Origin of the sequence: Bartonella sp. AA97HXZ, from assembly GCF_042196985.1 — a bacterium.
Lineage (GTDB): Bacteria > Pseudomonadota > Alphaproteobacteria > Rhizobiales > Rhizobiaceae > Bartonella.
Genome location: NZ_JBHIRC010000006.1, coordinates 57,672 through 115,342, shown reverse-complemented (window position 1 = coordinate 115,342; position 57,671 = coordinate 57,672). Strand labels below are relative to the sequence as shown.

Below are 57,671 nucleotides of genomic sequence, written 5' to 3'. Positions count from 1 at the left end.
TTTCTTTGGAAAAAAATATATGAGACCGATTCATTGCTGATGAAGCTTAATAATTCATCTCTGATGAAAGAAATCGTAATTTATAATGTGCAAATAATTGCAGTGTCCTCTTATAAAGGCGCGGTAGTTTGAAAAAAGTATTTAAAATGAATCAATAGCTTTTTGCGTTCATTGCAAAAAATACATCCGGTAGGATATTGCGTTTCTACTTTATTGCAAAAATCCTATTCCATTACTTTTATTAACGAATCCCTCATGTCTAAAAACTTTAGAAAAAACAATAAATTATTTTGGATAAAAAAGAGCATGGTGCCCCCAGAGAGACTCGAACTCCCGACCCCCTGATTACAAATCAGGTGCTCTACCAACTGAGCTATAAGGGCGTAACCATGTAGGAGTTAGCACAAACTAACAAAAAGGAAAACAGAAAATTATTAAATTTTATGCATATTAAAAGAAAACTATATAAAAAATAACCAATTTATTTCCTTTTTCCACTTTTTACAGCAAGGTTGGAACTATCCTTATGTTGATATCTTATAGAGTCTTTTATAAGAATGCACCGTTTTGCTATCGAATTACGAATCTGAAGACTTTGATTGATGAGCAAGGTAATTTTCTAGCCAGTGAATATTATAATTACCATCAGCAACATCTTGATTATTAATAAGATCGCGAAAAAGAGGTAGTGTAGTTTTTATCCCATCGACGACAAATTCATCTAAAGCACGCCGTAAACGCATCATACATTCTAAACGGGTACGTCCATGAACAATTAGCTTTCCAATCATGCTATCATAGTAAGGAGGGATACGATAACCTGAATAAGCGCCTGAATCAACACGAATCCCTAAACCTCCAGGTGTATGAAAATGTGTAATGGTTCCAGGTGATGGCGTAAAGTTAATGGGATCTTCTGCATTAATACGGCATTCAATGGCATGACCAGAAAAACAGACTTCATCTTGTGTTACTGAAAGTTTACAGCCTGATGCAATATGGATTTGTTCGTGGACTAAATCTATACCTGTAATTGCTTCAGTTACAGGATGCTCGACTTGTAAACGTGTATTCATTTCAATAAAATAAAATTCGCCATTTTCATAAAGAAATTCAATAGTACCAGCTCCACGATATCCAAGTTGGGCACAGGCATTTGCAACAATATTTCCAATTTTTTTCCGTTCAGTTTCATTAAGTGCAGGTGACGTAGCTTCTTCCCATACTTTTTGATGCCGTCGTTGAAGTGAACAATCGCGTTCTCCTAAATGAATAGCATTTCCCGCACCATCACCTATGACTTGAATTTCAATATGACGGGGTTTTTCTAAATATTTTTCTATGTAAACAGCGTCATCACCAAAAGCAGCTTTCGCTTCTGAACGCGTTGTTTTGAGAGCTATAGAAAATTCTTGTTCAGAATGAACGACTTTCATACCACGTCCGCCACCACCGGCAGAAGCTTTTATAATAACTGGATAACCAATTTCACGAGCAGTGCGTAAAGCATCTGATTCTTCAGTGACTGCTCCATCTGAACCTGGAACTACAGGAATACCAAGTTTTTTGGCGGTTTTCTTTGCTTCGATTTTATCGCCCATGATGCGGATATGAGTAGCTGTTGGACCGATGAATGTAATATCATGGGCTTCTAGAACATCTGCAAATTTTGCATTTTCAGAAAGAAAGCCATAACCTGGATGAACAGCATCCGCTCCTGTAATTTCACAAGCAGCAATAATTTGCTGAATACTCAAATAAGAATCACGAGCGGGAGGAGGGCCAATACAAACACTTTCGTCAGCAAGACGAACATGCATTGCATCTGCATCAGCGGTAGAGTGAACAGCCACGGTTTTAATGCCAAGTTCTTTACATGCACGTAAAACGCGAAGAGCAATTTCTCCTCGATTAGCAATGAGGATTTTTCGAATCATGGTTGCCCCTCGCTTTATTCAACAATAATAAGTGGTTCACCAAATTCAACAGGTTGACCATCTTTGACAAGAACAGTGGTTACCGTACCGGAGCGCGGTGATGAAATTTGATTCATTGTTTTCATGGCTTCAATAATAAGTAATGTCTCCCCTTCAGAAACATTTTGTCCTACTTCTACAAAAGGTTGTGCGCCTGGTGAGGGTGCAAGATAAGCTGTTCCAACCATTGGAGAGGTTATTGTGTTTTTTGATTTATCTTCTTGGATAGATTGTATAGGAGATTCAGCTGTTGGAACTGGAGAAGATGTTACAGAAAAAGTAGGAGTAGAAACAGGGGCATAGATTGCTTGCTCAGAAGAAGTTAAGGTATTTTGGCGTGAGACACAAATACGAAGCTCTCCTTGTTCAACTTCAATGTTCGTTAAATTTGTATCATTCAAAATTACAGCAAGATCACGAATAATTTTCGTATCAATTGCGGTTTTTGCCGAATCCATTTTTTTTGTTGCCATTTTATTTCTAACTCCTTGATCAATGAAGATCGTCATTATCTCATTTTATGACCGAATATCTCTAGATTAGGGATGACATCTTTTGAGGCTTTAAAGATTTTTATTTCCTTTAAATCATTATACTTTGCAATTTAAAACTTGTATTTGCTTTACGTAAAATTGCACTTATAAGCCTGTTATCAAAAAAGAGAAAGCATAAAATTACCTCATTTACAGTATTCTTCCTAAAACGGATCAGGTATTCACTGTGTATTATCTATCGCTTGTTTTAGAATATCTTGTCTGGCTGCGCCGATGAATATTTTATCACCAATGATGTAAGAAGGTGTTCCCGTAATATGAAGTGCAGAGGCAATTTGAATGTTTTCTTTAAAAGCGTTTTGCAGAGTGGGATCTTTTATTGCATTATGTAGTTTTTTTTCATCTGCTCCTAATGAAACAGCTACTTTAATAGCTTTAGCTTCATTTGCACGACCCTGATACATTAAAAGCGTTTTGTGAAACTGAGGATATTTCTCTGGAAATTGTTTTCGAAATGCGTAGGCAACAGTATGGGCTGCCATAGAATCAGAGCTTAAAATTGGTAAGTCCTTGATAATAACCTTTAAATCTGGATATTCTTTTATTAAGTCTTCTATATTTGAATAGGAAATTTTACAATAACCACAGTTGTAATCAAAAAAATTGACAAGCACTCTTTTACCATTTGGGTTTCCCAAAACAGCGTCATGAGGAGAATGAAAAATCTCTTTTTCTAATGAATGAATGACAGAAGTTTGTTTTTGGTTTTCGTATTCATTCTGTTTTTCCAGCTTATCTTGAAGAATAAGCTGCATTTCAATCATAATTTCTGGATGAGTAAGAAGATACTCTCTGACGATTTGTTGAATATGATGAGAATCAGTATGTGGTATCATTTTTTCTTTAAGCTTAGATAAAAAGCTAGAATCTTCCAAAAGTTGTGATTTAAGCTTTTCTAAGCTTAAATCATTTGCTGTTTTTGAGTGTGATGTTGCGTTTGATAAAGAAGGTAAAAAGATTAAAATACTCGACATAACTATGACTAAAATTTTTGAAAAAAGTGTTATTTTCGAGTTTTGAGAGTGATAATTCATTTGTATACCTTCACATTTTTTAGGGTGTCATTGAGTGAACTATATGAAAAGCGCTATCTATGTGCAATGAAGCATTTAGTTATAGTGTATCTTTAAGAATGAGAAAAAACATCAATTTTTCTCTAAAAAGATTTCATATGATAAACCTTGGCTTGGTAAGGATTATGTTTTGTAAAAGATAAAAAAATTCTCTTTAATTTGTCAAATGTTGTTTTGATGTATAAGGGTATCAAAAGCTTTTTGTGCGTGTTTATTTTAGGAAAAAGTACGTTGATAATACAATGAAGAACATTTGTATTATTTTTTCCTGTTGCTTTATTGAGTACTGAGAAACAAAATTAAATAATGAAAAGTGAAATTATGAAAACCACAACACATTATGATCTGTTTATCATTGGAGGAGGGATAAACGGCTGTGGATTGGCAAGAGATGCAGCAGGACGCGGATTTAAAGTGGGATTGGCTGAAATGAACGATCTTGCATCTGGGACCTCAAGTGCGTCAACAAAGCTTATTCATGGTGGGCTTCGTTATCTTGAACACTATGAGTTCAAACTTGTTCGTGAAGCATTGAAAGAACGCGAGATTATTTTACGTATGGCTCCACATATTGTGCGTCCTTTGCGTTTTCTCCTTCCTTATCATAAAGAATTGCGCCCTGCTTGGATGTTGCGTTTTGGACTTTTTATTTATGATTATTTAGGGAATTGGAATCAGAAATTGTGGCGCAGTAAAACGATTAATTTTTCACAAAAATTTTGCTCTACACTGAAGAAAGAATATCAGAGAGGTTTTGAATATTCTGATGCAAGAGTAGATGATGCGCGTTTAGTTATTGGCAATGCTCGTGATGCAGAAAAGTGGGGAGCTGATATAAAAGTACGAACAGAAGTTCTCTCTTTAAAAAAAGAAGACAATAAATGGCGTATCTTTCTTCAAGACAAGTTAAGTAGCAAAGAATATAGTGTCACAGCTTCTTATGTCGCGAATATGACAGGTCCTTGGATTGATCATGTTTTAGCAAGCATATTAGATTGTAAAGAACATCCACCAGTACGGCTTGTTAGAGGTTCTCATATTTTGGTTCCCAAGCTTTATACTCATGATCGTGCTTATATTTTTCAAAATGGTGATGGGCGTATTATATTTGCTATTCCGTATCAAGAAGAGTTTACCTTACTTGGAACAACAGATTGTAATTATCAAGGAGATCCGGCTGACGTTCATATTACTGATACAGAAATTGATTATATTTGTGCAGCAGCCAGTGAATATTTCATACAACCAGTGTTGCCTGAAACGATTGTCTGGTCTTACTCTGGAGTTCGTCCACTCTATGATGATGGAGCTTCAAAAGCACAAGAAATTACGCGCGATTATGTTTTAAAAGAAATGGGAACAGGAACGACACCAAAGATACTTAATCTTTATGGTGGAAAGATTACAACTTATCGTAAGTTGGCTGAAGATGCGATGAAATTTGTTGAAAAAGAGCTTGGTAAAAAGGGAGCATCATGGACGGCTAAGGCAGTACTTCCAGGGGGTGATTTTCCCTATAACAAATTAGATACAATCGAAAATAGGATTGCTCTTTTAATGCCAGATTTAGATGCTTTTACACATCGCAGGCTTGCACGCTCCTACGGTACGGAAGCATTGGTGATCTTTGCACATGGTAAGGCAAATAAAGGAAAAAATTTTGGACATGGGCTTTATGAAGTAGAAGTAAAATGGTTGATGGAAAAAGAATGGGCTAAAGTATGTGAAGATGTGTTATGGCGTCGTTCAAAACTGGGGCTCCTATTTAATGAACAAGAGGTTGATACTCTTTCTTCCTATATGCAAAGCCAACAAGAGATTGAACAACGTTTATGATCATTTCATTTTACAGATTGTATCTGCAATATTGTAAAATATTTTCCTTCGAGAGATACTGATATTAGTTATAGATATTAAAAAGGCAATGGTTGTCTATACCCTGATTTTAGTTTTTTTTTGCAAGAATCACAAAATGGCAAAATTAGATAGAATATTTAAGATGAAATTTGTCTATCTTATAAAGTGAAATCTAAGAATATTACCAAAAAGAACTCATTGATAAAAAATAATTTATAATTAGATTCGTGTGAAATAAGGTTTTTTTCTTCTTTAAGAGAAGATAAAAGCTACTTTCTGTATCGTTTATTTGCACAATGAGTTAAAAAAATCTAAAGAAAATTAAATCGATCATGACAAATTCTATAATGTGTTAGTTTAGCATTTATTATCTTAAACGCTGTACTAAATCATGTAAGGGAAGAGGCTTGAAGAGCGTAATAAGAAGAACTTATAAATGAGTTTTTTATATTATAGTAAAAATCTTCTTTTTTCATGTTTATATACCTGAACACTAATCTATGAGAAATGCGATATTGTGTTGTGGCATGATTGATTGTAGTAAACCTTGATATCAATTGAAAATAATGAGCTGTTATTATACTCATGATAGTATAAGAGAATAAAATTTTCCGTAAACTAAAAGTAAGTATTTTTTTTATGTATAAAGAGAGAGCTATAGGGACATGAGAGTAATACCCTCATGATATTTTACAACCTTCCATCGCCTATAAAATTTGCAGTAGCACCAATGTTGGACTGGACAGACCGACATTGCAGATTTTTTTATCGTCTTTTAACGAAAAAAGCTCTCCTTTATACGGAAATGATGGTAGCAGATGCTGTCATTCATGGTGTTCGCGAACAATTGTTGGCTTTTAGCGACAAAGAATGTCCAGTTGCATTACAATTAGGGGGCGCAGATCCGAAAAAGTTAGCAGAAGCTGCACGAATTGCTGAGGATTTTGGCTACAACGAAATAAATCTCAATGTTGGTTGCCCATCAAATCGTGTTCAAGCAGGTGTCTTTGGAGCTTGTTTGATGCTACATCCAGACATTGTGGCAAATGCCGTAGAAGCAATAAAACGAGAGGTTACTATACCTGTAACTGTCAAATGTCGGATTGGAGTGGACGAACAAGATGAAGAGTTAGCGTTAGATCTTTTGGCTAATCAGGTTTGGAATGCTGGATGTGATGCGCTTTGGATACATGCACGCAAGGCATGGCTACAAGGATTGAGTCCGAAAGAAAATCGCAATATTCCGCCCCTTAATTATGAAAGGGTTTACAAATTAAAACGTCAATATCCTCATAAATTCATTGGGATAAATGGTGGAATTAAATCGATTGATGAGATCAAAGAACACTTAACTTTCTGTGATGCTGTCATGGTTGGTCGCCAAGTTTATCATGATCCAACTTTGTTAAAACATATTGATTTTGAACTCTATGGTGAGTCGCAGAATAGTCTAAGTGAGAGTGATCTTATTGAGGTTATGTGTGATTATGCGGCTCGACATATTGCATCGGGGGGGCGGCTTTCTCATGTGACGCGTCACATGATTGGTTTATTTCATGGGCGGGGTGGGGCACGTCGATGGCGGCAAATACTATCAAATGATGCGACAAAACCAAACGCAGATATATGTACTTTAAAAGAAGCTTTTTATGCTCTCATTTAATAACAGTCAGACAATTAACATATATTAAAGTTGAGATCCTTTGCGTTTTGATTTCTTTGCGATAATTTTGATCCTTTTAATTTTATAAGTTTTTGAAAGTTTATAACTTTTATTATGAATAAGAATGTTAGAATTTATATATTAAACGGCATGCTGATTATACCTATTAAATAAAAAATAACTTAAGGGTATCACTGTAAAGGTAGTCATAAGATATTAATAACATTTTGAATCTTGCACGTTTGTTATTGGGGTAGAAAATAGAATATAGAAATTATTGCCTTCATAGTATTTAACTTTTTTAAAGCACTGTTAAAAAAACAATAAATTATTTATATCCTGTATATATGACGTGATTTTCATAAATATTGTAGATTTTAAAAGGTATCCTTATGATCGCTAGTCCATTTGATGATTTTCGTGCTTTGCTTACAAATTTACCTGTTGCTGATGAGTTTTCTATAATTTTGGCAAAAAAACGGCAAAAAAACTTAACAAAAGAGCAAGGAACATTGGGAAAACTAGGAGATATTGCTGTTTGGTATGCGGGGTGGAGGGGTACAGAAAAACCTATCGTAACGCGACCTTTGGTTGCTATTTTTTCTGGAAACCATGGTATTGTAGAGGAGAATATTACACCATTTCCACAATCTATGACACAAAAAATGGTAGAAAATTTTGCATCTGGTGGAGCTGCTATCAATCAAATTTGTATTGCGTATGATCTTGGATTAAAAATTTTTGATTTAGCATTGGAATATCCAACAATGAATATTACGAAGGATGCCGCAATGGATGAGCGGAGTGCGGCTGCTACAATGGCATTTGGAATGGAATCCATTGCGGGTGGGACAGATCTTTTATGTATTGGAGAAATGGGAATTGGAAACACAACAATAGCTTCAGCTTTATGCTTAGCATTGTTTGGAGGGGAAGTGGAAGAATGGACAGGAAATGGTATGGAATCAGAAGGTGATTTTTATCAGCGTAAAATTGCAGCGGTTAAGACAGCCATTTCTTTGCATAAGGATTATTTTAATGATCCTTTTGAGATAATGCGTCGCTTAGGAGGACGTGAGATTGCTGCTATGGTTGGTGCTATTTTAGCAGCAAGAATAGAAAAAATACCCGTTATTTTAGATGGTTTTGTGGCAACAGTAGCTGCAGCGGTTCTTTATAAAATGCATCCAAAAGCTCTTGATCATACCCTTGTTGGACATGTTTCTTCTGAGACAGCTCATCGTAAACTTTTAAAAAAAATTGGCAAAGAACCACTTCTAGATTTGGGGATGCGTCTTGGTGAAGGGACAGGAGCAGCTATGGCAGCTGGTATCGTCAAAGCCGCTGTTTTAACACATGCACAAATGGCAGTTTTGGAACAAGAAAGTTTGAATGCCTAAAAGATCATAAGACGGGTATAAAAAATCTTAAGAGCTTTGTTCATGCGTCTTGTCGTGTAATTTAATATAATTCAGCGGAAGTTCCGTTGTATATTTAATCTGTTCCATTGCGAAAGAAGATGAGACATCACGGATATCAATTTTAGAAATTAATTTTTTATAAAAAAGATCATAAGCTTCAATGTTGGGCACAACAACACGCAATAAATAGTCAATATCTCCACTCATTCGATAAAATTCAATGACTTCACGGAATTCTTGCACAATTTTTGAAAAACGCTTAAACCATTCATGACTATGTGTATTTGTGCGAATAGACACAAAAACAGTGACGTGTGCGTTTACTTTTTCTGGAGAAAGAACAGCAACACGACGCTGAATGACGCCATCTTCTTCAAGTTTTTGAATTCTACGCCAGCAAGGAGTGGTCGAAAGTCCCACTTTTTTAGCAATATCAGCAACAGAAAGTGTCGCATTTTCTTGCAAAAGATGTAAAATTTTTCGGTCAAGACGATCCATATTTTTTCTCAATATTTTAATTTATAAAAATTTACGCACTAAACGACGCAGATATACAATAAGCTCATCGTTAAACCATGGGTTTTTCTGTAACCAAAAAGTATTTCGCCATGACGGATGAGGCAAAGGCATAACATTATAGCCTCGAGGTTGAGGAATGGAAAGAATATTTCTCCAATCACCAACAGTTGCAGAAACGGTTTTATGTTTTAATTCTGTAATGTGCCACTTTTGCGCATAACTGCCAATAGCAAGAACAAGCTTTATTTGAGGCATTGCCTGAAATATCTTTTCATGCCATATTTCTCGACATTCACGTCTTGGTGGTAAATCAGCTTTATTTTTGTCATAACCTGGAAAACAAAATCCCATAGGAACAATAGCAAAGAGAGATTTATTATAAAATTCTTCTTTCGTGACACCCAGCCAATTACGCAATTTTTCACCAGAGCGATCATTAAAAGGGATAGACGTTTCATGGACACGCAACCCTGGTGCTTGGCCTGCAATTGCAATCGAAGCAGTATCGGATAAATAAACGACAGGGTTTGGTTCATGAGGAAGAGAAGGAAAATAATGGGGTTGTTGGACGCAAACACGACAGGAATAGATCTCTTTTTCAAGTTTGATAATTGGGCTACATTGTTTCATTAGTAAATAAAATTAAAAAATATTTTTTTTATTCTGTGCGAGGATTTGCTTTGCGCCATTCTTTTGGTCGTTGAAAACTTGATGCCCATATTCCTTTCTTTTTCTTTCTAGCTTCTTGCTCTTCTTTGGGGTATTCATAATAATTTACAGCCCAACCATTATGTACAAGTGTTGCGTTGATATTGCTAACTTGTTTTGTTTTACATGTTGCAAGAATACGGCGATATTTATCTGTTTTTTGCCAGTGACATGTAACAGTTTGATTTTTTAATAATTGTTCTAAATATTTCTTTGCCTCAAGCCCACAAGGGTAGCGAGCTTCTTTTTTTCCACAAAATTGGTGGAGTTCAGGAGCATCAATTCCAGCTAGTCGAATCTTAATTGAAGAAATCATAATGGTATCGCCATCAATGATTAATGCATTTCCTTCAACAGTGTTTTGAGAAGAAAATTTTTCTTTTTGAGGCAACAGCTGAGTTTTCTTAAAATAAGTTGACATAATGATAAGAATGCTAGCAGCGACAAAAATACTGAAACCGATAACTTTTAGATTAAAGCTTCTTAGATTAAAATGAGAAAAAGATTTTTTCATGAAATGAAAGAAACTGCTAACATTACTATAACTCTATTTTAGTATTGTTTATAATTCACCCGAGAAACTTTATTCATATGACGAAACAATGTTTCGTTTTAATGACAAAATTTTCATTAGATATCACAATAATCAAATACTCATACAGAATATATGTAAGCAACTTAAATAATAAATCAACTTATCCAAATCCGTACAAAACATACAAAGTTTAAAGTAAACTTTTTAAACTTAAGGAAATAAAAAAACATCCCTCAAAAAATAACTTTGAAGAGCAATACTCCCACATTTCTTTTGGAATATAAAATCTATCAATTCAATGATAATTTTATTTATTTAATTTTTGTTTCCTTAAATTCAACGTGCTTTTTTACAACTGGATCATATTTACGCTTGCTCATTTTATCTGTCATTGTACGGCTGTTTTTCTTTGTTACATAGAAAAAACCAGTATCTGCAGTTGATAAAAGCTTGATCTTAATGGTTGCTGCTTTAGCCATAATGTAAATACCCTATTTATACTGAAAAAATATTATTGCTGTCAAAACTTATTTCCGACATCATCAGATTTTCCGGCAACACTACGGATGTTCTCAAAAAAGTCAAGAGCTGATTAATTTTCTCATAAGTTGGACAAACACCAAAATGACATATAAACCGAAAAAAACAGCCATGGCTATTGAAAAACCAAAGGGTTTAAAGATATCCATGGATTTTCCGATAAAGGTCGGTCCGATGAGCATACCAATTCCATAACAAAAAATAAAAGCAGAATTAGCAGCAGCAAGTTCTTGCCCCTTGAGACGGGCTCCTAAATGTGCAAGACTAATTGTATAAAGGCTCGCTGATACACCACCCAGAAAAAACAAATCAAGCATCAGAATCCATGGATATTGAAGAATCCATGGTACTATAAAAGTTCCTATAAAACCTAGAATAGCGCAACTCATCAGCGGGTAGCGTCGATCTTTGGCGTAGTCGCTTATAATGCTGATAGGAATTAAGAGGAAAATATTCCCAAGTGCAAGGGTTGCCATAAAATGTGCTGCTTCATTCTCATTATAACCAATGGATAAACTAAAGGGTATTATAAGAGTTAATACGCCCATTTGAATGGCCCCGTAAACAAGGACCGCCATCATTGCACTTGGAACGTGAAAAAGATAACGAAAAAATGGCATATATTGATTTTTTTGAAATTCTGGACTTAATTTCCAAGCGGTAAGAATTGGTATAGTAGCAAGTATAATAAGGCTATATCCAACAGCAAAAGGAATAAATCCTTGTGTTCCCACTTTTGCTAGCAGCGTTAGACCTATTATAAACCCTAATCCTAAGACAATAGCATAAATAGAAAGGATCAAACCGCGTTTTTTTGGGGGAGCATAACTGTTGATCCAAAACTCTGATAGGATAAACATAACTGTCATGCTGAAATGTAATATAAACTTTAAAATAAACCAAATCCATATGGGATCAAAAAAATAGAATCCTAAAAAACTTAAAGATCCTATCGCCATCATAAGCAATATTGTTTGAGCGATTCCTAAGCATAAGGCAATTCGAGACGTAAAAATAGCTGCAATAATTGTGGCGATTCCACCAACTGTTCCACTATAGCCGATTGTACTGTTGGAAAGTCCTTTCTCTGCCATAAGAAGAGAGACAAGTTGTGTTCCCATTGCCAATGCTGTTCCAACAGTGCCAATGGTTGCAATAGCTGCAATAATTGCACGCAAAGAATTATTTTGAGAGTCAAAAGGTTTTTTTTTCATGAGAATGGCTTAAGGTACTCTTGTTTATTTAAACAATGAAAAGATGAGCTGAAATGAAAGGGAGCCAAAACTATCCTTTGCAGTTTCTCTCATTTCCTAAGTATAAAAAACTGCAAGATTTTTATATGGTTATTATAGACTTAACAATAAAATTTACCCTCTTGTATACTAAAGAAAGAAGATTGTACATATAAAATAATATAAATATTATATAATATAAGCCATTTCTTAAATTGAATTTATTATTCATATTATATTTAATGGAGGGCAAGAAGATTAATTTTTTCTTTTCCCATAAAAAGTATACTTTTGTTTTTTTAATTTGTTTTTATGGTAGGATGTCGGTGAAAATTTTATTGGACGAGGTTTTGTTAACAGTTCAAAGCATAAAGCGCCAGCAAAAGGTTGTACCGTTATAAGTTTTACTTCTACAACATCACTGAGCTGATAGCCTTTATGGCTACGCTGTCCTACAAGAACATGTTGTGCTTCATCAAAATGATAATAATCATTTTTAAGTGTAGAAATATGGACAAAACCATCTGTATTGAGTTTATCAAGTGAGATAAAAAGACCTGCTTTTGTAACTCCGGAAATGCGGCCTGTAAAAATACGACCGATTTTATTCGTTAAATAGTGAGCAACAAGCCGATCAATCGTTTCTCTTTCAGCCATCATTGCACGGCGTTCGTATAAAGAAACTTGCGTAGCAATTTCTGCAAGATTTTGTTCTTGTGTATCTGTTAATTGATCATTTCCTAATTTGAGAGCTTTAATGAGTGCTCGATGAATAATGAGATCAGCATAACGACGGATTGGTGATGTAAAATGTGTATAGTTCTGCAAATTCAAACCAAAATGGCCACTATTTTTAGGGTTGTACTCTGCTTGTGATTGTGAACGCAAAATAACTTGATTGACTAGTTCTTGTTGTTGAGTATGAGCGACCTTTTCTAAAATTCTATTAAGGCGCGCTGAGGTAAGTTCGCTTCCGCGGGAGAGTGGTATCCCCAAACTTTGAAGAAAGCTCCGAAGTATTTCTTGCTTAGCAAGAGAAGGTTTTTCATGAATACGATAAATGAGCGGCTGGTGATGTTGTTTTAATGTTTCAGAAGCTGCAATATTAGCTTGTATCATAAACTCTTCAATTAAACGATGCGCTTCTAATTGTGTTTCACTCACAACATCTTTTATGCATCCATTTTGATCAAGAATAATCTTTTTTTCTGCAATTTCTAATTCTAGTGGTTGGCGACGATTTCGCGCAGCTTTAAGGCATGCATAGGCTTCCCATAAGGGGTGCAAAATGCTCTCAAAAAGAGGGGTTATTTTTTCATTTATATTACCTTCAATTGCCAATTGTACTTCTTGATAAGAAAGTTTGGCTCTTACACGAATCATAGTACGATGAAAACTATGTTTTCGTTTATTACCGTTTGCATCAAAAATCATACGAACGGCTAAAGCTGGTCTTTCTTTTCCTTCACGCAGAGAACATAAATCATGAGAAAGGCGTTCAGGTAACATTGGCACAACGGTATCGGGAAAATAAACAGAATTTCCACGTTTCAATGCTTCTTTATCTAAAGCACTTCCTGTTTTGATATAATAAGAAACATCTGCAATGGCTACAATAATAATCCAACCATCATTATTTGCTGGATCCTTATCCTTGGTTGCATAAACTGCATCATCATGGTCTTTTGCATCTGGTGGATCAATTGTAATAAAGGGTAATTGTCGCCAATCTTCACGATTATCCATATTGGCAGCTTTGATATGTTTGGCTTGCTCAAGAACACTTTCAGGAAAAATATAAGGAATTCCTTTCGAAAGAAGCGCTATCATTGAGAGTGTTTTCTCACTCTTAATGTGCCCTAAAACATTCTTTATTTTTGCGCTCTTTAATCCGTAACCAGTATTTTTTTTTATTTCGACTTCAACGAGATCACCAATTTGAATCTTCATTTCTGGAGACATTTCAACAATGAGTTCATTGGTTTTGCGGTCTATAGGATCAAGGCGCCATTGATTATTTTCCAATTTTCGTACAATAGCAAATGCGCTTTTGGGAGATACATCAATTTTACGAATAATTCGTCCCGTATAAGGATGGCTTGAGCTTTCAGAATTTTTATTTCGAAAAACTTTTACAAGAATATGATCTCCAACACCAATATTACTTCCTGTTATGTGATGAAAAGAGTGTATTTCAATATTGGGCTTTGGAGAATCTTCCCATTCAAGAGGTTGTGCAATAAAACTTCCATCTTTATCACGTCCGCTAATTTTTACTAAAGAAACAGGAGGTAATTTTCCTTTGTTTATTGCTCTTTTGTGGTGTTTAGATATGAGATTTTGATCCTTTAACTCACGTAACATATCTCTAAGCCAGATACGAGAATCGCCTTTTAAGTTAAAAGCTTTAGCGATTTCTCGTTTACTTGAGTGGTTAGGATTCTCAATTATAAAGGAAAGGATTGCTTCCTTATTGGGAAAAGTTTTCCCCTTGAATGAAGAGAGATATTTTATGTTTTTTTCACCTTTAGCCAAAATTTATGTCTCTTTTATTTTTGCTTTTGTTTTAGAAGAAGCTCTTTTTGAAGTTGTTTTTTTACTCGATGCTTTAGCCGATATAAGTTCTAGTGCCTCTGGAAGTGTTACACTAATGGGATCTTTATCTTTTGGCAATGTTGCATTAATTTTACCCCAATTGACATAAGGACCATAACGCCCGTTGCGCACGGTAATGGTTCCTCCTTCGGGATGCTCTCCTAATGTTGCCAATGCTTCAGGTGTTGTTCTGCTTTGCCTGGTTTTGTTTTCTTGTTGTTCTGCTAATACTGTAACAGCGCGATTGATACCAATATCAAAAACTTCATCTGCATGAAGAAGGCGCGCAGATTTTCCATTATGGCTAAGATAGGGACCATATCGTCCAATCGTAGCCGTGATTGTTTTTCCGGTTTCAGGATGAATGCCAATTTCACGGGGAAGGGATAGTAAAGCCAAGGCTTTATCAAGGGTTACATTTTCTGCCTGCCATTCTTTTGGTAATCCTGCACGCTTAACTTCTTTGCTTTCACCAAGTTGAATATAGGGACCAAACCGGCCATTACGAAGAGAGATCTCTTTTCCTGTTTCAGGGTCAATACCAAGTATAACAGGTTCATCATTGCGTACAGCTTCATTCTCTTCTCCAGTATCTGTACCAAGTTGGTGTGTGTATTTACATTCGGGATAATTGGAACAGCCAACAAAAGCACCATAACGCCCAAGTTTTAATGATAATTGACCATTTTTACAAAGAGGACAGGAACGCACATCACTTCCATCTTCGCGTTCAGGAAAGGCGAGAGGTGCTAATGTTACATTTAAAGCATCAAGAACATTGGTTATACGGAGTTCTTGGATATTGCTAATAGATGCATTAAATCCATCCCAAAAATCTCGCAATACGTCTTTCCAAGAAAGTTTGCCATCAGAGATAAGATCCAGCTTTTCTTCAAGATCTGCTGTGAAACCATATTCTACATAGCGATTAAAAAAATTTTCAAGAAAGGCCGTAACAATACGTCCCTTGGCATCGGGAATAAGCTTTCGTTTATCAATGACAATATATCCACGGTCACACAATGTCGCCAATGTGGATGCATAAGTTGAAGGACGACCAATTCCTAACTCCTCAAGCTTTTTAATTAATGAAGCTTCAGAATAACGAGAAGGGGGCTCTGTGGTATGTTGTACAGATTCAACTTTTTCTTTTGTAAGTGCTTCACCAGTGTTTATTTGTGGTAAACGTGTTGTTTCATTTTCTTCATTATTTTCTTCGTCTCGTTGATCCGTGTAGACGGAAATAAAGCCATCAAAACGAACAACAGATCCTGTTGCCCGTAGATTTGCACGCTCTTCTCCTTGCTGTGCTTCAATTTCAACGGTTGTACGTTCAATGTCAGCAGAGCGCATTTGGCTGGCAATGGCACGCTTCCATATCAGATCATAGAGCTTTACTTGATCGCTATCGAGAAAATTACGGACTTGACTAGGATTGCGTTGAAAATCTGTTGGGCGGATCGCTTCATGTGCTTCCTGTGCATTTTTTGCCTTTGTTGAATAAAAACGTGGCTTTTCAGGAATATAGTCTTTTCCGAAAGTTTCATGAATAACTTTTCGTGCTGAATCAATAGCCTCTGGTGCTATCTGCACACCATCGGTACGCATATAAGTAATAAGCCCTGCCGTTTCACCATTAATTTCAATGCCTTCATAAAGCTTTTGGGCAATTTGCATAGTGCGAGAAGCTGAAAAACCTAGTTTTGAAGAAGCTGCTTGTTGTAGTGTAGAGGTCGTAAATGGAGGAAAAGGATTTCTCTTTGTAGGTTTTGCTTCAACACTGAGTGTATGATATTGCGCTTTCTCCAGCATAAAGCGAATTTGGTCTGCTTGTTCTTGAGATTGAATATCAAGCTTGCCTATTTTTCTTTGATTAAACATTGTCAATCTTGCTTGGAAACTATCATTTCGGATGGTTTTTAACTGTGTTGTAATGGACCAATAATCTTCTTTGATAAAATGTTCTATTTCTGATTCACGATCACAAATAATACGCAAAGCAACCGATTGAACGCGTCCTGCTGAACGCGCACCAGGGAGTTTACGCCATAAAACAGGTGAAAGTGTAAAACCAACGAGATAATCGAGAGCACGACGTGCAAGATAAGCATCGACAAGGGATGTATCAATATCACGTGGATTATTCATAGCATCAAGCACAGACTTTTTGGTGATGGCATTGAAGACAACTCTTTTAATAGGTTTATCTTTTAAAACTTTTTTTTGACGAAGAACATCCAGAATATGCCATGAAATAGCTTCCCCTTCACGATCAGGGTCTGTTGCTAATATAAGGCTATCAGCTTCTTTAACGGCTTTTGCTATTTCATTTAAACGTTTAGCGGCAGCAGAATCTATATCCCATTTCATAGAAAAATCTTGATCCGGTAAAACAGAACCATCTTTTGCAGGCAAATCACGAACATGTCCAAATGATGCGACAACTTTGTATTGAGACCCAAGATATTTATTAATTGTTTTTGCTTTTGCTGGAGATTCAACGATAACGATATTCATAATTTTACCCAAATATTGAAATAAAAATTTTTTTATAAACGCCTTTTACGCGAATAGCTAATGCCAATTGCTTAAGAGCACATAAAAAAATATTAGCCATATAAAAAACATGAATATTGTACAACTTATGATTGTCATTATTAGAGTACACCCTATATAGAATTACACGATTTATTTTCCACTGTTATTACAAAAACATACGGCGAAATACTAAGATAACGTCTATTGAGAGGTAGGAGGGGAAATGCTCAAGGATAGAGGATTATGTTTATAAATCATTTAAAAGTTATCCAATATATTACAGACATGTCAAAGCAAATGAATCAGATGGCGCGTCAGGCGCACAGTCCGCTTTTAGCATTGCTTTTGGATATGGTTGCCAAAGAAGGGCAAAGCATTATTAATAGTGCTGAGGCTCTTGGGGAAGATCAAGATTCGACAATGACACACAACCACCAGAGTGTCGAATAAGCTTTCCAGCAAGCTCGAGTTCTACCAACAAGAGGTAGAGAGTTGGGAGTGAAATACCTGAGTGGATACTGAGTGTGTCTAAGTCGATTGGCGTTGTTGAAAGAGCGGAGAGAACTGCTGCACGTGCTGCATCATCATCTGCTAAAGAGAGATCGCTGTTTTTTTCATCTGCTAAATTAAAATTCTCCTTTTCAAGTTGTAAGGAGGATGGTTCCTCAAAAAAATTGAGTTGCGAATTTGGAAGCGGTGAAATTAATGGCGTAAGTGTTTCTATAATGTCAGAAGGATGTGTGGTGAGTAGAGCACCGTCTTTGATAAGATTGTTTGTACCAACAGATCTTGGATCAAGTGGAGAACCGGGAATGGCAAAAATTAGCCGTCCCATTTCAGCTGCTTGACGTGCGGTAATTAAGGACCCTGAGCGCAGGGCTGCCTCTACAACCAAGAGACCAAGTGATAGAGCTGCAATAATACGGTTTCTTCTTGGAAAATCGATAGCACGCGGCTTCCAAGAAATGGGCATTTCGCTGATGATGGCTCCACCGTTGGCAATAATATCTTCATGCAACTTTTTATTTTCAGGAGGATAGATATGATCAATTCCTCCCGCCATGACTGCAACAGTTCCTGTTTTTAAACTTGCTTGATGCGCAACGCTATCAATTCCACGAGCGAGCCCAGAAATTGTTACAAAGTCTGCTTCTCCGAGAAAACGCGCAAATTGAGCTGTAAGCTTTTTTCCCGCAGCTGAAGCATTTCGAGAACCTATAATTCCAATAGAAGTTTTTTGAAAAATTGAAACATTACCTTTGATAGCAATAAGCGGCGGGGGGGCTTCTGTAACCTTAAGAAAAGCTGGATAATCTGGTTCGCCCATACCAATAAACCGGACACCTAATCTTTCAGCTTCTTGCATTTCTTTTTCTGCATCTTCTAAGCTTGCTATTTTTATAGATACAGAACCACCACCTTTTCTACTAAGCTCTGGCAGCGCTGCCAGAGCATTTTCTGCTGTTTTATAATGATCAATGAGATTGCGAAAACTAACAGCTCCAATATTTTCACTGCGCAATAACCGTAACCAGCTTAGACGTTGACGATCAGTAAGCAGGATTCCTTTATTTATCTCCGTGTTGCGTACCAATCTTACTTTCTTCCCCAATTAATAATCTACTGATATTTGCAGAATGTTTTATAAACACAAATACGCTCATCACAATCAGCATACAATAGAAATAAGAAGCGGAAAAATAAAAAACAAATATCGGTGTGATCGTAACAGCAATAAGCGCAGATAATGAAGAATAACGCATGAGAAGAAAAATCGCACTCCATACAATAATAAAAATAATTGCTGCGGGCCAATAGATTCCTAAACAGACCCCTAGATAGGTAGCAACACCTTTGCCACCTTTAAATTTAAGCCATACGGGGAAAAGATGTCCTAAGAAAGTAAAAAAACCCGCTAGAGAAACAAGTATACTATTGTCTAGCGGATTACTAAAAAACTTTATAATCAAAACAACGATAGTTCCTTTTAACATATCACAAAGAAGTGTTAGAGCAGCAAGCTTTTTATTTCCTGTTCGTAAAACATTTGTTGCTCCAATATTGCCGGAACCGATTGTTCTTATATCACCAATTTTGAACAATCTCGTAAAAAGAAGACCAAATGGAATCGAGCCAATGAGATAAGATATGAGGAAAATAAACCATGGAGTGGACTGAAAAAATATTTCTGCTTCATTCATTAAGAATCTCATTAAGTTTGTTGATCAAGTTTAAAAACGGATTTCCCTTTCACAAAGGTCTGGAGCACACGTCCTTGAAAACGTGCATTATCAAAAGGGGTATTTTTTGAACGTGAATAGAGCTTCTCTTTCGAAACAACCCATGGTTCTTCAAGATCAACCACAATAAGGTCTGCATGAGCACCTTTTTTGAGTGTTCCTGCATTGAGTCCAAAGAGCTTTGCAGGCGCCGTTGACAAAAGTTCCGTTATCCGTAGAAGAGATAGGCTCTCATCATGATAAAGGCGTAAGGCTGCGCTCAATAAGGTCTCCATACCAATAGCGCCAATTGCCGCGTCATTAAATGGTAAATGTTTTGTGTCGATACTCTGAGGATCATGAGAAGAGACAATAACATCTATAATCCCATCCTTTATTGCTTCAATCATTGCTACACGGTCTTCTTCTGTACGCAATGGGGGCATTAAGCGAAAAGAAGTGCGATATTGTCCAATGTCATTTTCATTGAAAGATAAATGATTAATAGATACACCCGCTGAAATTTTCTCACTGCGTTTTTTACCTAAACGAAGTGCATCAGCAGAGAGTGCTGTCGATATTTGAGCGGCATGATAGCGTGTTTGCGTTAATGCTGCTAAACGTAGATCTCTTTCAAGTGGGATAACTTCTGCTTCGCGAGGGATGCCAGAAAGACCAAGCCAACTGGCAAGCAGTCCTTCATTCATCACACCTTGCCCTGTAAGATCTTTATCTTGCGTTTCATGCATCAATGGAACATCAAAATCGCGTGCATAAGTCATTGCACGCCGCATAACAGATGAATTTTGAAGTGTTTTTTTCCCTTCACTAAAAGCAACGGCTCCTGCATCTTTGAGCAAACCAAATTCCGTTATTTCTTGTCCGTTGAAACCTTGTGTGATTGAAGCAACGGGATAAATATTGACCAATGAGATTTCCTGTGCTGTATGCGTAATAAATTTAACGAGTGCTACATTATCAATAACTGGATGCGTGTTTGGCATCATAAGAAAGGAAGTAATACCACCTGTTGCGGCCGCGTAACTTGCTGATGTAATTGTTTCACAATGTTCATTCCCTAATTCTTCAACAAAAACGCGCGCATCAACAAGTCCAGGGAGAATTGCTTTGTTTTGTGCGTTAATAACTTCTGCTTCTTCAGAGAATCCCTGATTCAGAGCTTCTTTTCCAGCGGCTATAATTCGTCCATTTTTAACAATAACTGTACCAATTTCATCGATTGCGCGCGAAGGATCAATAATACGAGCATTCTGAAAAACAATTGGTTTTATCATTTTTTTTCTCCACTGATCTTTGTGCGTGAATCTAATAAAGCCTCCATGACAGCCATACGCACTGCAATTCCCATTTCTACTTGTGTCTGAATCATACTTTGTGGTCCATCTGCTATATCGGATGCAATCTCTACACCACGGTTTATTGGTCCAGGGTGCAGAATAATAGAATCATTTTTGGCATAGGCTAAATTTTCTTTATGTAAGCCAAAATAATGGAAATATTCACGCGTAGAAGGAATAAAAGAGCCTGTCATCCGTTCATGCTGTAAGCGCAACATCATGATAACGTCAGCATTTTTAAGACCTTCTTTCATCGTGTTAAAAACCTCAACACTCATATGAGCAATTTCTGCGGGTAAGAGTGTTGAGGGAGCAACAGCACGAACACGAGCACCCAAAGCATTGAGACACAGGATATTGGAACGGGCAACACGCGAGTGTAAGATATCTCCGCAAATCGCAACAGTTAATCCTTCAATACGACCTTTTGCCCTTTTAATGGTTAGAGCATCTAATAAAGCTTGGGTTGGATGTTCGTGGGCACCATCACCCGCATTAATAACACAACAATCAACTTTTTGCGCTAATAAAGCTGCCGCTCCTGCACTGTTATGGCGAAAAACCAGTATATCGGGCTTCATCGCATTGAGAGTTGTAGCAGTATCAAGTAATGTTTCTCCCTTTTTTACAGATGAGTTGCCGATCGCAAGACTCATCACGTGTGCACCTAGCCTTTTACCCGCTAATTCAAAAGAAGATTGTGTTCGCGTAGAGGCTTCAAAAAAGAGATTAATTTGAGTCCGTCCATGCAAAGTAGATTTTATTTTATCAATTTTGTTAGAAAGGATAATATTTGCTTCTGCACGATCAAGCAATGTATTAAGATCTTGTACACTCAGATCTTTAATAGCTAAAAGATGTTGATGAGGGAAAAGTGGGAAAAAATTATCTTGCATCATAGCATTCTTCTTTATCTCTCTCTAAACAGGTTAAACAAGCATTTGTTTGAATATGATAAATGTTTCTTAACTCTAAAAAGACAAATAGTCTATGATATGAATGATTTGAATGTAGGAATATACCTATGAGTGCTGTATCTGCGCAAAATACTCGTCGAAAAAATACATTTCTTAGCGATACGCTTATGTTTCGTATTGCTTCTACTTTGCCTAAGTTTTTGTTAGCAAGTTTTGAAGAAATAGGGGATTTTGCCGCGAGTCGAGAAGCATGGAAACTTTCTTGCTTAGCGAATCATTATAAGCCTTTACTATGCTATAATGATGAATGGGGGCAACCAACAGAAAGATTAGAGATCCATTCTTCCTATCAAGCTCTTCAACAATATTCTAGACAAGCAGGTTTGGTTACCTCGCTTTGGGAAAATACGAGCTCAGAAAATGGAGTACGCTATCAAGCGCGTGCGATTCGTTTAGCTTTATCTGCTGGTTTAGAAACAGGACATTTGAATGAAGTTATCATAACGAGTGCAGCTATTGCTGTTTTAATTAGTGATATCGAGCTCTTCAAAAAATGGCAAAATGTACTGTTATCACGCCAATATGATTCCTCATCAAAACCTATTCATCATAAAAAGGCTGCTTCTCTAACTTGTGCATTTGACGATATTGAAAAATACGCTTTCAATTTTCCAAGTGTTAAGAAAATTTCTTTCGATGAAAGTATGGAACGTGATCTATATCGTTTAAATGTTGTAAAAACCAACGTTATTAATCCTACCGCTGACGGATATCTTGTTAGTGCAGATTTAGATGGTCATTTAAGTTGTTTTTTTATTCCACGCATACAAGAAAATGGCGCATTAAATGGATCTATATCGATTCGTCATTTAATTCAGCGTTCTGGAGAACTTTTAACACCAGAGGGGGTTGTCGACTTCCAAGGCAGTTATGGCTGGCTTTTGGGAAATGCTGGAGAAGGGCTTAAAGTTATTAAAGATATCGAGACGATGATGCGTTTCGATCAATCTGTCATATCGGCAGGTGTTTTACGAGCGGCTCTTCAATTTGGTATGGATTTTTTCCGGAAAAAAATGCCCAATCAGCCTTTACCTCCACTGACAGAACGTATTTTTGCAGATATTGCATTAGATATAGCTGCCTCACAAGCATTGGTTTTACGTTTAGCGAGAGCATTTGACAATGCAGCAAATGACCGTTCTGAAGCAGCTTTTGCCCGCATTATGACACCTATTATTGCTTATCATGTAAGTCAATTGGTTGTGCCTATTATTGGTGAAATTATCGCACAACTTGGTATTGAAAGTTTTATAGAGAATAATCCATTATCACAAATGTTGCATAATGGGCCTGCGCGAATTGTGAGAAATAGTTCTGCTAATCAATTGGTAAAGGATGCCATTCTTATTGCTGAAAAAGCACCGGGATTGTTTCAGAAATTGTTGGAAAAAATTGCTCTTGATATTGGACCAGCAGGACCCCGAGCAATTGAAATTATTAAGTCAGCAGGTGATATGGCATCAGCAAATGAAGGTGCAGGAAGATTTTTTGTTGAACAAGTAGCTTATGCAGCAGCAGCAGCAGCATTACGTTCTACAGACATAGAACATGTTGCGAATGCCTATATGGAAAGCCGCCTTGGGGGACAATGGAGATCTTCTTACGGGATGCTCATTGCACGATATAATGCAGGGCATTTGCTCAATGTTCTCTATCCTTCCATATGATGAAAGTTTTGAATTCTATTGAGAGCACCTTGCAATATAAAAGCGGCGGCGGCTGAATCAATACGGCTTGCTCTTTTAGCGCGCGATACATTCATTTCTAAAAGAGACCGTTCCGCAGCAATTGTTGATAAACGTTCGTCCCAAAAAACAAATGGAATTTTTGTATAAGCTTTCATATTACTCACAAAAGCTCTGGTTGCTTGAACACGAGAGCCACTGCTTCCATTCATGTTAAGAGGTAAGCCAATGATAATAACGCCTACATTTTCACGGTCAAAAATTTTAATAAGTGTGTAAGCATCTTCTGTAAATTTTTTTCGCTGTAGTACAGGACGCGGATTTGAGACAGTCAGCCCCCTATCAGAAATCGCAATTCCGATAGTTTTTGTCCCTAAATCTAAGCCTGCTATTGTTTGTCTAGGCAAAAGATGTTTTATAACTTCATCTATATTAATAACAGTCATAAAGGTATAATACGTTTTTTAATGTTTCAGATCTATAGTTATATTCTTTATTCATGTTATCTAATATTCTTGCACTTACAAGTGCAGCCTTGTATAGCCAGAATAAAGATCAAATAAATAAACAAAAAAGCAGAAAGGCGTAAAGAGTATGTCTGTTGATCAAGAGACAGTCAAGCGGATAGCACATTTAGCAAGGATTGCCCTCCACGATGATGAGATAGAACCTGTGACAAAAAAATTCAATGCTATTTTAGGTTTTGTAGAGCAATTGAATGAAGTTGATGTCAGTGGAGTTGAGCCATTAACATCTGTGATGCCGATGACTCTACGAATGCGTGAAGATACTGTTACAGATGGCGATAAAGCAGAAGATATTGTAGCCAATGCCCCTGTTACAGAAGAAAATTTTTTTCTTGTCTCAAAAATTGTTGAGTAACTTTTTATATTTTTGAAATTTGAGAACCAATATGACTGATTTAACAACTCTCACAATTGCGCAAGCTCGTGATGCTTTAATAAAGAAAAATCTCAAAGCAACAGAATTAACGGAAGCTTATTTACAAGCAATAGAATCAGCTAATCCAGTTTTGAATGCTTATGTAACAATAACAGCAGAACAGGCAATGAAAATGGCTGCTGAATCAGATAGTCGCTTAGCGAGAGGGCAGGGAGGGCTTTTGGAAGGAATTCCCTTGGGGATTAAAGATCTTTTTGCAACCTATGGTGTTCATACTCAAGCCTGTTCAAATATCCTTGATGGTTTTAAACCGCACTATGAATCAACTGTCACGGCTAATTTATGGCAAGATGGTGCTGTGATGTTAGGAAAACTTAATATGGATGAGTTTGCTATGGGCTCATCCAACGAAACATCATATTATGGTCCTGTTATTAGTCCATGGAGAAAAAAAGGCTCAAATGAAAAACTCGTACCCGGTGGTTCTTCGGGGGGATCCGCAGCCGCTGTTGCTGCACAAATTTGTGCTGGTGCAACTGCAACCGATACAGGTGGCTCAATACGTCAACCAGCAGCTTTTACTGGGACTGTAGGAATAAAGCCAACTTATGGACGTTGTTCGCGATGGGGCGTTGTCGCGTTTGCTTCATCTCTTGATCAAGCTGGACCTGTTGCTAGAGATGTTCGTGATTGTGCTATCTTACTCAGATCAATGGCCTCTTTTGATGAAAAAGATTCTACTTCCGTCAATTTACCAGTTCCTGATTATGAAAGTTATCTTGGTCAATCAATCAAAGGAATGAAAATCGGTATTCCAAAAGAATATCATGTGGATGGAATGTCTCCAGAAATTATTGAGCTTTGGCAAAAAGGAATAAATTGGTTAAAAGAAGCAGGTGCTGAGATTAAAGATATTTCTTTGCCCCATACAAAATATGCTCTACCTTCTTATTACATTATAGCTCCTGCAGAAGCCTCTTCTAATTTAGCGCGTTATGATGGTGTGCGTTTTGGTTTGCGCATGCCTGGAAAAGACATCATTGAGATGTATGAAAATACGCGTTCTGTTGGTTTTGGTGATGAAGTCAAACGGCGCATTCTGGTTGGGACTTATGTTCTTTCATCAGGTTATTATGATGCCTGTTATTTAAGAGCTCAAAAAGTAAGAACACTCGTAAAACGTGATTTTGATCAATGTTTTGCTTCAGGCATTGATGCTATTTTGACACCAGCAACACCAACACCTGCTTTTGGTATTGCTGATGAAAAAATAAAAAATGATGCTGTAGCAATGTATCTTAATGATATTTTTACGGTACCAGTTAATATGGCTGGTTTACCAGGAATTTCTGTTCCTGCTGGTCTGTCATCAAATGGTTTACCTCTAGGATTGCAATTGATTGGTAAACCTTTTTCTGAAGAAGTCATTTTTCAGATAGCGCACATTATTGAACAAGAAGCAGGAATATTCAGTGCAGAAAAATGGTGGATGTAATAGTCAAAATTCACAAAAAAGCATTTCTCATCCTTAATAAGAAATGCTTTTTTAAAAGGTGGAGGGATGAGCTCTATTTCCTTAATTCGTAGTCTTACCCACCAAGATAGGCTTCTTTAACACGCGAATCAGAGAGCATAGTTTTTCCTTCACCGTGAAATAAAATATGTCCTACCTCTAAAATATAAGCATAGTCAGCTATGGAAAGTGCAGCAAATGCATTTTGTTCAATAAGAAGAACAGTTTTTCCCATATCATTAATTTTTCGAATAATCGAAAAAATTTCTCGAACGAGAAGTGGTGCTAACCCCAACGAGGGTTCATCTAATATGACCATATCAGGATTGCTCATGAGTGCACGGCCCACAGCAACCATCTGTTGTTCACCACCTGACATTGTTCCTCCCAACTGTTTTGCTCTTTCACGTAGGCGCGGAAAAAGGTCAAATATCCATTCAATATCACGGGAAATTCCCTGCTTATCGTGACGAATATAAGCGCCTAGATGAAGATTCTCTAAAACAGTGAGATGGGGCATGATACGTCGTCCTTCAGGGCTTAGAGCAATCCCTAATCGCAAAATCTCTTCTGGTGATTTTTTTATAATAGATTTGCCATTATAGGTAATTTCTCCATAAACAGAGCGATTAAGCCCTGTAATAGAACGTACAATACTGCTTTTTCCTGCACCATTGGCTCCAATTAAAGTGACAATACTGCCCCGCTTTATGGACATAGAAAGATTTTGGACAGCTTTAATGGCGCCATAATGAACATAAAGATTTTTTATTTTAAGAATATCCATAAACATCTCCGCCAAGATAAGCTTCAATAACTTTAGGGTTATTACGAATTTCATCTGGTGTACCACTGGCAATGCAACAGCCATATTCCATAACCAAAATATGTTGGCAAAGCCCCATAACCACTTTCATATCGTGCTCAATAAGAAGAATTGTAAGATCAAAGTCTTTTTGCACTTTTGCTATGAATTTTCTAAGATCTTCACTTTCTTGTGGATTCATGCCAGCAACAGGTTCATCAAGAAGAAGCAATTTGGGCTTTGTGGCTAACGCACGCGCAATTTCTAGACGTCGTTGCACACCATAAGGTAAAGCTGTTGCCGATTGATTGGCAAGATGATCAAGTTGTAGCTGTTCAAGGAGCTCCAAGGAATTTTTATAAACTTCCTTCTTTTCTTTTATTGCTTTTGAAAAAAAGAGAGCTGACGAAAACCAAGGATATTTTTGTCGAACATGCGCTCCTACCATAACATTCTGCAAAACCGTTAACCCTGAGAAAAGACGAATATTTTGAAATGTTCTGGCAATATGGCTTCTACAGATAATATAAGGAGACGCTCCAGAAATTTTTTTCTCATCAAAAAGAATGGTGCCGCTTGTAGGAGCATAAAATCCAGAAATCATATTGAAAACTGTTGTTTTTCCAGCACCATTGGGACCAATTAATCCAGTAATACTTCCTCGTTTAATTGCCATATTAACATTATTTACAGCAACTAATCCGCCAAAACGCATTACAATATTATTGAGTGAAAGGATATTGTCGTTCATAGCTTTCTCTCAGTATTAGAAAGCTTTTTGCGTGTCAAAAAGCTATAAATTCCATTCCATGAAAATTCTCGTTGTCCCATTAACCCTTTTCTCCAAAACAAGATAATTACCAGCAATAAAAGAGAAAAAACAACCATACGAAGCCCTGGGGTTTCTGGAATATGTATAAAACCTAAGTCAAATGGACTTTCAATAATACGAAGCCATTCAAGCATGACTGTAATAATAATGCTGCCAATAATACTCCCTGTAATTGAACCGAGACCACCAGCAACAACAATCATTAAAATATTAAAAGTCAGAAGAAAATTAAACATTTTGGGATCAATGGTTGAAATAAGAGCCGCCATTAATGCGCCACCTATACCTGCAAAAAATGCTCCAACAGTAAAGGAAAAACTACGGTAGAAAAAAGCATTTATTCCCATAGTTTTCGCAGCTATTTCATCATCACGAATAGCACGTAATACGTTACCAGTATTACTTTGCAGTAAGAGGACAATAAAGAGAACTGTAAATGCTAGCCAACCATAGTTCCACCATAATGTTGCATTTTGAGGTATTCCTTTGATTCCCAAAGAGCCATTTGTGAGCGATGTTGCGTTCGTAATGACAATGCGAATAATTTCCGCAAAACCTAATGTTGCAATTCCAAGATAATCGCCACCAAGACGCAATATTGGTAAAGCAATTAATAAACCTACAACAGCAGCACACAAACCACTTATAACAACAGCGATAAAAAAAGGTAACTGTAAATGATATAATGGTTCAGCAATAGGCTCAAGAATCCACATCATTTCTTTTTGTTCAGGGGAAAGAAGTAAAATTGCGCAAACATAAGCACCAATAGCCATAAATCCAGCATGTCCAAGAGAAAACATACCTGTGAAACCATAAATCAAATTAAGCGAAATTGCCAATATCGCATTAATAGCAATCAGATTGATGATACGAAGCGTATAGTCATTAAAATGGCTATCAGCATAAAATAAAAAACCTATGAGAACTAAAACACTTATACACGATAAAACAGTTGTCGCTGACTTTGCCATTAGATTTTCTCCTGATTTCTTTTACCCATTAATCCTGTGGGTAATATCAATAGAATCAGAATCAATAAAATGAAAGCGAAGGCATCTCGATACCCAGATAGCGCGGGGAAAAATGCGATAATCATAATTTCAATAAACCCTAATAATAATCCTCCCAACATTGCACCTGGTATCGAACCAATACCTCCGATAACAGCAGCGATAAATGCTTTAAGACCAGGAAGAACACCCATATAAGGCTGAATTTGAGGATAACGTAAAGACCACATAATGCCAGCTATGGCGGCAAGAGCTGAGCCTATTCCAAATGTAAGCGCAATAACTTTATTGACAGACACACCCATCAAACGTGTTGTTTCAATATCATGGGAGATTGCGCGCATAGCAAGACCCGGTTTTGTTTTATGGATAATCCATAACAGTAATAAAATAAGAATTAATGACACAAAGGGAACGATCAGAGACATGGGAGCAATTCTGATGATACCATCTGCTCCTGATCCTAGATGCCATAAAAATGGTGTTACAAGAAAGTCTGGCTGTTGTACACCTTTCGGAACACCACTAAAGAGTACAGTAGCAAGATTTTCAATAAAAAAAGAAACACCAATTGCACCGATAAGTGCCGAAATACGCGGAGCATGGCGTAGAGGTTTATAAGCAAATTGATCAACAGCAACACCCACAGCACTTGTAATAAAAATGGAAAAACAAAGAGCTAAAACCCAAATCGGTGTAAAGTCTTGCGGGGAAATTTTAAAATAATAAACAAATCCTAGCGCAAGAATTAAAAAAGCAGCAATCCAATAAATTGGAGGACGCCTTTTAAAGCCTATAAAGACCGAATAATAAACAAGAGCAGCAAGGAACAAAAGAAGAAAAGCTGCCCACGCAGGCATAAAGCCAATTGTGGAAAAGAAAACAAAGTATGCTCCCAGCATAAAGATATCACCGTGAGCAAAATTAATGAGTCTCAGTATACCGTAGACCATGGTGTAGCCAATAGCAATAAGCCCATAAAGAGATCCCAATGCCAGTGCATTAAAAAAGTACTGGATGAACATTTCAGTGCTCATCTCTCATCCTTCCACATTTGTTAATTTACATAGGACAATAAGAAATTTCTAAGTTTTTGGTTGAGAAAAAAATCCTCAACCAATTCTTGCATTTTAGTAAGTAAAACTTTTTAATTAAAAAGCAGGTTTAACTTCTTCTAAATAAACACGTTTTCCATCCTGTATTTTAATGATACCAATAGGAATTTTAGGATTATGATTTTCATCCATTGACATATCCCCAAAGGGGGTAGGAAAATCTTTTAATTGGCTAAGTGCGATAGTAATTTTTTCACGATCAGTGCTACCAGCATTTTCAATAGCCTTCATGAACATCATATAACTCGTGTATCCCAAAACAGAATTGATATTTGGCTCTTTGTCTGGGTAAGCTTTTTTCCATTCTTTTGTGAATTCTTGCGCAGCTACTGACATATTTGGCATATCCTCACTATAGGGAAGTGTCGTATGTAAGAAACCTTCTGCAGCTTTTCCTGCAATCGTAATGGTTTCTGGATTATCCATAGCATCTCCACCCATAATTTGAAACTTCGCCCCTAATTCTCGTGCTTGTTTCATGATGATAGCACCTTCAGAAAAGTAAGATGGAATGAATAAGATATCAGGTTTCTGGGCGATAATTTGCGTGAGAACAGCTGAAAAGTCCTGATCTCCAGAATTATAATTTAAATTTGAGATAACTTCACCACCTAATTTTTTGAAAGCACGCGTAAAATAACTTGCAAGACCAATGGCATAATCGCTTGAAATATCTTTAAGGATAGCAGCTTTTTTTGCGTGTAAAGTTTGGCTTACATAAGTTGCGATTCCTACTCCTTGATAGGAATCAATAAAGCAAGCACGAAAGTAATATTTTTTACCCTGTGTAACAAGGGGACTTGTTGAGGACGTTGCAATGGTTGGAGTCTTTGCCTTTTCAGATATTTCACCACCTGCTAACGAAAGTGAAGAACCATAGCTACCAATGATTCCACTCACTTTTTCACTTGCTGTTAAACGCATAACAGCATTAGCCGCTTCTACTTTATCAGATTTATTATCAATAATAACAAGTTCCACTTTACGTCCTAAAATTTCTGGAACTTTTTTATGGGCTAATTCTATACCTCTAATTTCAAGCTGCCCTCCAAATGCATTTTGACCACTTAATGGAAGATAAACACCAATCTTAATAGGTTCACTCGCATAAACATTTGCTGTAAATGCCATAAATGCTGTGATTATCGTAAGGATTTTCTTCAATTGCATTGCGCATTTTCCTTAATTGAATTGTCGTTTTTTCACCTTATATTGAACTTCTTCATCATGCAAGTTACACATTAATCAAAATATCATTATGTAAAAAAACTTTGTATATGACCTCTTTTGTAGGGCACTCCTTGTAAGGTATGTAAAGTGTACAATCAAATAGTTTTATAAATATTCATGTTGATATTCTCTGACATTAACATAGAAGATACGACAATGTGGGGAAATCTTATCTTGGGGCTTGCGTGTTGATACAAGAGCAATGTTTACTTAAACCTAGAGAATCAATATCGTACAATTTATAAGCTACAGGATCACGTTATTATGACGAGTAAGGATGCATTAAAGGATTGTTCCCCATCTGAGGATAGTATAGGTGCTTGTGGGGAGATTATCGAAATCAGTGGTGTCATTAAGTGGTTTGATGGTAGTAAGGGGTATGGATTTATTGTACCTGATTTACCTCATTTTCCAGATATATTATTGCATGTTACGGTAATGCGAAGGGATGGTTTTCAAACAGCTTTAGAGGGAGCTAAAGTCATTTGTGCTGTGGAAAAAACTGAACGAGGGTTAAAGTGCGTTCAGGTGAAATCCATAGATTGTTCTTCAGCAATTCATCCATCAGAAGTTCCTGCCCGTACCCATGTTGTTGTTACTCCAGAAAGTGGACTAGAACGAGCAATTGTTAAATGGTTTAATCGTGACAAAGGATACGGTTTTCTTAGCCGAGGGCAAGGAACAGAAGATATTTTTATTCATATGGAAACATTGCGCCGTTTTGGTTTAGCAGAGCTTCGTTCCGGCCAAGTTGTTCTTGTACGTTTTGGTAAAGGAGAAAAAGGTTTAATGACAGCAGAGATTTATCCGGACATAGGCATTCCTTTAGCTACGCATTGAATTTCACGAGTGAAATCAGTGTGTTTTCTATATTTTTAAAGATGGTTATTCCGTAAATTGCTATAGAGGTAGATTTTTAAAGAAAATATGGCTCTCGTTAATCCATAAACCAAATGAAGAAAATTTCGCATATTACGTTGAAAAAAACTAGAAAATAACAAGGAAGCAATCCTCTTGTTTTTTGACTTTTAAACTCTGGTACTTTTTATTTTAGAAACAAAATTTAAAATTTTTCTGTGGTGGAGACAAGAATGTTAAAGCCTTTTAAAAAGGGGCATATTGTTTTATTGGTGATGCTTTTTATGTTAGATATGCGTGTTGTTGTAGCAAAGGAGCCCATAGAGATTCCTGTGCATCCGGTTCCTTTAGAAATACATACAAAGCAAGGTCCGGTTTTTTATAAGGTAGAGATTGCTTTTACGCCATCTCAAGCAGCAGCTGGTTTAATGTATCGAACTGATTTTCCACGCGATCGTGCAATGCTCTTTAAGCAGCTAAAAAGTTCTCGATCGGGAGATGAGCAGAAAATTTTTATGTGGATGGCAAATACGCCTTTACCTTTAGATATGATTTTCTTAAACTCTGAGGGAATTATTGTATCGATTATTGAAAATACTTCTCCACTTTCAACAAATACCATTTCATCAGAAGTTCCTGCAGCTTTTGCACTTGAAATTAACGCTGGTGAAGTTTCTAAAAAAAAGATACAAAAAGGACAACGTGTTATTCATCCTGTACTTTGTGGAAAGTGCAATAAAAAATGACCGCTGAAGATATTCGTTTTTTTGAATATAATGGTTTGCGATTTGCTTATCGAGAAGAAGGGCAGGGCGCGCCTATTTTGTTGATCCATGGTTTTGGATCTTCTGCACGGGTGAATTGGTATGCAACGGGTTGGTTTCGTATTCTCACTGAAGCAGGATATCGTGTTATTGCTCTTGATAATCGCGGTCACGGAGATTCAGTTAAAAGTTATGATCCTATCTTTTATACACCTCAAGCTATGGCTGGCGACGCAGTAAAGTTACTGCAGCATTTAGAGTTATCTAAAGCCCATGTTATGGGATATTCTATGGGGGCTCGTATTAGTGCTTTCATGGCTCTTTTGCATCCAACATATGTACACAGTGTTATTTTTGGTGGTTTAGGTATTGGTATGGTGACGGGAGCAGGAAATTGGGAGCCTGTTGCTGAGGCCCTTTTAGCAGAAGATATTTCCACTATTACCAATACGCGCGGTTTAATGTTCCGTAAATTTGCAGATCAAACGAAAAGCGATAGGCGTGCTCTTGCTGCTTGTATCATTACATCAAAACAGGAGTTAACGGCGTCTGAAGTTTACAAAATCAAACAACCAGCACTTGTTGCCGTTGGTTCATTAGATGAAATTGGCGGTGATGCAGAGCCATTGGCAGCCTTGTTGCCTTGTGGTGAAGCTTTATCAATTCCTGATCGAGATCATATGCTTGCTGTAGGCGATAAAGTTTATAAAAAAGGCGTTATCGATTTTCTTTCTCGTTATCCTATAAAATAAGAACTCTTCATAGCTTTTAGAATTTACAGAAATACCCAATATTTTTATTTCGTATAAATTGAAAAAAGCTTATTAAAAAATCTTTTTGTTGTGACGTAAGTTTTTATAAAAAATGAAAAGAAAAATAAACTCTTATTAGCTTATTTTGTATATTTTCCAGAGACGTAATTCTTCTAAGATTAGATAATTATACTTTAAAGGTTATTAAAAAGAATTATTTTCGAATGATGTAATAAATATTTTTTGCTAAAAAATGTAGTTTTAAATAAAAAAATATTTTTATTTATATTTTTTATAAAATAAACAAAATTATAAATTATTGATCAATTTATTCTTACGAATATGCATTTTAAATACAGAGGCTAAAATTGGAGATAAAGTAAAATTATTAAAAATATACAGTTTTTTTGCCATTTTTTAATCTATACGGGTATATTTAATAATGATAGACTCCTTTTGTAAACGTTCTTTATGAATGTATAAAGAACGTTGTGAATATATGTAATATTAAGTAAATATTCAGATTATGCTTTTTTACTGACTTTACAGAATCATAAGAGTGTCTTATTTGCACGACACGCAATTATTTTAATCGTTTCAAAAAAACAGGAGAGCATAGTGAATGCTGATGAAATAAAAAAACTTGATAATTATTTTAAAAATATATTCCAAAACTCAGCATTGCAAGTCAGAGCACGGCCTAAAAAGAGTGATTCTTGTGAGGTTTATATGGGAGATGAGTTTTTAGGCATTATCTATCGAGATGAAGATGAAGATGAGCTCTCCTATAATTTCTCAATGGCTATATTAGATATTGATTTAGAAAATTGATTCGTTATTCATAGTTGAATGAAGTCTTTTTTATCCCATAAGATTTATATAAGTTTTAACGCTTTAAAACTCGTATGGTTATTTCGTGCAATAATAAGATGGTCATGGATAATAATGCCTAATGCATTTGCTGCATCTTTTAATCTATATGTCATTGTTATATCTGCATTAGAGGGTGTGGAATCGCCAGAAGGGTGATTGTGGACTAAGATAAGTCCTGATGCGGATAACTCTAAAGCTCGAGAAATAACTTCACGAGGATAAACAGGGGTATGATCAATGGTTCCAGTTTGTTGCACCTCATCAGCAAGTAAGCCGTTTTTCTTATCAAGAAACAAAATACGAAATTGTTCACGTGTTTCGTGAGCCATAACAGCTTTACAATAAGCTAACACTTTATCCCATGATGAAAAAATATCGCGCTTAAACAATTGCGCACGAGCAAGACGTCCAGCAACATCTGAAATAATTTTTAAATCAACTGCAGTGGCGGGACCACATCCTGGAATTTCTTGAAGTCGGTGAATATCCGCTCCCAACACATCAGCTAATGAACCAAAACGTGCTATCAAATTTTTAGCTATGGGTTTTGTGTTTGCACGGGGTATTGTGCGAAAAAGCAATAATTCAAGATATTCATAATCTTCAATTGCATTTCCTTTTGACTTTAAATAGCGCTTCCGAAGACGTTCACGATGGCCTTGATAATGTTTATGAAGCTGTGCGTTTTTCTGAGGCTCTTCACTTTTTCTTTCTGATACTGGGGTGAGTGGAAAACTCGATGTTAATGCAAAGTGATTACTTTGAGTACCTTCCTTTTGATTTAATTTTTTAGCCATAACATCTCTACATTGCGTTAGGTATGGGAATTTGGAATATAAAAAATATTTTTAGGAGATTGTGTAAATATTTCATACCCTTCATTTGTAACACCAATTGTATGTTCATATTGTGCTGTCAGAGAGCGGTCACGGGTAACAGCAGTCCAACCGTCAGATAAAATCTTAACTTGTGGTTTACCAAGGTTAATCATAGGCTCAATTGTAAACATCATACCTTGTTTTAATTCAATTCCTTCTCCAGGATTTCCATAATGGAGGATATTGGGAGCATCATGAAAAAGTTGGCCGATACCATGTCCGCAAAAATCTCTCACAATTGAACAGCGTTCAGATTCTGCATACTGTTGAATGGCTGCCCCAATATCACCTGTCGTTGCTCCAGGCTTAACGACAGCGATTCCTTGCATAAGACTTTCATAGGTTATTTTTAGCAAGCGTTCTGCTGCACGCCTAATTTTTCCAACAGGATACATTCGGCTTGAATCCCCATGCCAACCATCAAGGATAAAGGTTACATCAACATTTACAATATCACCTTCTTGCAAAGGTCTTTTATTGGGAATGCCATGGCAGACAACGTGATTGATAGATGTACAGCATGAATGGCTGTATCCATGATAATTTAGATCAGCAGGAAGTGCTCCTCGCTTAGCTCCAAAAATAAATACAAAATCATCTATTTCTTGCGTAGTAACACCCGGCTTAATAATATCTGTAAGCGCATCAAGGCATTCTGCAGCAATACGACCAACTTCACGCATTTTAGCAAAAGCATAATCATCGAAAATGCGGATTTTTCCATTAAATTTTAAAGGGATTTTATTATATTCGATATACTCAATCATTGTTTCTTCTATTTTCTATTTTTACTCTCTGAATCGGAAAAATGCCTTCTACACTTACATGACACTTTACAGCATAACATTCTACTCCTGATTTTAATGCTAAATCAAACTTACGTCCATAGAGTGGATCAAGATCATGACAAATTGTAAAAGCTGAGCAATCTTCTCGTTGAATAATATAAAGCATAGCAGCTCGTTTTCCTTGTTGTACAACTCCTATGAGCTCATCAAGGTGACGTGCACCACGTTTTGTTTCGCTATCAGGAAATTCTGCTAATCCTTTCTGACGAATAAAATGAACATTTTTGACTTCTAGGTAACAATCAGGAAGAATGTCATCACGTAAAAGAAAGTCAATTCGTGATTGTGTCCCATAGCGTTGTTCTTTTAAAATTGTTTTATATCCATTTAATTCTGGTAGTAATCCGTTTTGAATTGCTTCTAACGCAAGTTTATTGGGTAAAGACGTATTAATGCCAACCAAAGTATTATCGGCTTCAATAATTTCTAATTGATAGGCATATTTTCGTTTGATGTTGTTATGATAAGAAAGCCAAATATTGGTATTGAAAGCTGTTAATCCAAGCATTGATCCTGTATTAGGTACAGACACGGTGAGGACATGCTGATCATCTTGTTGAACATCCGCAAGGAAACGTTTATAACGACGGATAAGCTTTGCAGGAAAAAGTTTGGGAATAAAGTGCATATCCCTTTTTTAGGATTTATGATTTCATAATTCAACTGAGATTATGATTTATAGGGGCTGTTCCCTATTAAAAAAGATAAAATTGATGTAAAAAACGCTACGATATCTTATATAAATTGTTATAAATTCCATCGTTCACTTTAATGGCTTTTAAAATTTATTATTAGGTTTAGAAACTATTATCTTTGAATGAAAAGATAGATTATCTATAATTTATTATTAAACAGCATTAGAGTATTGTGAAAAAGGTTTCGTAAAAATAGTGGAGAGGGAGATAGTTTAAGTGAAACTAGGTAAAATTGATGGCAGGAACGAATAGGAATCGTGAAAATTTAACAAATGGTCCCATTATTATTTTAGTTGAACCGCAGCTTCCTGAAAACATTGGTATGGTCGCAAGGGCAATGGCAAATTTTGGACTTTCTAAGCTTCGATTAGTCAATCCTCGAGAAATGTTTCCAAATGAAAAAGCTAGAGCTGCTGCAAGTAAAGCTGATCATGTCATTAACAATGCTGTGATTTTTAACACATTGCGTGATTCAATTGCAGATTTACACTATGTTTTTGCCACAACAGCACGTGAAAGATGTGGATTTAAAACTGTAAAAAGTGCTGTCGAAGCAGCAAGCGTATTACGTCAGCGTGAAAGTATCGGACATAAGACTGGGATTGTCTTTGGAAGAGAGAGATGGGGACTAGAAAATGATGAAATCAGCCTTGTTGATGAAATTATTACTTTTCCAGTTAATCCTGCTTTTGCGTCACTTAATATTGCGCAAGCGGTTCTTTTAATGTCTTACGAATGGATGAAAGCTGGTTTAGAGAATGTCAGCGATACGGCATTTCGTGCAGCAGAGATGGAACCTGCAAATAAAACAATATTCCATGGTTTTTTATCTCAGTTAGAAGAGGCTTTGAATATCCGTGGGTATTTTAGACCACCAGAACGTAAAGAAGTAATGCTTGCAAATTTGCGCTCTGTTTTTACGCGCGCTAACTTTAGTGAACCTGAGGTTCGTTTATTGCGAGGCATTATATCTTCTTTGGATCATTTTTCGCCACAATATCCACGGGGGAGTAGAGCACCGGAAGAGCGTGATCGTAAAAAAATTAAAAATAAGTGTGAAAACTAATGGATGAACGACCTGTTCTTTTTTTTGATAGCGGTATTGGTGGTTTAACAGTGTTCAGGGAAGCGCGTATTCTTATCCCCGATATGCAATTTATCTATGTTGCTGATGATGCAGGATTTCCTTATGGAAATTGGAAAGAAAATATTTTGAAAGAGCATATTTTGAAGATTTTTACAAATCTTTTAACACGTTACAATCCAGCTTTATGTGTGATTGCTTGCAACACTGTTTCTACACTGATGATAGCAGATTTACGACAGAATTTTCCTCATGTCCCTTTTGTAGGAACGGTTCCTGCAATTAAATCAGCTGCTGAACAAACAAAATCTGGTTTTATTTCCGTATTAGCGACTCCTGGAACAGTTAAACGTGCTTATACAAATGAATTAATTAACTCTTTTGCTGGACAGTGTCATGTTCAGCTTGTGGGAAGTAAAAAGCTGGCTGGACTTGCTGAAGATTATTTACGTGGAAAATCTATCGATTCAGAAGAGTTAAGAAAAGAAATCCTGCCATGTTTTGTGGAAAAAAATGGACAATATACGGATGTTATTGTTTTAGCCTGCACACATTATCCTTTTTTGATTAATTTCTTTCGTGAACATGCTTTATGGTCCGTTGAGTGGATTGATCCGGCGAAAGCGATCGCCAAACATATCAGATCTTTATTACCATTGTCGGGAAAGATACACCATCAATATATAAAGAAATATCAAGATTTTGCGTTGTTGACATCAAAAAATATCACTTCTTTAACGGAGAATTTGTTTAAAGGATTTGGCTTAAAACTCATGAAAGGAGTTGACTTTGGGTTACGAGACCAATAATGATGATCTAGCTATTTTTTCAAGAAAATAGCATTAATTGACGTGTCCCGTGGATAACTTTGCATATTGATATGTTAAGGTATTCTGTCAGTCTTTAGTATTTAAAGGCAGAGGAGGGCGCGTTTCCTTGGGGTCTTAAGATCTCGTGTTTTATTTTATAAGGAAATGCGATGAGTAAACGCGAAACAACAAAGTATAAAATTGACCGTCGTATGGGAGAAAATATTTGGGGGCGTCCAAAATCTCCTGTCAATCGTCGTGATTATGGTCCAGGTCAGCATGGACAGCGTCGTAAAGGAAAACTTTCTGACTATGGGGTTCAGTTGCGCGCTAAACAGAAATTGAAAGGGTTTTATGGAGATATTTCAGAAAAACAATTTCATAAAACCTATGAAGAGGCAGCTCGTCGACGGGGCGATACTGGCGAAAATCTTATCGGTCTGTTAGAATCACGTTTGGATGCTGTTGTTTATCGTGCAAAATTCGTACCTACGATTTTTGCTTCTCGCCAATTTATCAATCACGGTCATGTTAATGTCAATGGGCGGCGCACAAACATTCAATCTTATCGTTGTAAACCCGGTGATGTTATTGAGGTTCGGGAAAAATCGAAACAACTTGTTTTAGTGTTAGAATCAGTGCAATTGGCAGAACGTGATGTCCCTGATTATATTGAAGCAGATCATAAACAGATGAAAGCAACCTTTACACGTATTCCTGCTTTTGCAGATGTTCCTTATGCTGTGCAAATGGAACCTAATCTGGTTGTTGAATTTTATTCTCGATAATTTTTCTGTAAGAGAAATTGTTTCTCTCTTCTATTATGATAACTTCAAAATATTGTGTTATTCTTACAATATTTGAAGTTAATAAGTTCTTTTTGTAAATGGTTCTATATTAAGTTTATTGCTATGTTTTATAGTCATAAATTTGTATAGTTCCATTTCTTTTTTGTGTATCTAATTTATAAATTCAAAAAACATAAATGTAAGCTTGCTTTAATATTTGTTTTTATCTTTGCAAAACGAGCCGTTTATTGTGCAGGATATGGTATTATGAATGATGTTTCAGTTGAATATCAGGCAATAGAAGAAAACAAAGGGAGAGATGATCCTTTAATAAGCGAAGCAGATAATTGTCATCCAATGTTTCGTGTTGCTCCTTCAAGCGTAGAATTTAATAAATTGCGCAAACGACTTTTACGTCATATGCGACAAGCTTTGGATGATTTTTCTATGCTCTCTACAGGGAAAAAATGGCTTGTTGCTTTATCGGGTGGAAAAGACTCTTATGGTTTATTAGCGCTTCTTTTAGACTTAAAGTGGCGAGGTCTTTTATCCGTTGAAATTCTAGCCTGTAATCTTGATCAAGGGCAACCAGGATTTCCTAAGCATATTCTTCCAGACTTTTTAAGTTCTTATAAAATTCCATATCGTATTGAATATCAGGATACTTATTCCATTGTTACAGATAAATTGGCAGAGTCGCATACATATTGTTCACTTTGTTCTCGATTGCGACGTGGTAATCTCTATCGTATTGCACGTGAAGAAGGATGTTCTGCATTAGTTTTAGGTCATCATCGTGATGATGTTTTAGAAACATTTTTTATGAATTTGTTTCACGGTGGCCGATTAGCTGCCATGCCTGGAAAACTTAAAAATGATGAAGGAGATCTTTTTGTATTACGTCCTCTTGTTTATGCTGCTGAGGAAGATATGGAAAAATTTTCTCAAGAAATGCAATTTCCAATTATTCCTTGTAATCTTTGCGGTAGTCAAGATGGATTACAACGTAATGCAATGAAAGAAATGCTGAAAAATATAGAAAGACAAATGCCAGGACGTAAAGATACGATGATTCGCGCTTTAACAAATGTACGCCCAAGTCATTTGCTTGATAAGAAATTCTTTGATTTTAAAACGTGTTAATAAAAATTAGATATTTTTAAAATAAGTTTAAAGAGTTTAAGATAAGAGACTTATTTATAATGATAATTTATTTTTTTTCATTTAAATATCGTCAGATTGTTTTGTTTCAAATTCTCTTATATTGCTTCCATAAAAAACATCCGTTTGCATATCACAAAGGAAATTCTTGTGTGCATAAAACACTCTTGAAAAAAGTTTCCTTTCACTAACCAATGACTGTCGTAATATGAAAAATGGGAAAATAGTAAGGTTGTCGATTTGCTCTTTTGTTAATTAAAAATGGTGAGCCTTGTGGATTTTATTCTTTTGCGCCGCCGTCACCGCCATTTAAAGCTCATTTAAGGCATTAAATTAAGAGAATATATAACTGCTTGGTATTTTGGGAGTGTATAGCAAACATTCAGAATAAGGATTGCTCGTAAATTCTCATGAAGTAAGTCACATGATCGGTTCTTGTTATGAAAAGTCGCTTTTTTATAAACCAATGCTGATAGAAATCTTCATCATTGAGGACAGGGAAGGAGTTAAATTTTTAAACTGCTATACCATAAAGGTCATAGGCATCCGATTGTTCGATTTTAACGGTGACAAATTCACCAACACGCAGTGGGCGTCGTGATGATATATGGACAACACCATCTATTTCTGGAGCATCGTACTGACTACGTCCTTTGGCAACTTTTCCTTGACTTTCATCGATAAGCACTCGGAGTCTTTTTCCAATTTTTTTCTTTAAAAGATGTGTAGAAATTTGTTGTTGTTTTGCCATAAAACGATGCCAGCGGTTTTCTTTCACCTCTTCAGGAATATTTTCTAATCCCAATTCATTTGCGGCAGCTCCTTTTACTTCTTCATATTTAAAGCACCCCGCGCGTTCAATTTTTGCTTCTTCTAGCCATTCTAGAAGTATATTAAAATCTTCATTCGTTTCACCAGGAAAACCAACGATAAATGTTGATCGCAAAGTAAGATCTGGACATATTTTCCGCCATTTTTCAATTCTACGGTTTGTTTTTTCCATAAGTGCGGGACGCTTCATGTGACGCAAAACAGTTGGTGATGCATGCTGAAAAGGTATATCCAGATAAGGAAGAATTTTTTTTGCAGCCATAAGTTCGATAACTTCATCAACATGGGGATAAGGATAAACGTAATGCATACGTACCCAAATACCCATATCGCCTAGTTCGCGACAAAGATCAAAGAATTTAGTTTTGATTGTACGATCTTTCCAAGAATTTTCGAGATATTTAAGATCAACACCATAAGCACTCGTATCCTGTGAAATAACCAAAAGTTCTTTTACACCCGCTTGCACGAGTTTTTCAGCTTCACGAAGAACATCGCTGATGGGACGTGAAGTGAGATCACCACGCAAAGTAGGGATGATACAAAAACTACACCGATTAGAGCATCCTTCAGAAATCTTTAAGTAGGCGTAATGGCGAGGTGTTAAACGAATACCTTGGGGAGGAACTAAATCAAGAAAAGGATCATGAACAGGAGGAATTGCTGTATGAACAGCTTCTATAACGCTTTCATAAGCTTGCGGTTTTGTAATAGCCAATACATTAGGATATGTTTGGCGAATAGCATCAGGATCAGCACCAAGACACCCCGTTACAATAACTTTTCCATTTTTTTTAAGAGCTTCATCAATATTGGCTAATGATTCTCTCCTTGCCGAGTCAAGAAAACCACAGGTATTCACAATAACGACATCAGCTCCTTGATGTTGACGTGAAATCTCATACCCTTCAGAGCGAAGGCGTGTAATAATTCGCTCAGAATCTACGAGTGCTTTTGGGCATCCGAGGGAGACAAAACTAATACGAGGTGCTACCATGATGATCCTACAATTACTATGAATGATTGAGTTGCGCTTTTATTAATTTAAAAATAATGTTCTTTATTTTTATACCTATGCAATACAATCTGTTACAAAGTTATTTGATTTTTTTCTACAAAATTTTATATGTTTTTATGCATGCATACAATTTTGTCTTATTATATCGTAAAATTCCGTTATTGAGGATGATGATATAAGGCAGCTTCCTTCAAAGCATTTAAGTTCTTTTCAAAGTACGTGGTGAATATTTTAAAACTTACTTGTCAAGCCTTGCATTAAGTGAAGAACATGGAGGGAAGGGAAAATTAAACCCGCTCGATAAGGATCTGGATTGTTTATAAACCGAATTGGGGGCATCTTTGGCTGTGGAGAAGAAGTCAATTGTGTGTGGCACAATAAAAAAATACTCAACAGCTTCTTACTGCGATATCTATCGCGTACTATAAGGTTTATTTTTTAATATTTGCGAATAAGTCCGGTAAGTTTTCCTTGTATTTCTATACGCTCGGATTCGTATGTCCGTACTTCATAATGAGGATTTGCGGCTTCTAATGCAATAGAAGCTCCTTTGCGTCGATAACGTTTTAATGTGGCTTCTTTTTTATCAATAAACGCAACAATAATTTCACCTGTTATTGCTGTATTTTGACGTTTCACAATGATCGTATCTTTATCAAGGATACCAGCCTCCATCATAGAATCATCTTTAACTTCTAATGCGTAGTGCTCACCTGTATTAACCATATCGAGTGGAAGAGAAAGGCTGTTTATTTGTTGCAGTATAGCAGAGGCGGGTACGCTCGCAGAAATACGTCCCATAATAGGAATGGTGATATTTTTTTTTTCTTCTTCATCAAAGGGACTCAAGCTTTTTGATATTTCCCTTTTCTTTCTTTCTATCATACTGGGAGAAATTTTACGTGCTAAAGAAAGGTTAAATGTTATTTTCTCAGGAAGTCGAATCACCTCCACAGCACGAGCACGATTGGGCAAGCGACGTATAAAACCTCGTTGTTCTAAGGCTATAATGAGCTTATGAATACCAGACTTTGAAGAAAGTTCTAATGCATTTTTCATTTCTTCAAAAGAAGGAGGAACACCAGTTTCTTTTATATGGTTATGAATAAACAAGAGTAGCTCATATTGTTTACATGTTAACATTCAATATTCCAATCAAAATAATAAAACTTAGTAAAGTAAAAATACATGTATATATAGCATTTTTACAATTTTTATCGCCAAATCAAAATTATTTTCTTTGTTTTTGATCTTATCGTTTAATAAATAAATATGTTTATTTATATATATATTTAAATTGTTATTTATATACTGCATATATACATTAATATTAAATAATGTATAAATATACTTTATAGTTCTGACTGAATTATCCAACACTAAATTTTGTGACTAGTATTATCCTTTTCTTCTAAAAATATATCTACGTATTTTGTAATTTTTGATATAAAAAAGTTAATTAGAAGGCATTCTATATATTCAAAACACTTAAAATAATTTTGCATACTGCATATTATTTCTGCTTTTTTATTCTTAGTAAAATTATCTACAGCTCTAATAGTGAGCATAATTTATAGTCATTCGGGATATTTTCAATGAGACTAAATTTTTGCTTCATATCTACTTGATTCTATAGGATAAATTGGCTTTCGTTATATATTCATTATACATGAATAAAAATCATACTCTCAAAGCCATTGTTGCTCATTGTTCCATTTTCAAGTCTAACGTGTCAACCGCTATATACTATTTTCATGAACCCTAATGTTGCGATAATTTTTGGTTGTTGAAAGGAGGCATAAAAGGTATTTTCATTTCTTTTTTATAGTTTTATTCTCTCGCTTATATCGATCAAGAAAATGCTTTTTATTGTTTCAATATAAAAAAGATTTGAAATGAGAAAAACTTACAGTATTTGAGAATTTTCACTCAAGTGAAAAATAATAAATTATTATAAATAAATATATTATCTTATAAAGCTGTATTCATATTTGAGAATTGAACACTAAAATATAAAGATATAAAAATAATATTATAATAAAAGGTATTTTTTCTTCTCTACCCATTATGCTCAACAACCCATGTGAGGGGAAAGGGGTATTTCTCATAATTTTAACGCTTCGAATCTATGCAATATTTTACAGTAAAATTTTTCCTTTATTGAAACTTCAAAAAGAAGATTAAAGAGTACTTATACAATGATGAAGTAAAGGGGCGAAAACGGAAAATTATTGATAACTGAAGAAAATAATAATATTTTTTTTCAAAAGGTGTTGACCTAATGGAAAGTCAACCGTATGTTCCCTTCACTTTCTACAAATTAGATAGTGTGCAAACTAGATAGCTTGTGTGAGAGCGCGTAGCTCAGCTGGTAGAGCAACTGACTTTTAATCAGTAGGTCCAGGGTTCGAATCCCTGCGCGCTCACCAAATTTAAGTAATATCAATAGGCTATAAAAAGTTTAAGAATCTTTTTTGTTTTGATTCTTTTTGAAGTTTTTATTGATTCTATAGCCTGTCATTTTCTATCAGCTGTTTTAGAATAGAGCAGTGCTATGCTGTCTCCATTTTCAACAAACTTGCGGATAGGGTTGTACCTGCGTTGGCAGCACATGCGGTTTCTAATTTTCTCAATCCATAGGTGGTTTTTTAATACCCACTGCATTACATGATTCGCAAAACAGTTGCTAAAATCACCACTTATTCACACTTATATTATGAAATGAATTTTCTATAAGATGTTGATTTGTTTAAATTTTAATCTTTTTAACATCTAGTATAGTACATTTATTTTGTATGAAAACCATAAAAAGGTTAACAATACGTTAATTTCTTGATAGAAGGGGCCAATTCAAGAGTGGTATATGCGTGAGGGGAATCATTTAAAAACGTAAATTCTTCCGTTGCGTACAAAAAGCGTGACGTGGTTTTTACAAGTAGTACTTAACAGAAATAAGTGGACTGAATAGATGCCTTCAAATAGAAAAAAGAAAATTACTTTTATGATTAAACCAACACTTCAATTGTTTTCTATGATCGTCATTTCTCAGTCACTGGTATCTTGTTGCGCAAGCCAAACTATGAATTTTTCAATAAAAGATTCCTATCATAATAAACCAATTAACGTAAACACTTCTGTACTACCTCAACAAGTCTCCAATAAGAAGAATCAATCGGAAGAAAAAAAGCGTGGACGAGCGATTGTTGGTAAACCTTATCAAATAAAAGGAAAGTGGTATTATCCTCAAAGTGATCCAACTTATAAACGTGTTGGCGAAGCATCATGGTATGGTTCAGATTTTCATGGACGTTTAACTGCCAATGGTGAAATTTATGACATGAATCTTTTGACTGCTGCTCATCCTACAATGCCTTTACCTAGTTATGCTCGTGTTACTAATTTGAAAAATGGATCTTCAATCGTTGTTAGAGTGAATGATCGCGGACCTTTTATGAAAGACAGAATCATTGATTTATCAAAGCAAGCTGCGGCAATATTGGGGTATGTAGATAGGGGGGTCGCAGATGTTAAAGTAGAATATATTGCTGAAGCACCTGTTGGCTATTATGATGGTGCATATTTAATGTCCTCTTATACTCCTGGAAATGCTGCCCCATATTCATTAGCGTCGGAAAATATTGCGAAAAAAAGAGAAACTGTTTTGTTAAAAGAGCAGCGCAATACAAGGAACAAAAAAGACTTAGCTAAAGCTGCTGCTGTTGAACAAGAACAACGTAATAAAACTGTTGCAGTTAAATTGCCAGAAATTGGTCCTATCATGGTTGATAAGCCGATACCATTCGATCAAGTTGCTTCTATAAATAAGCTAAACAAAAAAACAAAGGTTAATTGGCTACAACTGTTTTAAGAAAAAATGCATTGATTTTTTATCTATATAATTTTCTAGTAAAAAAGGTAAGAAATTACGGATTTAGTGTAGGATTTTTATCTTAAAGCGCTTTGTCCTTTTCAAAAAGCATGGTTGGGTTCTATTATTATAAATTCAGTACGGCCTTTTCACTCCATTGCTGGTCTATTCGTCGTTTTATGATATTGCTTGCTTAATAAAGCGCGTACTTTTCTTGCTGTAATAGCTTTTGCTAGACGAAGGTAAATTATTGTGTCAGTCTGTTTGTGTAATCTCTAAAACAACTTGTACAATCGATTTGAGAGGAATAAAAAGCTTAACAAGTAAAAAAATATTTTATTTTGATTCGGCTTTGCATCTTTCTAAAGTATCTACGGTAATATCTTATGAAAAGATTATGCATTATCTCATGCTTTTGTTTATCATGTTCTTTAATGGAGTAAGTTCCCTCACGAAAAACAGAGCGTCTCAAACAAAATACACTTACATTGCCAATTCATGGACTTATTTAAAAGAGACATACTTTAACACGCTACAAGCCTATTTTGCGACAGCGCCTGTGAATGGTATAACTGTTAACGCCTTTAGACATCAGCATCTTTACTCTTATGAAGATATAAATCGACACCATCATACACTTTGCAAATCCCCAATGTTTTGTGCGATAATTCTTAACACTTGAGAGGTTTATAAGAAGTATTTTTACTCTCTTTTTTAATAATTTTTATCCATATACGAACCCTACTTATGACCCGTAAGTAAGCGATTTTTAATGAATTCAATATGAGAAGAGGGGATGAGAGAATCTTACAGTATTTTGAGTTAGCTTCAATTTTAAAATGATAATTTATCATAACAAATCAAAATACTATCAATAAAAATAGGAAAAAATCTTTTGTCTCTCATACATTTAAAATGTTAAATTGAACCTACATGGAAGATAAAAAACGTGTCATATTATTTTTTCTAAAGCTAAATGAAAATAAAATCTTTTTATGAGTTGTAAATAATTCCTCAATTTTCAGAAATCAAAAAGTTTTTTCCTATATAAGATTCTTTATGTTGATCTTTGGGATGGGAGGAGCAGCTATGTATACAGCATTAAGGATCTTATTGATATTATGGGGAGTATTGGCATTTGATATGTGGGGGAGAGCACAAGATTTTCAAACTCCCGCATCACAACTGTTATTACTCGATGATGATACAGAGACAATACTTTATGAAAAACAAAGTGATATTCCTTTTTTTCCTGCTTCATTAGTAAAATTGATGACAGCAGAAGTTGTATTTCATCAATTAAAAAAAGGATTATTAAAAAGTACGCAGAAATTCAAGGTCAGTGAAAATGCTTGGCGCAAAGGTGGAGCACCTTCCGGTACAACCACTATGTTTGCAAAGATAAAGACAGAAATCAGTGTTTCTGATCTTTTACGTGGTTTAATTATTGTGAATGGAAATGATGCTGCTATTATTCTTGCTGAAGGAATATCAGGACATGAAGATCATTTTGTAAAACTGATGAATCAGCGCGCAAAAATAATCGGATTATCTCAGAGTCATTTTGTTAATGCTACAGGGCTACCGGAAGAGGGACAATTTGTAACTGTGCGTGATATGATTATATTAGCACGTCATATTGTTCAGAAATATCCGGATTATTATGCACTTTATTGTGAGCCTCATTTTACATGGAATAATATTTTTCAACGTAATAAAAACCCTCTTATTTCTAAGGAAATTGGTGTAGAAGGATTTGGTTTTGGCTACAGTGAAAAAGAAGGTTTTTCAATGGTTGCCACCATTTCTAAAAATCATCGACGTCTTTTTTTAGCAATCAATGGTTTGCAAGATGGTAAAAAATATACAAAAGAAATAGAACGCATTCTTCAATGGGGGATGACGGCATTTGATCTCAAAACAATTTTCACAAAAGAAGAAACGGTTGGTCTTGCTTCTGTTTATGGTGGAAAGAAAAGTTTTGTCCCACTTATTGTCAAAAAACCGATAAGTTTTATGCTTTCCAATGAAAAAGAAGTTAATGTTAAAGCAAAAATTAAATATCATGGTCCATTGAAAGCCCCCATCGTTTCTGGGCAATCAGTTGGTGTTATTCAAATTTTAGAAGATAAAAAGGTTCTTCTGGAAAAACCAGTTTTTGCCGGAATGAATATTCAGGAAGGAAGTTTCTTTACAAAAGTAAAAAATGCATTCTATGAAATAACAATTGGATGGTTACGGAAATATTTGTAGTTACGCGCTAATAAGGTTAAGGTCATACGTGTCAGGTTATTTTATTACATTCGAAGGAGGGGAGGGGGTAGGAAAAACGGTGCAGATTTCTTTACTTGCTGAGTCTCTCTCTCACCAAGGTTATGATGTTGTTACAACACGAGAACCAGGAGGAACGCCAGGAGCAGAAGCAATCCGGCATATTTTGTTGTCGGGGCAGGCGCGACAGTATGGACCGTTGATTGAAGCTGTTTTGTTTACAGCTGCACGCGTCGACCATTTTCATGAAGTTATTGCACCTTCTTTGCAAAAAGGTAAAATCGTTTTATGTGACCGCTTTATTGATTCTACACGCGTTTATCAAGGACTCAATAATAGAGTCAGTTCTTCTCTTCTTTCTGTTTTAGAGTGTATTGCGCTCAATGGTATTTTGCCTCATTTAACATTTTTATTAGATATGCCAGCAATGTGTGGTATGAAGCGTGCAAATTTACGAAGAAAAAAAACAGAAGAAATTGATTATTTTGAAAAAGATCAGTTGGAAATTCAAGAACAAAGACGTAAGGCTTTTCTTCAATTGGCCAAACAAGAACCCCATAGATTTCGAGTCATTGATGCCACTGGCTCAGTGGAAGCTATTGCTCATCAAATAAAAAATATTTGTCATCAGGTATTGTTGGATCAGCTTTCATGAGTAATTTAAATACCTTACGCCAATATGATGATATTGATACAATTTTATCACCATCCCAGAACAATGTTATCTTTGGTCATGAGGATGTGCGTCATTTTTTGACACAAATGCTTAAAGAAGAGCGTTTGCATCATGCATTATTATTTGAAGGAGAATACGGGATTGGAAAGGCTACATTAGCCTTTCATCTTGCTTGGAACATTTTAAGTTTTCAACAGAGTTCTTTCTTCAAACCCGATCCTTATTCTACCCCATGGCGCCAAATTACACAAGGAAGTCACCCTGGTCTTTTGTATATTTCACGTCGATTTGATGTGAAAACGCAAAAGTTTAAAACAGGAATACTCGTTGATGATATCCGTGATATTATGCATTTTTTAAGTCGAACATCGCAAGATAATGGATGGCGTATTGTTATTATTGATTCTGCAGATGATATGAATAGAAATGCAGCAAATGCAATTCTCAAAATACTTGAAGAACCACCTACAAAAACGTTATTTGTTATTATCGCACATTCTTCAGGAAAATTGCTTCCAACAATCCATTCACGGTGTCAAAAAATTTCTTTTCGTCCGTTGAATAACGATGAAATGAAAAAAGTTATTATACATATTTTCGCCGATCAGGATTTACCTGATGAAAAAACAATTGAAATGATTATTAAAAAATCTAAAGGAAGCCCTCGAAAAGCCGCTTTACTTATTTGCCATGGCGGTCTTGAAATTATTAAAACAATTGATGCTCTCCTAGAGAAACCTGTTTGTAACGCAACAATTGTACATACTCTTGCACAAACATTTTCATCTGCTTCTTCTACATTCCAATTTCAACAATTTTGTGATGAAATTCTTAATAAAATTCAAAAAAAAGCTATCATGCTCGTTGAAAAGGGAGACTTATTTCTCTCAAAAAAATATGCGGAAAAATGGCAGGAGATTCATCAAGAAATAGAGGAAATACAACTGTTTAATCTCGATAAAAAGCAGTTTGTTATTAACTTACTTTTTAAAGTTCATAAGATCATTCATGAGAATTAGTTTTTCCGTGACAATGCGATGAACAAGCGTTATGTCATTATATCTTCTATTTATAGCGTTTTACAACGAGTATGACATGCGTGACACATATTACATAACAACTCCCATTTTTTATCCTAATGGTGCTCCACATATTGGACATGCTTATAGTGCCATTGCAAGCGATGTTTTAGCCCGCTTTCAACGGTTAAACGGAAAAAATGTATTTTTTCTTTCTGGTACAGATGAGCATGGTCTCAAGATGCAACAAACCGCAGCTGCATTAGGCATGACACCTCAGCAACTTGCAGATCGTAATAGTGCGGTGTTTCAAAAAATGCTTGCAGTATTAAATTGTTCTAACGATGATTTTATCCGTACGACAGAAGAACGCCATTATCAAGCTTGTCAAGAAATTTGGAAAAAGATGGAAGCAAATGGCGATATTTATCTCGGTCGTTATACGGGGTGGTATTCGGTTCGCCAAGAAGCCTATTATGAAGAAAAAGATACGGAAATTGGAGCAGACAACATCCGTCGTGAGAAAGAATTAGGCTCTCCAGTTGAATGGAATGAAGAAGAAAGTTATTTTTTTAGACTTTCTCATTATGAAAAGGCTCTTCTTGAATATTATGAAAAACATCCTGATTTTATTGCTCCATTTGAGCGGCGTAATGAAATTATAAGTTTTATCAAATCAGGTTTAAAAGATATCTCTATTTCACGCGCAAGTTTTAACTGGGGAATTGCTGTTCCTGAGAATCCAAAGCACGTGATGTATGTCTGGGTTGATGCGCTTACAAATTATCTATCAGCAATAGGTTTTTTCAATGAAAATTCAAAAAAACGTGATTTTTGGCCTGCAAATACGCATATTATTGGTAAGGATATTATTCGTTTTCATGCAGTCTATTGGCCGGCATTTTTAATGTCTGCTGGAATTGAATTGCCTAAAAATATTTTTGCACATGGTTTTTTACTTAATCGTGGTGCAAAAATGTCAAAATCTATTGGAAATGTCGTTGATCCTTTTGAAATGGTTGATCATTATGGTCTTGATCAGGTCCGTTATTTCCTTCTCCGTGAAGTGCCATTCGGACAAGATGGTAGTTATAGTCATGAAAGCCTTGTGAACCGTATTAATGCTGATCTTGCTAACGATCTTGGTAATTTAGCACAGCGCTGTTTGTCTATGATTGCCAAAAATTGTAATGCACAAGTCCCGAAACCAGCTTCATTTTTAGCTCAAGATAAACAGCTTTTAGAACAATCTCTTCAAGTACTTGAAACTGTACACCAAGCTATGTCTTCTTATAGTATGCATTTAGCACTTTCAGCTATTTTTTCAATTGTAGCAGATGCCAATCGCTATTTTGCCAACGAACAACCTTGGAGTTTACGTAAAAACGATCGAGAACGATTTTCTACAGTTCTTTATATAACTGTAGAAATCTTGCGGAGAATAGGAATTATGCTTTTGCCTTTCATACCCCAATCAGCAACGAAACTTCTTGATAGCCTTGCAGTTGCTGAAGATGATCGGTTATTGTATCATATAAGTCATTCAAAAATTCAAGAAGGGCTTGATCTTCCACCACCAGAACCAATTTTTCCTCGTTATATCTTGAAGAAAGAAGACACTCATCATGTTGATTGATACACATTGTCATCTTGATTTTGAAGACTTTTCACAAGATTTGGATAATGTTATCCAACGGGCTTTAGATGCTGACGTTAAACGTATGATAACAATTTCAACCCATGTTCATAAGTTAGATAAACTGTTAGCCATTGCGCAAAGCTATGATCAAGTCTTTTGTTCCGTTGGAACACACCCCAATCACGCGCATGAAGAACAAAATATTACAGCGGAAGAGCTTATACAGCTCTCGAATCACCCTAAAATTGTTGCGTTTGGGGAAGGGGGCCTTGATTATCATTATGATTACTCTACACCAGAAGAGCAAAAGAAAGTTTTTCAAGAACATATCATTGCTTCTCGAGAAACACAGATTCCTCTTGTTATACATTCACGCAATGCCGATATCGATATGGAGAAAATATTACGTGAACAGATAAAAGAAGGAGCTTTTCCCTTTATCCTTCATTGTTATTCGTCTGGAATGCAACTTGCTCGTGCTGGAATTGAACTTGGTGGTTATATTTCTTTTTCAGGTATTCTTACTTTTAAAAACGCACTTGAAATCCGTGAAATAGCAAAAATTGTGCCCCATGAGCATTTGTTAGTGGAAACAGATGCTCCATTCTTAGCACCTAGTCCCCATCGGGGAAAAACAAATGAACCATCTTTTGTATGTTATACAGCAGCTGTTTTGGCTGAAACAATTGGCTTAAGCATTGAAGAAATAGCTCAAATAACAACGCGTAATGCTTTTCGTTTATTTAGCAAAATGAAATAAGGCAAAAGATATGTGTGATCAATACCGATTTACAATATTAGGTTGTGGTCCTTCTCCAGGAGTGCCAAGACCTAATGGTGATTGGGGAACATGTGATCCGAATAACCCTAAAAATAAACGCTACAGAAGTTCTTTATTAGTTGAACGTATTAAACCTTCTGGAGACAAAACAACGATCGTTATTGATACAGGTCCAGATTTTCGCTCACAAATGATCGATGCGCGTGTAAGCCATCTTGATGCTGCTCTTTACACGCATTCTCATGCAGACCATATCCACGGTATTGATGATTTACGCAGCTATGCACTTGCACAAAAATGTTTAATAGATATCTATGCGGACAGATTTACACTAGAGCATCTCAAAAGTGCTTTCGGATATTGTTTTCAAACTCCAGAAGATTCATCTTATTCTCCCATTTTAAAAGAGCATCTTATCAATGAAGATAGCCAATTTATTATTCAGGGGCAGGGCGGAGAAATAAGCGTCAATACACATTTACAACACCACGGAAACATTCATTCCTTAGGTTTTCGGATTGGGAATGTTGCCTATTGTACGGATGTTAGTGAATTTCCTGAAAAAACTTTATCCAAATTAATGGATTTGGATGTTCTCATCATTGAAGCTCTTCAATTTAAATCCCATCCGAGTCATTTTTCTGTTGATCAAGCATTACAGTGGATAGAATATTTAAAGCCGAAACAAGCAATACTCACACATATGGACAGATCGCTGGATTACAATAAGGTTATAAATTACGTTCCATCCTATGTAAAACCTGCATATCAAGGTCTTACTTTCGAAACAACTGCATAAGCTTATTCATACAATATTTTACGTTAAATAAAGTTTTTTGAAGATTATCCTTTATTTTGTTTTATTTTTGACATAAATATCACTTTTTTATGTTTAAAATGAGGTTTTTATGTATAAGAATTTTAAGCGGGGTGTATGTATTGTCGTTTTAGCAGTTTCCTTGACAGCATGTGGGGGGCGTTTAGAAAAAAATATTGCAACGACAACATTACATGATGGATCAATGAGTTGCACCGATATTCAACGGGAGTTTTTTGCTAATAAACGACAGATTAATGATACAATTAGAGAGCGTTCTACAGCAAGAAATAAAAATGTAGCTTTAGCAGCGGCAGGTGTTGTATTTTTACCTGCTCTGTTTTTTATGGATCCTAAATCCAGTGAAAGCAATGAAATTTCGGCTTTAAATAATCGTAATGCTGTTTTGAGTGATCTTGCACGTATGAAACGTTGTAAAATAGTACAGTAATTTTTCTTATTTATCATATGTAATTTCATTTTTTGGTCTTTAAGGAATATACCTTAAAGACCAAATCGAAATTAATGGATTTGGATGTTCTCATCATTGAAGCTCTACTCACACATAATTACAATGTGGTCGTAAATTACGTCCCATCCTATGTAAAACCTGCATATCAAGGTCTTACTTTTTAAACAGATGCGTGAACTTATTAACGAAATATATTTTTGTTGATAGTATATTTGTTAAAATTTTAATCTTATTTTTGCTCTATTTAAATCTCATTAAAAACATTTTGTGTTAAAAGTGAGGTTTTTATGTATAAAGAAAATTTTAAATGGGGTGTATGTATTGTCGTTTTAGCGTTTTTTTTGACAGCATGTGGGGGGCGTTTAGAAAAAAATATTCCAGTTACCACATTACATGATGGAACAATGAGTTGTTCTGATATTCAACGGGAAATTTTTGCTAATAAGCGCCAAATCGATGCTACAATTAGAGAGCGTTATAAAGCAAGAAATAAAAATGCGGCTTTAGCAGCAACAAGTCTTGTATTTCTTCCTGCTTTGTTTTTTATAGATCCTAAATTCAGTGAAAGTAATGAAATTTCAGCTTTAAATAACCGTAATGCTGTTTTGAGTGATCTTGCACGTACGAAACGTTGTCAAATAGCACAATAATTTTTCTTAGTTTTATTATACGTAATTTCATTATCACTATCACTATTTTTGGTCTTTAAGGAATGTACTTTAAAGACCAAATTTTATTTTAAAAGTAAATTGTATGATATAAATATGATGATGTTTTAAAGGAGGGTTTTCTTTTTGGATAAAGGATTTATCTTCTGCATCATATTATCGCATAATATATATTATGGAACTTTATGGAAAAGTATAGCTAGCATCAGCGTTTTGAGGAACGAAGCTTTAAAATGAGCTACTTAAGTTAACTAAGATCGAAAATCGAGCCTGTTATTCTGGCTCGAAAATTTCAATTACAATGTTTTTTTATTTTTTACTCTTTTAAAAAAAATAATTACAATTTGTAGTACTATAAAAGCTAAAAACAATATTCCATGAAATAATGGTACAAATGGCTGATAAATAAAATCGGAATAATATATTGTTATTGCTTCAATCAACGCTGCAATACACCACACAATGATACCCCATAGTGAATACATCCAAAGTCCAACTAAGGCAATAGGATAGAGAATAGCCAATATAGCTGATGCAAATTGCCACTGCCAAGGCATAAGATCAAAACGCCATAGAATACCTGGAAAAACCCCAACAAGGCGTATCCAATAACAAATACCTAGAACTAAGCAAATAAATGCCAAAAACCGTAAGTAACAGTTATAGATTAAATTGATTTTTGAAATCTGTTTGTGAGAATTATTTTTCACAATAATAACTCTTGTTCAACAGGTTGGAAGTAAGAATCTACCATTTCATCTGTCACATTTGAAAGTTTATCTGGTTGCCATTGAGGTCTTTTATCCTTATCGATTAACATAGCACGTATACCTTCATAAAAATCATGTGAATGAATCATATGATACGCTATGCGGTTTTCAATTTTCATACAATCTTCCAACGTTTGAGATGAACTTTGTTTCATTTGTTTCCAGATAACTTTTAAACTTGTCGGAGAACGTGACTGCAAAATATCATAACATTCTTTAGCAAATAAAACATCTTCATTGCTTTTTTTATGTAGCAACTCGAGACATTCTTCTAAGGTATGGGCACTAAAACAAGTGTTAATAATACAACGTATTTCATGACTTGTTTCATAATCTTTTGTAATTGCTCGCTCGTTTAAAGCTAAAGTAGGATCTCCTTGCTCAATAACAGCTTTTCTAATCATATCGAATTCAGTTTCAGCAACGGCGTGTGTTGCTAGTCCTAAATTTAAGCAATCTCCCCACTTTATACGTGCACCAGTTAATGCAAGATAGATACCAAAATGATTGGGAAGAGATGGTAAGAAAAAACTTGCACCTACATCTGGGAAAAATCCAATCGCACCTTCTGGCATAGCAAAAACTGTATTTTCTGTAACAATTCGATGCGAGCCATAGAGAGAAATACCTACCCCTCCTCCCATCCAAATACCGTTTAAGAAAGAAATATAGGGCTTTGAAAAATGTTTGATATAAGCATTTAAACTATATTCATTTCTAAAGTATTGACAAGCAGCAGCACTTTTCCCCATATGATAGATTTCTACAACATCTCCACCAGCACAAAAAGCACGCCCTTCCCCTTCAATTAAGACACAAGAAACATTATCATCTGTTTCCCATGTTCTGAGAGCTTTTTTTAAAGCTGAAACCATTCGTTGATTAAGAGCGTTTAATGCTGAAGGACGTGTGAGCTTTATAATACCAGCACGCCCTTCTTTCGTAAAAGAAATATCATCATCTGCTCCAAAATTAATTTGCATCTCACACCCTTCTTAAAACAATTATTTCATTGTTTTTTTATACTTTTTGCCCCAAGTTTAGGAAATATTTGCATGATTGCGCCAATACAATATATATAAATTCCTGTTACCGAAATTCCTATTTTAACCCAATAGGGAGCCTCTAGTTGATAAAAGAAGGCAGAAACACCAAAAAAACACCATAAGAGAAAAATGGGAAAATTAATTCTACGTAAACGAAGGACTCTTACTGGATGAATAAAATAAATTGGCAAAAAAGATATAATCGCCGATAGAACAATAATAATAAAAGTAATCCACTCTCCTGGTCTGACGACAAAAAGCGTAAAAATCATCATATTCCAAACAACAGGAAATCCTTTAAAAAAGTTTTCTTTAGTTTTCATACTAGTATCTGCATAATAAATAGCAGATGAAATAACAATAATTGCACTCAATGAAAATGATAACCCTACCCCCATGAAACCACTTTGATAGAGTGCAAAGGCAGGAATTAAGACATAAGTCACGTAATCAATAATATTATCTAACAGCTCTCCAGACCATGTTGGAAGAACGTATTTAACATCAAGTTTGCGTGCAATTGGTCCATCTATACCATCAACGAGAAGAGCAAGCCCAAGCCAACAGAACATAGCTGTCCATTCTTTTTGAGAGGCTGATATAAGAGAAAGAAACGCTAAAAATGATCCCGAAGCTGTTAGTAAATGAACGGAAAAGGCCTTTGCTTGTGGCATTGTTACTTTTTTATGGCGTAATAATTTAGCATTTGTTTTGATTTTCTTTGTTAATTTACGTTTCAAGGTTTTCTTATCCTCGTTTTTAAAGTCTTCAACCATCTATCAATACGCCATTTTTTAACGATGATATAACTCAGCATTTAAAAAAATCATAAAAAGGTTACTTTTTTATATCGCATTATTTATTACATACTATAATAATAGAAGAGCTTCATATAATAAAAAGAGAGAGATCATTTGGAAATGTTAAAATATTTTCTCAATGAATAAAGGTTCAAATCGTTGTGATATTTGAAAAGGAAGAGTATAAAGATATTGCTGTTATTGGTGTAGGTCCTGTCGGAATGTTAGCCGCGCTGAGTCTTGCACAGAAGGGGCTTTCTGTTTTTCTTGTTGGGCCCCCTGCTCATACAGATGAGTTACGGACAACGGCTCTTATGATGCCCGCGATACGCACGCTTCAAAAACTCAATATTTGGGATAATCTTCAAAAACATGCAGCTGCTTTATCGTCCATGAGAATTATAGATATAACTTCTAGAATTGTGCATGCTCCTACGGTGCATTTTTCTTCTACTGAAATTGGCGAAAAAGCTTTTGGCTATAATATACCTAATGTAAAATTGAACAGTGCTTTAGTCGACGCTGTTACACATACACCCAATATTACAAGATTTGTTTCTGCAGCCAAATCTGTTCATCACACAAAAAAACATGTATGCATTACTCTTGCTGATCATAGAATTA

The 57,671-nt window shown here is 35.6% G+C and carries 52 protein-coding genes, 2 tRNA genes and 2 pseudogenes (1 of these 56 only partly in view); 27 read left to right on the top strand and 29 right to left on the bottom strand.

Annotated elements, in window-relative coordinates:
- Positions 1-307: 307 nt before the first annotated feature.
- From ACFINE_RS05125 to ACFINE_RS05110, 4 genes are all read right to left on the bottom strand, one after another.
- Positions 308-383 (bottom strand) — tRNA-Thr (locus tag ACFINE_RS05125).
- 195 nt (positions 384-578) lie between these two features.
- Positions 579-1,937, bottom strand: coding sequence for an acetyl-CoA carboxylase biotin carboxylase subunit (gene accC / locus ACFINE_RS05120; protein ID WP_375613402.1), 1,359 nt, complete (start codon positions 1,935-1,937; stop codon positions 579-581).
- A 14-nt stretch (positions 1,938-1,951) separates the two neighbouring features.
- The gene (gene accB, locus ACFINE_RS05115) at positions 1,952-2,449 is read right to left on the bottom strand and encodes an acetyl-CoA carboxylase biotin carboxyl carrier protein (RefSeq protein WP_375621288.1); all 498 of its coding nucleotides are present in this window, start codon (positions 2,447-2,449) and stop codon (positions 1,952-1,954) included.
- Between the two features lie 242 nt (positions 2,450-2,691).
- Positions 2,692-3,564, bottom strand: coding sequence for a DsbA family protein (locus ACFINE_RS05110; RefSeq protein WP_375621287.1), 873 nt, complete (start codon positions 3,562-3,564; stop codon positions 2,692-2,694).
- A gap of 345 nt (positions 3,565-3,909) precedes the next feature.
- On the opposite strand from ACFINE_RS05110, the gene glpD reads away from it, so the two are divergent.
- From glpD to cobT, 3 genes are all read left to right on the top strand, one after another.
- The gene (glpD, locus tag ACFINE_RS05105; protein WP_375621286.1) at positions 3,910-5,439 is read left to right on the top strand and encodes a glycerol-3-phosphate dehydrogenase; all 1,530 of its coding nucleotides are present in this window, start codon (positions 3,910-3,912) and stop codon (positions 5,437-5,439) included.
- A 703-nt stretch (positions 5,440-6,142) separates the two neighbouring features.
- A complete protein-coding gene (gene dusA, locus ACFINE_RS05100; protein WP_375621285.1) occupies positions 6,143-7,123 on the top strand; it encodes a tRNA dihydrouridine(20/20a) synthase DusA in 981 nt (326 codons plus the stop codon).
- Between the two features lie 392 nt (positions 7,124-7,515).
- Entirely contained in the window at positions 7,516-8,523 is a 1,008-nt protein-coding gene (gene cobT, locus ACFINE_RS05095) for a nicotinate-nucleotide--dimethylbenzimidazole phosphoribosyltransferase (RefSeq protein ID WP_375621284.1), read from the top strand.
- Between the two features lie 27 nt (positions 8,524-8,550).
- On the opposite strand, the gene ACFINE_RS05090 is transcribed toward cobT, so the two are convergent.
- The 7 genes from ACFINE_RS05090 to topA form a co-directional block, all read right to left on the bottom strand.
- Positions 8,551-9,042: an Lrp/AsnC family transcriptional regulator gene (locus ACFINE_RS05090; protein WP_375608344.1), complete on the bottom strand. Its 492-nt coding sequence runs from the start codon at positions 9,040-9,042 to the stop codon at positions 8,551-8,553.
- A gap of 21 nt (positions 9,043-9,063) precedes the next feature.
- A complete protein-coding gene (locus tag ACFINE_RS05085; protein WP_375621283.1) occupies positions 9,064-9,693 on the bottom strand; it encodes a uracil-DNA glycosylase family protein in 630 nt (209 codons plus the stop codon).
- 28 nt (positions 9,694-9,721) lie between these two features.
- A complete protein-coding gene (locus ACFINE_RS05080) occupies positions 9,722-10,285 on the bottom strand; it encodes a thermonuclease family protein (protein ID WP_375621282.1) in 564 nt (187 codons plus the stop codon).
- Between the two features lie 332 nt (positions 10,286-10,617).
- Positions 10,618-10,785 (bottom strand): 50S ribosomal protein L33, encoded by a 168-nt coding sequence (rpmG, locus tag ACFINE_RS05075; RefSeq protein ID WP_004864083.1) that lies wholly within the window; start codon positions 10,783-10,785, stop codon positions 10,618-10,620.
- A 102-nt stretch (positions 10,786-10,887) separates the two neighbouring features.
- On the bottom strand, positions 10,888-12,060 hold the full coding sequence (locus ACFINE_RS05070; protein ID WP_273791015.1) for an MFS transporter: 1,173 nt from the start codon (positions 12,058-12,060) through the stop codon (positions 10,888-10,890).
- 276 nt (positions 12,061-12,336) lie between these two features.
- The gene (gene rnr / locus ACFINE_RS05065; protein ID WP_375613410.1) at positions 12,337-14,613 is read right to left on the bottom strand and encodes a ribonuclease R; all 2,277 of its coding nucleotides are present in this window, start codon (positions 14,611-14,613) and stop codon (positions 12,337-12,339) included.
- Positions 14,614-14,616: 3 nt separating this feature from the next.
- Positions 14,617-17,190 carry a type I DNA topoisomerase gene (topA, locus tag ACFINE_RS05060; RefSeq protein WP_375621281.1) on the bottom strand — a complete coding sequence of 858 codons (2,574 nt, stop codon included), beginning with the start codon at positions 17,188-17,190 and terminating at the stop codon, positions 14,617-14,619.
- A 264-nt stretch (positions 17,191-17,454) separates the two neighbouring features.
- Here topA and ACFINE_RS05055 point away from each other — a divergent pair, with 264 nt between their 5' ends.
- Positions 17,455-17,661, top strand: coding sequence for a hypothetical protein (locus tag ACFINE_RS05055; protein ID WP_005773510.1), 207 nt, complete (start codon positions 17,455-17,457; stop codon positions 17,659-17,661).
- On the opposite strand, the gene dprA is transcribed toward ACFINE_RS05055, so the two are convergent.
- From dprA to ACFINE_RS05035, 4 genes are read right to left on the bottom strand one after another with little or no spacing between them, the layout of a single operon-like run.
- Positions 17,591-18,823 carry a DNA-processing protein DprA gene (gene dprA, locus ACFINE_RS05050; protein WP_375621280.1) on the bottom strand — a complete coding sequence of 411 codons (1,233 nt, stop codon included), beginning with the start codon at positions 18,821-18,823 and terminating at the stop codon, positions 17,591-17,593. The two genes, ACFINE_RS05055 and dprA, sit on opposite strands and share 71 nt — an antisense overlap.
- Entirely contained in the window at positions 18,780-19,412 is a 633-nt protein-coding gene (plsY, locus tag ACFINE_RS05045; protein WP_273791019.1) for a glycerol-3-phosphate 1-O-acyltransferase PlsY, read from the bottom strand. Before plsY ends, dprA begins: the two co-directional genes overlap by 44 nt.
- Before the next feature lie 11 nt (positions 19,413-19,423).
- A complete protein-coding gene (locus ACFINE_RS05040) occupies positions 19,424-20,725 on the bottom strand; it encodes a dihydroorotase (protein WP_375621279.1) in 1,302 nt (433 codons plus the stop codon).
- Entirely contained in the window at positions 20,722-21,687 is a 966-nt protein-coding gene (locus tag ACFINE_RS05035; RefSeq protein WP_375621278.1) for an aspartate carbamoyltransferase catalytic subunit, read from the bottom strand. The genes ACFINE_RS05040 and ACFINE_RS05035 overlap by 4 nt, the downstream gene beginning before the upstream one ends.
- Positions 21,688-21,812: 125 nt before the next feature.
- Between ACFINE_RS05035 and ACFINE_RS05030 the strand changes: the two genes are divergently transcribed.
- The gene (locus ACFINE_RS05030; RefSeq protein ID WP_375621277.1) at positions 21,813-23,432 is read left to right on the top strand and encodes an acyl-CoA dehydrogenase family protein; all 1,620 of its coding nucleotides are present in this window, start codon (positions 21,813-21,815) and stop codon (positions 23,430-23,432) included.
- Here the strand turns inward: ACFINE_RS05030 and ruvX are convergent.
- Positions 23,417-23,896: a Holliday junction resolvase RuvX gene (gene ruvX, locus ACFINE_RS05025; RefSeq protein ID WP_375621276.1), complete on the bottom strand. Its 480-nt coding sequence runs from the start codon at positions 23,894-23,896 to the stop codon at positions 23,417-23,419. The genes ACFINE_RS05030 and ruvX overlap by 16 nt on opposite strands.
- Before the next feature lie 148 nt (positions 23,897-24,044).
- Here ruvX and gatC point away from each other — a divergent pair, with 148 nt between their 5' ends.
- On the top strand, positions 24,045-24,332 hold the full coding sequence (gatC, locus tag ACFINE_RS05020; protein ID WP_375621275.1) for an Asp-tRNA(Asn)/Glu-tRNA(Gln) amidotransferase subunit GatC: 288 nt from the start codon (positions 24,045-24,047) through the stop codon (positions 24,330-24,332).
- Positions 24,333-24,363: 31 nt separating this feature from the next.
- Complete coding sequence (gene gatA / locus ACFINE_RS05015; RefSeq protein WP_375621274.1) at positions 24,364-25,848, top strand: Asp-tRNA(Asn)/Glu-tRNA(Gln) amidotransferase subunit GatA; 1,485 nt, start codon at positions 24,364-24,366, stop codon at positions 25,846-25,848.
- 94 nt (positions 25,849-25,942) lie between these two features.
- Here the strand turns inward: gatA and ACFINE_RS05010 are convergent, their stop codons facing one another.
- From ACFINE_RS05010 to ACFINE_RS04990, 5 genes are all read right to left on the bottom strand, one after another.
- Positions 25,943-26,653 carry an ABC transporter ATP-binding protein gene (locus ACFINE_RS05010; protein WP_273791026.1) on the bottom strand — a complete coding sequence of 237 codons (711 nt, stop codon included), beginning with the start codon at positions 26,651-26,653 and terminating at the stop codon, positions 25,943-25,945.
- The gene (locus tag ACFINE_RS05005; RefSeq protein WP_375621273.1) at positions 26,640-27,422 is read right to left on the bottom strand and encodes an ABC transporter ATP-binding protein; all 783 of its coding nucleotides are present in this window, start codon (positions 27,420-27,422) and stop codon (positions 26,640-26,642) included. The genes ACFINE_RS05010 and ACFINE_RS05005 overlap by 14 nt, the downstream gene beginning before the upstream one ends.
- Positions 27,419-28,477: a branched-chain amino acid ABC transporter permease gene (locus ACFINE_RS05000; RefSeq protein ID WP_375621272.1), complete on the bottom strand. Its 1,059-nt coding sequence runs from the start codon at positions 28,475-28,477 to the stop codon at positions 27,419-27,421. Before ACFINE_RS05000 ends, ACFINE_RS05005 begins: the two co-directional genes overlap by 4 nt.
- Complete coding sequence (locus ACFINE_RS04995; RefSeq protein WP_375621271.1) at positions 28,477-29,553, bottom strand: branched-chain amino acid ABC transporter permease; 1,077 nt, start codon at positions 29,551-29,553, stop codon at positions 28,477-28,479. Before ACFINE_RS04995 ends, ACFINE_RS05000 begins: the two co-directional genes overlap by 1 nt.
- A 114-nt stretch (positions 29,554-29,667) precedes the next feature.
- Positions 29,668-30,801: an ABC transporter substrate-binding protein gene (locus tag ACFINE_RS04990; protein ID WP_375621270.1), complete on the bottom strand. Its 1,134-nt coding sequence runs from the start codon at positions 30,799-30,801 to the stop codon at positions 29,668-29,670.
- Between the two features lie 324 nt (positions 30,802-31,125).
- Between ACFINE_RS04990 and ACFINE_RS04985 the strand changes: the two genes are divergently transcribed.
- The 4 genes from ACFINE_RS04985 (at position 31,126) to ACFINE_RS04970 (ending at position 34,066) form a co-directional block, all read left to right on the top strand.
- Positions 31,126-31,701, top strand: a complete 576-nt coding sequence (locus ACFINE_RS04985) for a cold-shock protein (RefSeq protein ID WP_273791031.1) — start codon at positions 31,126-31,128, stop codon at positions 31,699-31,701.
- Between the two features lie 251 nt (positions 31,702-31,952).
- The gene (locus ACFINE_RS04980) at positions 31,953-32,465 is read left to right on the top strand and encodes a DUF192 domain-containing protein (protein WP_375621269.1); all 513 of its coding nucleotides are present in this window, start codon (positions 31,953-31,955) and stop codon (positions 32,463-32,465) included.
- Positions 32,462-33,235 carry an alpha/beta fold hydrolase gene (locus ACFINE_RS04975; protein ID WP_375611926.1) on the top strand — a complete coding sequence of 258 codons (774 nt, stop codon included), beginning with the start codon at positions 32,462-32,464 and terminating at the stop codon, positions 33,233-33,235. The genes ACFINE_RS04980 and ACFINE_RS04975 overlap by 4 nt, the downstream gene beginning before the upstream one ends.
- A 618-nt stretch (positions 33,236-33,853) precedes the next feature.
- A complete protein-coding gene (locus ACFINE_RS04970; protein ID WP_375621268.1) occupies positions 33,854-34,066 on the top strand; it encodes a DUF3126 family protein in 213 nt (70 codons plus the stop codon).
- 44 nt (positions 34,067-34,110) lie between these two features.
- Here ACFINE_RS04970 and radC read toward each other — a convergent pair whose 3' ends face one another.
- Genes radC through sfsA form a run of 3 tightly spaced genes read right to left on the bottom strand, consistent with a single transcriptional unit; the run spans position 34,111 to position 36,462 of the window.
- The gene (gene radC / locus ACFINE_RS04965) at positions 34,111-34,905 is read right to left on the bottom strand and encodes a DNA repair protein RadC (RefSeq protein WP_375621267.1); all 795 of its coding nucleotides are present in this window, start codon (positions 34,903-34,905) and stop codon (positions 34,111-34,113) included.
- A gap of 17 nt (positions 34,906-34,922) precedes the next feature.
- On the bottom strand, positions 34,923-35,753 hold the full coding sequence (gene map / locus ACFINE_RS04960) for a type I methionyl aminopeptidase (protein ID WP_375621266.1): 831 nt from the start codon (positions 35,751-35,753) through the stop codon (positions 34,923-34,925).
- A complete protein-coding gene (gene sfsA, locus ACFINE_RS04955) occupies positions 35,746-36,462 on the bottom strand; it encodes a DNA/RNA nuclease SfsA (RefSeq protein ID WP_375611922.1) in 717 nt (238 codons plus the stop codon). The genes map and sfsA overlap by 8 nt, the downstream gene beginning before the upstream one ends.
- 302 nt (positions 36,463-36,764) lie before the next feature.
- On the opposite strand from sfsA, the pseudogene ACFINE_RS04950 reads away from it, so the two are divergent.
- From ACFINE_RS04950 to ttcA, 4 genes and pseudogenes are all read left to right on the top strand, one after another.
- Positions 36,765-37,602: pseudogene (locus ACFINE_RS04950) on the top strand (RNA methyltransferase).
- On the top strand, positions 37,595-38,422 hold the full coding sequence (gene murI / locus ACFINE_RS04945; RefSeq protein WP_375621265.1) for a glutamate racemase: 828 nt from the start codon (positions 37,595-37,597) through the stop codon (positions 38,420-38,422). Before ACFINE_RS04950 ends, murI begins: the two are co-directional and overlap by 8 nt.
- Positions 38,423-38,592: 170 nt before the next feature.
- Entirely contained in the window at positions 38,593-39,210 is a 618-nt protein-coding gene (gene rpsD / locus ACFINE_RS04940) for a 30S ribosomal protein S4 (protein WP_273722651.1), read from the top strand.
- Positions 39,211-39,477: 267 nt separating this feature from the next.
- On the top strand, positions 39,478-40,353 hold the full coding sequence (ttcA, locus tag ACFINE_RS04935; RefSeq protein WP_375621264.1) for a tRNA 2-thiocytidine(32) synthetase TtcA: 876 nt from the start codon (positions 39,478-39,480) through the stop codon (positions 40,351-40,353).
- Between the two features lie 532 nt (positions 40,354-40,885).
- On the opposite strand, the gene rimO is transcribed toward ttcA, so the two are convergent.
- Positions 40,886-42,199 (bottom strand): 30S ribosomal protein S12 methylthiotransferase RimO, encoded by a 1,314-nt coding sequence (rimO, locus tag ACFINE_RS04930; RefSeq protein WP_375621263.1) that lies wholly within the window; start codon positions 42,197-42,199, stop codon positions 40,886-40,888.
- 459 nt (positions 42,200-42,658) lie between these two features.
- Entirely contained in the window at positions 42,659-43,363 is a 705-nt protein-coding gene (gene lexA / locus ACFINE_RS04925; protein ID WP_375621262.1) for a transcriptional repressor LexA, read from the bottom strand.
- 1,210 nt (positions 43,364-44,573) lie between these two features.
- Between lexA and ACFINE_RS04920 the strand changes: the two genes are divergently transcribed.
- The 11 genes and pseudogenes from ACFINE_RS04920 to ACFINE_RS04870 all read left to right on the top strand — a co-directional run bounded on the left by ACFINE_RS04920 (position 44,574) and on the right by ACFINE_RS04870 (position 54,413).
- Positions 44,574-44,649, top strand: a tRNA-Lys gene (locus ACFINE_RS04920).
- A 539-nt stretch (positions 44,650-45,188) separates the two neighbouring features.
- The gene (locus tag ACFINE_RS04915) at positions 45,189-46,088 is read left to right on the top strand and encodes a septal ring lytic transglycosylase RlpA family protein (protein WP_375621261.1); all 900 of its coding nucleotides are present in this window, start codon (positions 45,189-45,191) and stop codon (positions 46,086-46,088) included.
- 1,089 nt (positions 46,089-47,177) lie between these two features.
- Entirely contained in the window at positions 47,178-48,341 is a 1,164-nt protein-coding gene (locus ACFINE_RS04910; protein WP_375621260.1) for a D-alanyl-D-alanine carboxypeptidase family protein, read from the top strand.
- 28 nt (positions 48,342-48,369) lie between these two features.
- Entirely contained in the window at positions 48,370-49,014 is a 645-nt protein-coding gene (tmk, locus tag ACFINE_RS04905) for a dTMP kinase (RefSeq protein WP_375621259.1), read from the top strand.
- The gene (locus tag ACFINE_RS04900) at positions 49,011-50,054 is read left to right on the top strand and encodes a DNA polymerase III subunit delta' (protein ID WP_375621258.1); all 1,044 of its coding nucleotides are present in this window, start codon (positions 49,011-49,013) and stop codon (positions 50,052-50,054) included. Before tmk ends, ACFINE_RS04900 begins: the two co-directional genes overlap by 4 nt.
- Before the next feature lie 76 nt (positions 50,055-50,130).
- Complete coding sequence (metG, locus tag ACFINE_RS04895; RefSeq protein WP_375621257.1) at positions 50,131-51,690, top strand: methionine--tRNA ligase; 1,560 nt, start codon at positions 50,131-50,133, stop codon at positions 51,688-51,690.
- On the top strand, positions 51,680-52,453 hold the full coding sequence (locus ACFINE_RS04890; protein WP_375618142.1) for a TatD family hydrolase: 774 nt from the start codon (positions 51,680-51,682) through the stop codon (positions 52,451-52,453). Before metG ends, ACFINE_RS04890 begins: the two co-directional genes overlap by 11 nt.
- A gap of 10 nt (positions 52,454-52,463) precedes the next feature.
- Entirely contained in the window at positions 52,464-53,273 is an 810-nt protein-coding gene (locus ACFINE_RS04885) for an MBL fold metallo-hydrolase (RefSeq protein WP_375621256.1), read from the top strand.
- Positions 53,274-53,382: 109 nt separating this feature from the next.
- Positions 53,383-53,742: a hypothetical protein gene (locus ACFINE_RS04880; RefSeq protein WP_375621255.1), complete on the top strand. Its 360-nt coding sequence runs from the start codon at positions 53,383-53,385 to the stop codon at positions 53,740-53,742.
- Positions 53,743-53,798: 56 nt separating this feature from the next.
- A pseudogene (locus ACFINE_RS04875) lies at positions 53,799-53,927 on the top strand (MBL fold metallo-hydrolase); the annotation flags it as partial.
- A 123-nt stretch (positions 53,928-54,050) separates the two neighbouring features.
- Positions 54,051-54,413, top strand: coding sequence for a hypothetical protein (locus ACFINE_RS04870; RefSeq protein WP_375621254.1), 363 nt, complete (start codon positions 54,051-54,053; stop codon positions 54,411-54,413).
- Positions 54,414-54,727: 314 nt separating this feature from the next.
- Here ACFINE_RS04870 and ACFINE_RS04865 read toward each other — a convergent pair whose 3' ends face one another.
- From ACFINE_RS04865 to pcsA, 3 genes are read right to left on the bottom strand one after another with little or no spacing between them, the layout of a single operon-like run.
- A complete protein-coding gene (locus ACFINE_RS04865) occupies positions 54,728-55,141 on the bottom strand; it encodes a DUF6163 family protein (RefSeq protein ID WP_375613429.1) in 414 nt (137 codons plus the stop codon).
- Positions 55,138-56,184, bottom strand: coding sequence for an enoyl-CoA hydratase/isomerase family protein (locus tag ACFINE_RS04860; RefSeq protein WP_375621253.1), 1,047 nt, complete (start codon positions 56,182-56,184; stop codon positions 55,138-55,140). Before ACFINE_RS04860 ends, ACFINE_RS04865 begins: the two co-directional genes overlap by 4 nt.
- A 26-nt stretch (positions 56,185-56,210) precedes the next feature.
- On the bottom strand, positions 56,211-57,023 hold the full coding sequence (pcsA, locus tag ACFINE_RS04855) for a phosphatidylcholine synthase (protein ID WP_375621252.1): 813 nt from the start codon (positions 57,021-57,023) through the stop codon (positions 56,211-56,213).
- 185 nt (positions 57,024-57,208) lie between these two features.
- Between pcsA and ACFINE_RS04850 the strand changes: the two genes are divergently transcribed.
- On the top strand, positions 57,209-57,671 hold the 5' end (the start) of the coding sequence (locus ACFINE_RS04850; RefSeq protein ID WP_375621251.1) for a UbiH/UbiF family hydroxylase. Its footprint extends 764 nt past the window's final position; the window shows 463 of its 1,227 coding nt (coding positions 1-463); it begins with the start codon at positions 57,209-57,211; its stop codon lies off the right edge, out of view.

Coding starts and splice junctions, on each gene's coding strand:
- rpsD (WP_273722651.1), top strand. CDS start 38,593: ATGAGTAAACGCGAAACAACAAAGTATAAAATTGACCGTCGTATGGGA.
- gatC (WP_375621275.1), top strand. CDS start 24,045: ATGTCTGTTGATCAAGAGACAGTCAAGCGGATAGCACATTTAGCAAGG.
- ACFINE_RS04985 (WP_273791031.1), top strand. CDS start 31,126: ATGACGAGTAAGGATGCATTAAAGGATTGTTCCCCATCTGAGGATAGT.
- ACFINE_RS05070 (WP_273791015.1), bottom strand. CDS start 12,060: ATGAAAAAAAAACCTTTTGACTCTCAAAATAATTCTTTGCGTGCAATT.
- murI (WP_375621265.1), top strand. CDS start 37,595: ATGGATGAACGACCTGTTCTTTTTTTTGATAGCGGTATTGGTGGTTTA.
- ACFINE_RS04885 (WP_375621256.1), top strand. CDS start 52,464: ATGTGTGATCAATACCGATTTACAATATTAGGTTGTGGTCCTTCTCCA.
- ACFINE_RS04995 (WP_375621271.1), bottom strand. CDS start 29,553: ATGAGCACTGAAATGTTCATCCAGTACTTTTTTAATGCACTGGCATTG.
- ACFINE_RS05005 (WP_375621273.1), bottom strand. CDS start 27,422: ATGAACGACAATATCCTTTCACTCAATAATATTGTAATGCGTTTTGGC.
- metG (WP_375621257.1), top strand. CDS start 50,131: ATGCGTGACACATATTACATAACAACTCCCATTTTTTATCCTAATGGT.
- accC (WP_375613402.1), bottom strand. CDS start 1,937: ATGATTCGAAAAATCCTCATTGCTAATCGAGGAGAAATTGCTCTTCGC.
- map (WP_375621266.1), bottom strand. CDS start 35,753: ATGATTGAGTATATCGAATATAATAAAATCCCTTTAAAATTTAATGGA.
- ACFINE_RS04915 (WP_375621261.1), top strand. CDS start 45,189: ATGCCTTCAAATAGAAAAAAGAAAATTACTTTTATGATTAAACCAACA.
- ACFINE_RS04890 (WP_375618142.1), top strand. CDS start 51,680: ATGTTGATTGATACACATTGTCATCTTGATTTTGAAGACTTTTCACAA.
- ACFINE_RS05055 (WP_005773510.1), top strand. CDS start 17,455: ATGTTTATAAATCATTTAAAAGTTATCCAATATATTACAGACATGTCA.
- cobT (WP_375621284.1), top strand. CDS start 7,516: ATGATCGCTAGTCCATTTGATGATTTTCGTGCTTTGCTTACAAATTTA.
- ACFINE_RS05035 (WP_375621278.1), bottom strand. CDS start 21,687: ATGATGCAAGATAATTTTTTCCCACTTTTCCCTCATCAACATCTTTTA.
- plsY (WP_273791019.1), bottom strand. CDS start 19,412: ATGAATGAAGCAGAAATATTTTTTCAGTCCACTCCATGGTTTATTTTC.
- ACFINE_RS05000 (WP_375621272.1), bottom strand. CDS start 28,477: ATGGCAAAGTCAGCGACAACTGTTTTATCGTGTATAAGTGTTTTAGTT.
- ACFINE_RS04975 (WP_375611926.1), top strand. CDS start 32,462: ATGACCGCTGAAGATATTCGTTTTTTTGAATATAATGGTTTGCGATTT.
- ACFINE_RS04990 (WP_375621270.1), bottom strand. CDS start 30,801: ATGCAATTGAAGAAAATCCTTACGATAATCACAGCATTTATGGCATTT.
- lexA (WP_375621262.1), bottom strand. CDS start 43,363: ATGTTAACATGTAAACAATATGAGCTACTCTTGTTTATTCATAACCAT.
- ruvX (WP_375621276.1), bottom strand. CDS start 23,896: ATGACTGTTATTAATATAGATGAAGTTATAAAACATCTTTTGCCTAGA.
- sfsA (WP_375611922.1), bottom strand. CDS start 36,462: ATGCACTTTATTCCCAAACTTTTTCCTGCAAAGCTTATCCGTCGTTAT.
- ACFINE_RS04980 (WP_375621269.1), top strand. CDS start 31,953: ATGTTAAAGCCTTTTAAAAAGGGGCATATTGTTTTATTGGTGATGCTT.
- ACFINE_RS04900 (WP_375621258.1), top strand. CDS start 49,011: ATGAGTAATTTAAATACCTTACGCCAATATGATGATATTGATACAATT.
- radC (WP_375621267.1), bottom strand. CDS start 34,905: ATGGCTAAAAAATTAAATCAAAAGGAAGGTACTCAAAGTAATCACTTT.
- glpD (WP_375621286.1), top strand. CDS start 3,910: ATGAAAAGTGAAATTATGAAAACCACAACACATTATGATCTGTTTATC.
- ACFINE_RS05040 (WP_375621279.1), bottom strand. CDS start 20,725: ATGATAAAACCAATTGTTTTTCAGAATGCTCGTATTATTGATCCTTCG.
- ACFINE_RS04880 (WP_375621255.1), top strand. CDS start 53,383: ATGTATAAGAATTTTAAGCGGGGTGTATGTATTGTCGTTTTAGCAGTT.
- ACFINE_RS04910 (WP_375621260.1), top strand. CDS start 47,178: ATGTATACAGCATTAAGGATCTTATTGATATTATGGGGAGTATTGGCA.
- pcsA (WP_375621252.1), bottom strand. CDS start 57,023: ATGGTTGAAGACTTTAAAAACGAGGATAAGAAAACCTTGAAACGTAAA.
- ACFINE_RS05090 (WP_375608344.1), bottom strand. CDS start 9,042: ATGGATCGTCTTGACCGAAAAATTTTACATCTTTTGCAAGAAAATGCG.
- rimO (WP_375621263.1), bottom strand. CDS start 42,199: ATGGTAGCACCTCGTATTAGTTTTGTCTCCCTCGGATGCCCAAAAGCA.
- ACFINE_RS04860 (WP_375621253.1), bottom strand. CDS start 56,184: ATGCAAATTAATTTTGGAGCAGATGATGATATTTCTTTTACGAAAGAA.
- ACFINE_RS05010 (WP_273791026.1), bottom strand. CDS start 26,653: ATGGATATTCTTAAAATAAAAAATCTTTATGTTCATTATGGCGCCATT.
- dusA (WP_375621285.1), top strand. CDS start 6,143: ATGATATTTTACAACCTTCCATCGCCTATAAAATTTGCAGTAGCACCA.
- ttcA (WP_375621264.1), top strand. CDS start 39,478: ATGAATGATGTTTCAGTTGAATATCAGGCAATAGAAGAAAACAAAGGG.
- ACFINE_RS04870 (WP_375621254.1), top strand. CDS start 54,051: ATGTATAAAGAAAATTTTAAATGGGGTGTATGTATTGTCGTTTTAGCG.
- accB (WP_375621288.1), bottom strand. CDS start 2,449: ATGGCAACAAAAAAAATGGATTCGGCAAAAACCGCAATTGATACGAAA.
- gatA (WP_375621274.1), top strand. CDS start 24,364: ATGACTGATTTAACAACTCTCACAATTGCGCAAGCTCGTGATGCTTTA.
- ACFINE_RS05085 (WP_375621283.1), bottom strand. CDS start 9,693: ATGAAACAATGTAGCCCAATTATCAAACTTGAAAAAGAGATCTATTCC.
- ACFINE_RS05030 (WP_375621277.1), top strand. CDS start 21,813: ATGAGTGCTGTATCTGCGCAAAATACTCGTCGAAAAAATACATTTCTT.
- ACFINE_RS05080 (WP_375621282.1), bottom strand. CDS start 10,285: ATGAAAAAATCTTTTTCTCATTTTAATCTAAGAAGCTTTAATCTAAAA.
- rpmG (WP_004864083.1), bottom strand. CDS start 10,785: ATGGCTAAAGCAGCAACCATTAAGATCAAGCTTTTATCAACTGCAGAT.
- ACFINE_RS05110 (WP_375621287.1), bottom strand. CDS start 3,564: ATGAATTATCACTCTCAAAACTCGAAAATAACACTTTTTTCAAAAATT.
- topA (WP_375621281.1), bottom strand. CDS start 17,190: ATGAATATCGTTATCGTTGAATCTCCAGCAAAAGCAAAAACAATTAAT.